General features: G+C 42.5%; 53 protein-coding genes, 2 tRNA genes and 1 pseudogene (2 of these 56 running past the window's edge). 29 read left to right on the top strand and 27 right to left on the bottom strand.

Features of this window, described 5'->3' with window-relative positions; genetic code table 11:
* The 3 genes in view from BVU_RS04310 to BVU_RS04320 are tightly spaced (at most 57 nt apart) and all read right to left on the bottom strand, a layout consistent with a single transcriptional unit that may run on beyond the window.
* On the bottom strand, positions 1 to 528 hold the start of the coding sequence (locus BVU_RS04310) for a PepSY-associated TM helix domain-containing protein (protein ID WP_022508485.1). Its footprint begins 669 nt before the window's first position; only the first 528 of its 1,197 coding nucleotides appear in the window; the start codon lies at positions 526 to 528; its stop codon lies beyond the left edge, outside the window.
* Between the two features lie 16 nt (positions 529 to 544).
* Positions 545 to 1,945, bottom strand: coding sequence for a DUF4374 domain-containing protein (locus tag BVU_RS04315; protein WP_011964918.1), 1,401 nt, complete (start codon positions 1,943 to 1,945; stop codon positions 545 to 547).
* Between the two features lie 57 nt (positions 1,946 to 2,002).
* A complete protein-coding gene (locus BVU_RS04320; RefSeq protein WP_117916514.1) occupies positions 2,003 to 4,303 on the bottom strand; it encodes a TonB-dependent receptor in 2,301 nt (766 codons plus the stop codon).
* Positions 4,304 to 4,613: 310 nt separating this feature from the next.
* Between BVU_RS04320 and BVU_RS04325 the strand changes: the two genes are divergently transcribed.
* The 3 genes from BVU_RS04325 to BVU_RS04335 all read left to right on the top strand — a co-directional run bounded on the left by BVU_RS04325 (position 4,614) and on the right by BVU_RS04335 (position 6,880).
* The gene (locus BVU_RS04325; protein ID WP_011964920.1) at positions 4,614 to 5,192 is read left to right on the top strand and encodes a DNA-3-methyladenine glycosylase I; all 579 of its coding nucleotides are present in this window, start codon (positions 4,614 to 4,616) and stop codon (positions 5,190 to 5,192) included.
* A gap of 322 nt (positions 5,193 to 5,514) precedes the next feature.
* Positions 5,515 to 5,865 carry an ISAon1 family transposase N-terminal region protein gene (locus BVU_RS04330; protein ID WP_011964921.1) on the top strand — a complete coding sequence of 117 codons (351 nt, stop codon included), beginning with the start codon at positions 5,515 to 5,517 and terminating at the stop codon, positions 5,863 to 5,865.
* A gap of 10 nt (positions 5,866 to 5,875) precedes the next feature.
* Complete coding sequence (locus BVU_RS04335) at positions 5,876 to 6,880, top strand: ISAon1 family transposase (RefSeq protein WP_005645970.1); 1,005 nt, start codon at positions 5,876 to 5,878, stop codon at positions 6,878 to 6,880.
* Positions 6,881 to 7,016: 136 nt separating this feature from the next.
* Here BVU_RS04335 and BVU_RS04340 read toward each other — a convergent pair.
* The 9 genes from BVU_RS04340 to prmC form a co-directional block, all read right to left on the bottom strand.
* Positions 7,017 to 7,101: transfer RNA gene (locus BVU_RS04340), tRNA-Leu, on the bottom strand.
* A 16-nt stretch (positions 7,102 to 7,117) separates the two neighbouring features.
* Positions 7,118 to 7,190 (bottom strand) — tRNA-Gly (locus BVU_RS04345).
* 70 nt (positions 7,191 to 7,260) lie between these two features.
* Complete coding sequence (locus BVU_RS04350) at positions 7,261 to 8,253, bottom strand: aldo/keto reductase (RefSeq protein ID WP_005850597.1); 993 nt, start codon at positions 8,251 to 8,253, stop codon at positions 7,261 to 7,263.
* Between the two features lie 23 nt (positions 8,254 to 8,276).
* Positions 8,277 to 9,617: an argininosuccinate lyase gene (gene argH, locus BVU_RS04355; protein WP_011964922.1), complete on the bottom strand. Its 1,341-nt coding sequence runs from the start codon at positions 9,615 to 9,617 to the stop codon at positions 8,277 to 8,279.
* A gap of 14 nt (positions 9,618 to 9,631) precedes the next feature.
* On the bottom strand, positions 9,632 to 10,036 hold the full coding sequence (locus BVU_RS04360; protein WP_005844515.1) for a hypothetical protein: 405 nt from the start codon (positions 10,034 to 10,036) through the stop codon (positions 9,632 to 9,634).
* A 97-nt stretch (positions 10,037 to 10,133) separates the two neighbouring features.
* Entirely contained in the window at positions 10,134 to 10,772 is a 639-nt protein-coding gene (pyrE, locus tag BVU_RS04365; RefSeq protein ID WP_005844513.1) for an orotate phosphoribosyltransferase, read from the bottom strand.
* A 99-nt stretch (positions 10,773 to 10,871) separates the two neighbouring features.
* The gene (locus BVU_RS04370) at positions 10,872 to 11,567 is read right to left on the bottom strand and encodes a ComF family protein (protein WP_011964923.1); all 696 of its coding nucleotides are present in this window, start codon (positions 11,565 to 11,567) and stop codon (positions 10,872 to 10,874) included.
* Entirely contained in the window at positions 11,548 to 12,033 is a 486-nt protein-coding gene (locus tag BVU_RS04375) for a regulatory protein RecX (protein WP_008666702.1), read from the bottom strand. The genes BVU_RS04370 and BVU_RS04375 overlap by 20 nt, the downstream gene beginning before the upstream one ends.
* Before the next feature lies 1 nt (position 12,034).
* Positions 12,035 to 12,871: a peptide chain release factor N(5)-glutamine methyltransferase gene (gene prmC / locus BVU_RS04380; RefSeq protein WP_008666701.1), complete on the bottom strand. Its 837-nt coding sequence runs from the start codon at positions 12,869 to 12,871 to the stop codon at positions 12,035 to 12,037.
* Positions 12,872 to 12,915: 44 nt separating this feature from the next.
* Here prmC and ribD point away from each other — a divergent pair, with 44 nt between their 5' ends.
* The 8 genes and pseudogenes from ribD (at position 12,916) to BVU_RS04420 (ending at position 21,885) form a co-directional block, all read left to right on the top strand.
* Complete coding sequence (ribD, locus tag BVU_RS04385; RefSeq protein WP_008666700.1) at positions 12,916 to 13,968, top strand: bifunctional diaminohydroxyphosphoribosylaminopyrimidine deaminase/5-amino-6-(5-phosphoribosylamino)uracil reductase RibD; 1,053 nt, start codon at positions 12,916 to 12,918, stop codon at positions 13,966 to 13,968.
* Positions 13,969 to 14,095: 127 nt separating this feature from the next.
* Complete coding sequence (locus BVU_RS04390) at positions 14,096 to 15,493, top strand: DUF6242 domain-containing protein (RefSeq protein ID WP_011964924.1); 1,398 nt, start codon at positions 14,096 to 14,098, stop codon at positions 15,491 to 15,493.
* A 33-nt stretch (positions 15,494 to 15,526) separates the two neighbouring features.
* The gene (locus BVU_RS04395; protein ID WP_005844501.1) at positions 15,527 to 16,258 is read left to right on the top strand and encodes an isoprenyl transferase; all 732 of its coding nucleotides are present in this window, start codon (positions 15,527 to 15,529) and stop codon (positions 16,256 to 16,258) included.
* Positions 16,259 to 16,269: 11 nt separating this feature from the next.
* Positions 16,270 to 18,911: pseudogene (bamA, locus tag BVU_RS04400) on the top strand (outer membrane protein assembly factor BamA).
* A 20-nt stretch (positions 18,912 to 18,931) separates the two neighbouring features.
* Positions 18,932 to 19,447 (top strand): OmpH family outer membrane protein, encoded by a 516-nt coding sequence (locus tag BVU_RS04405; protein ID WP_005844497.1) that lies wholly within the window; start codon positions 18,932 to 18,934, stop codon positions 19,445 to 19,447.
* A gap of 57 nt (positions 19,448 to 19,504) precedes the next feature.
* Positions 19,505 to 20,008 carry an OmpH family outer membrane protein gene (locus tag BVU_RS04410; protein WP_005844495.1) on the top strand — a complete coding sequence of 168 codons (504 nt, stop codon included), beginning with the start codon at positions 19,505 to 19,507 and terminating at the stop codon, positions 20,006 to 20,008.
* 102 nt (positions 20,009 to 20,110) lie between these two features.
* On the top strand, positions 20,111 to 20,956 hold the full coding sequence (gene murI, locus BVU_RS04415) for a glutamate racemase (protein ID WP_005844493.1): 846 nt from the start codon (positions 20,111 to 20,113) through the stop codon (positions 20,954 to 20,956).
* A gap of 56 nt (positions 20,957 to 21,012) precedes the next feature.
* Positions 21,013 to 21,885 carry a pyridoxamine kinase gene (locus BVU_RS04420; RefSeq protein WP_005844490.1) on the top strand — a complete coding sequence of 291 codons (873 nt, stop codon included), beginning with the start codon at positions 21,013 to 21,015 and terminating at the stop codon, positions 21,883 to 21,885.
* A 386-nt stretch (positions 21,886 to 22,271) separates the two neighbouring features.
* Here the strand turns inward: BVU_RS04420 and BVU_RS04425 are convergent, their stop codons facing one another.
* The 5 genes from BVU_RS04425 to aroQ all read right to left on the bottom strand — a co-directional run bounded on the left by BVU_RS04425 (position 22,272) and on the right by aroQ (position 26,501).
* Positions 22,272 to 23,510, bottom strand: a complete 1,239-nt coding sequence (locus BVU_RS04425; RefSeq protein WP_005844488.1) for an FtsX-like permease family protein — start codon at positions 23,508 to 23,510, stop codon at positions 22,272 to 22,274.
* Positions 23,511 to 23,519: 9 nt separating this feature from the next.
* Complete coding sequence (gene rbfA, locus BVU_RS04430; protein WP_005844486.1) at positions 23,520 to 23,855, bottom strand: 30S ribosome-binding factor RbfA; 336 nt, start codon at positions 23,853 to 23,855, stop codon at positions 23,520 to 23,522.
* Between the two features lie 73 nt (positions 23,856 to 23,928).
* Entirely contained in the window at positions 23,929 to 24,567 is a 639-nt protein-coding gene (locus BVU_RS04435) for an O-methyltransferase (protein ID WP_005844483.1), read from the bottom strand.
* Positions 24,568 to 24,582: 15 nt separating this feature from the next.
* Entirely contained in the window at positions 24,583 to 26,046 is a 1,464-nt protein-coding gene (gene pyk, locus BVU_RS04440; RefSeq protein WP_005850571.1) for a pyruvate kinase, read from the bottom strand.
* 32 nt (positions 26,047 to 26,078) lie between these two features.
* Positions 26,079 to 26,501: a type II 3-dehydroquinate dehydratase gene (gene aroQ, locus BVU_RS04445; RefSeq protein ID WP_008781394.1), complete on the bottom strand. Its 423-nt coding sequence runs from the start codon at positions 26,499 to 26,501 to the stop codon at positions 26,079 to 26,081.
* A gap of 66 nt (positions 26,502 to 26,567) precedes the next feature.
* Between aroQ and xerD the strand changes: the two genes are divergently transcribed.
* The 4 genes from xerD to BVU_RS04465 all read left to right on the top strand — a co-directional run bounded on the left by xerD (position 26,568) and on the right by BVU_RS04465 (position 32,091).
* Positions 26,568 to 27,509, top strand: a complete 942-nt coding sequence (xerD, locus tag BVU_RS04450) for a site-specific tyrosine recombinase XerD (RefSeq protein WP_005844476.1) — start codon at positions 26,568 to 26,570, stop codon at positions 27,507 to 27,509.
* A gap of 141 nt (positions 27,510 to 27,650) precedes the next feature.
* Positions 27,651 to 29,327, top strand: a complete 1,677-nt coding sequence (locus BVU_RS04455; protein WP_005844474.1) for a tetratricopeptide repeat protein — start codon at positions 27,651 to 27,653, stop codon at positions 29,325 to 29,327.
* A 153-nt stretch (positions 29,328 to 29,480) separates the two neighbouring features.
* The gene (locus BVU_RS04460; RefSeq protein ID WP_005850569.1) at positions 29,481 to 30,548 is read left to right on the top strand and encodes a thioredoxin-like domain-containing protein; all 1,068 of its coding nucleotides are present in this window, start codon (positions 29,481 to 29,483) and stop codon (positions 30,546 to 30,548) included.
* 4 nt (positions 30,549 to 30,552) lie between these two features.
* Entirely contained in the window at positions 30,553 to 32,091 is a 1,539-nt protein-coding gene (locus BVU_RS04465) for a YifB family Mg chelatase-like AAA ATPase (protein ID WP_005844470.1), read from the top strand.
* A gap of 1 nt (position 32,092) precedes the next feature.
* Here the strand turns inward: BVU_RS04465 and BVU_RS22495 are convergent, their stop codons facing one another.
* Positions 32,093 to 32,260: a hypothetical protein gene (locus BVU_RS22495; protein WP_005850567.1), complete on the bottom strand. Its 168-nt coding sequence runs from the start codon at positions 32,258 to 32,260 to the stop codon at positions 32,093 to 32,095.
* 286 nt (positions 32,261 to 32,546) lie between these two features.
* On the opposite strand from BVU_RS22495, the gene metG reads away from it, so the two are divergent.
* From metG to BVU_RS04480, 3 genes are all read left to right on the top strand, one after another.
* Complete coding sequence (metG, locus tag BVU_RS04470; RefSeq protein WP_005850560.1) at positions 32,547 to 34,589, top strand: methionine--tRNA ligase; 2,043 nt, start codon at positions 32,547 to 32,549, stop codon at positions 34,587 to 34,589.
* Positions 34,590 to 34,670: 81 nt separating this feature from the next.
* Positions 34,671 to 36,107 (top strand): lipopolysaccharide biosynthesis protein, encoded by a 1,437-nt coding sequence (locus BVU_RS04475; RefSeq protein WP_005850555.1) that lies wholly within the window; start codon positions 34,671 to 34,673, stop codon positions 36,105 to 36,107.
* Positions 36,107 to 37,132 carry an acyltransferase gene (locus tag BVU_RS04480; protein ID WP_005850553.1) on the top strand — a complete coding sequence of 342 codons (1,026 nt, stop codon included), beginning with the start codon at positions 36,107 to 36,109 and terminating at the stop codon, positions 37,130 to 37,132. Before BVU_RS04475 ends, BVU_RS04480 begins: the two co-directional genes overlap by 1 nt.
* 22 nt (positions 37,133 to 37,154) lie before the next feature.
* Here BVU_RS04480 and BVU_RS04485 read toward each other — a convergent pair whose 3' ends face one another.
* A complete protein-coding gene (locus tag BVU_RS04485; RefSeq protein WP_005844462.1) occupies positions 37,155 to 37,985 on the bottom strand; it encodes a hypothetical protein in 831 nt (276 codons plus the stop codon).
* A gap of 90 nt (positions 37,986 to 38,075) precedes the next feature.
* Between BVU_RS04485 and BVU_RS04490 the strand changes: the two genes are divergently transcribed.
* The 7 genes from BVU_RS04490 to BVU_RS04520 are packed head-to-tail and all read left to right on the top strand — an operon-like array spanning position 38,076 to position 45,911.
* Entirely contained in the window at positions 38,076 to 39,881 is a 1,806-nt protein-coding gene (locus BVU_RS04490; protein WP_005850549.1) for an aminotransferase class I/II-fold pyridoxal phosphate-dependent enzyme, read from the top strand.
* Positions 39,878 to 40,978 carry an NAD/NADP octopine/nopaline dehydrogenase family protein gene (locus BVU_RS04495; RefSeq protein ID WP_005850534.1) on the top strand — a complete coding sequence of 367 codons (1,101 nt, stop codon included), beginning with the start codon at positions 39,878 to 39,880 and terminating at the stop codon, positions 40,976 to 40,978. The genes BVU_RS04490 and BVU_RS04495 overlap by 4 nt, the downstream gene beginning before the upstream one ends.
* 3 nt (positions 40,979 to 40,981) lie before the next feature.
* The gene (locus tag BVU_RS04500; protein WP_005844456.1) at positions 40,982 to 41,779 is read left to right on the top strand and encodes a LicD family protein; all 798 of its coding nucleotides are present in this window, start codon (positions 40,982 to 40,984) and stop codon (positions 41,777 to 41,779) included.
* A 13-nt stretch (positions 41,780 to 41,792) separates the two neighbouring features.
* Complete coding sequence (locus BVU_RS04505; protein ID WP_005844454.1) at positions 41,793 to 42,809, top strand: hypothetical protein; 1,017 nt, start codon at positions 41,793 to 41,795, stop codon at positions 42,807 to 42,809.
* Positions 42,782 to 43,897 carry a glycosyltransferase family 4 protein gene (locus tag BVU_RS04510; protein WP_008666693.1) on the top strand — a complete coding sequence of 372 codons (1,116 nt, stop codon included), beginning with the start codon at positions 42,782 to 42,784 and terminating at the stop codon, positions 43,895 to 43,897. Before BVU_RS04505 ends, BVU_RS04510 begins: the two co-directional genes overlap by 28 nt.
* A 12-nt stretch (positions 43,898 to 43,909) precedes the next feature.
* Entirely contained in the window at positions 43,910 to 45,172 is a 1,263-nt protein-coding gene (locus BVU_RS04515) for a glycosyltransferase family 4 protein (protein ID WP_005844449.1), read from the top strand.
* Positions 45,165 to 45,911: a glycosyltransferase family 2 protein gene (locus tag BVU_RS04520; protein ID WP_005844447.1), complete on the top strand. Its 747-nt coding sequence runs from the start codon at positions 45,165 to 45,167 to the stop codon at positions 45,909 to 45,911. Before BVU_RS04515 ends, BVU_RS04520 begins: the two co-directional genes overlap by 8 nt.
* Positions 45,912 to 45,936: 25 nt before the next feature.
* On the opposite strand, the gene BVU_RS04525 is transcribed toward BVU_RS04520, so the two are convergent.
* Positions 45,937 to 48,429: a YfhO family protein gene (locus BVU_RS04525; RefSeq protein ID WP_005844445.1), complete on the bottom strand. Its 2,493-nt coding sequence runs from the start codon at positions 48,427 to 48,429 to the stop codon at positions 45,937 to 45,939.
* An 84-nt stretch (positions 48,430 to 48,513) separates the two neighbouring features.
* On the opposite strand from BVU_RS04525, the gene BVU_RS04530 reads away from it, so the two are divergent.
* Together BVU_RS04530 and BVU_RS04535 are read left to right on the top strand one after the other, a co-directional pair.
* Positions 48,514 to 49,209, top strand: a complete 696-nt coding sequence (locus BVU_RS04530; RefSeq protein ID WP_005844442.1) for a 5'-methylthioadenosine/adenosylhomocysteine nucleosidase — start codon at positions 48,514 to 48,516, stop codon at positions 49,207 to 49,209.
* 11 nt (positions 49,210 to 49,220) lie between these two features.
* The gene (locus BVU_RS04535; protein ID WP_005844440.1) at positions 49,221 to 49,706 is read left to right on the top strand and encodes an S-ribosylhomocysteine lyase; all 486 of its coding nucleotides are present in this window, start codon (positions 49,221 to 49,223) and stop codon (positions 49,704 to 49,706) included.
* 102 nt (positions 49,707 to 49,808) lie between these two features.
* Here the strand turns inward: BVU_RS04535 and rpsO are convergent, their stop codons facing one another.
* From rpsO to BVU_RS04570, 7 genes are all read right to left on the bottom strand, one after another.
* Positions 49,809 to 50,078, bottom strand: a complete 270-nt coding sequence (rpsO, locus tag BVU_RS04540; protein ID WP_005844439.1) for a 30S ribosomal protein S15 — start codon at positions 50,076 to 50,078, stop codon at positions 49,809 to 49,811.
* Between the two features lie 280 nt (positions 50,079 to 50,358).
* Positions 50,359 to 50,658, bottom strand: coding sequence for a hypothetical protein (locus BVU_RS04545; protein WP_005850422.1), 300 nt, complete (start codon positions 50,656 to 50,658; stop codon positions 50,359 to 50,361).
* A gap of 11 nt (positions 50,659 to 50,669) precedes the next feature.
* Positions 50,670 to 50,915 (bottom strand): hypothetical protein, encoded by a 246-nt coding sequence (locus tag BVU_RS04550; RefSeq protein ID WP_005844436.1) that lies wholly within the window; start codon positions 50,913 to 50,915, stop codon positions 50,670 to 50,672.
* 17 nt (positions 50,916 to 50,932) lie between these two features.
* Positions 50,933 to 53,068 carry a DUF4906 domain-containing protein gene (locus BVU_RS04555; protein ID WP_011964929.1) on the bottom strand — a complete coding sequence of 712 codons (2,136 nt, stop codon included), beginning with the start codon at positions 53,066 to 53,068 and terminating at the stop codon, positions 50,933 to 50,935.
* Positions 53,069 to 53,083: 15 nt separating this feature from the next.
* Positions 53,084 to 54,187: a FimB/Mfa2 family fimbrial subunit gene (locus tag BVU_RS04560; protein ID WP_005844431.1), complete on the bottom strand. Its 1,104-nt coding sequence runs from the start codon at positions 54,185 to 54,187 to the stop codon at positions 53,084 to 53,086.
* A gap of 23 nt (positions 54,188 to 54,210) precedes the next feature.
* On the bottom strand, positions 54,211 to 55,257 hold the full coding sequence (locus BVU_RS04565) for a FimB/Mfa2 family fimbrial subunit (RefSeq protein WP_011964930.1): 1,047 nt from the start codon (positions 55,255 to 55,257) through the stop codon (positions 54,211 to 54,213).
* 84 nt (positions 55,258 to 55,341) lie between these two features.
* Positions 55,342 to 55,968, bottom strand: coding sequence for a fimbria major subunit (locus BVU_RS04570; protein ID WP_011964931.1), 627 nt, complete (start codon positions 55,966 to 55,968; stop codon positions 55,342 to 55,344).
* A gap of 129 nt (positions 55,969 to 56,097) precedes the next feature.
* Here BVU_RS04570 and tnpB point away from each other — a divergent pair, with 129 nt between their 5' ends.
* A complete protein-coding gene (tnpB, locus tag BVU_RS04575; protein WP_008671451.1) occupies positions 56,098 to 56,607 on the top strand; it encodes an IS66 family insertion sequence element accessory protein TnpB in 510 nt (169 codons plus the stop codon).
* Positions 56,608 to 56,675: 68 nt separating this feature from the next.
* Positions 56,676 to 57,671, top strand: partial view of an IS66-like element ISBvu4 family transposase gene (locus BVU_RS04580; protein WP_011964728.1) — the 5' portion only. 618 nt of this gene lie beyond the right edge of the window; the window shows 996 of its 1,614 coding nt (coding positions 1–996); it begins with the start codon at positions 56,676 to 56,678; its stop codon lies off the right edge, out of view.

Consider the following 57,671-nt stretch of genomic DNA (forward strand, 5'->3'; position numbering starts at 1 on the left):
AACCACGACAAACAACAGGGTGCTGACACCTACAATCATTTTTCCCCAGAAGGCTCCGCCATCCGCTTTCATACTGTCCAACAGCCAGCGATGCAGCCTGAACATAGTCACAAAAAATGCAGAACGTTCATATTTACCTTTAATCTCACCAGTATATTGATCCACATACACGGAAGCACGACGAGGCTTGGACAAATTCACCTGCCAAGCACGTTCCGGGTCAGAGAAAACACTGATTCCTGTGACAGACACACTGTCGGGTAACATGAGTTCTACCTCTTCCAATAATCGATCAACAGGAAGTGAAACTGCCTCTACCTTTTTTACATAATAAAGTTCATGCCTGACCAGTTCCATCACTTCATTTTCAAAAACCAACATGGCTCCCGAGAAGCAAATCAAGGAAATGATTAACCCGAAAGGAACAGAAAGCCAAAGATGTATTTGGCGAAATATTTTCTTCATAAAATCTTCGATACGATTCATAAAAAGAGTCTGCATAAGCACATACTGCCCGCAGACTCCCATTATATTATTACAATACTCAGTTCTGAGGTTGCAGTTTACCGACGCCACTGATTTGTGTCGCTTCTATAGAAACACCCTTTGTCGCTACCGCACCAACCGGATCTATTTTATAAATAGACGGATATCCTTCTGTTGTAGTTACAGCCATATAGGCATATCCATTCTCCACATACGGAGTATTGCCAAAGCCGGAGATCAAATCGGCAGAAGGCAAACCAGTTACATAAGTCAGTTTTCCGGTTTCTCCTTGATATATCGCTAACTGATTAGCTGTGAAACCAGTTTCAGTCAAGGAACGATCATACATCAACAACAAGAAATAATCTCCCGTAATATGCCAACAACGAATGAAAGATTTACCTCCGGTCTGCGCTTCGATACTATAATAATAATCAGGATCAAACTCTTCCGTTCCAGCCTTTATACGTACTACTCCGGCATCCAAGGTAGTCTGTTGCCGTTTATCAGCCATTGTTTTGGCATAACTAGGAGAAAATACATAAATATCACCATTATCTGCCGCCCAAATCGTTTGATAATACTGTGATTTAAAACGCCCGCAAGCATAACTGATCTTATCTGTTTCTATGATTTTTTTATTTGTCAGCGTTTCATCATCAAAAATAGCCACCCAGCATTTATTGGGATATTGCGTCCATTGCAATTCACCTTTTTTATAACTGCTGCTGTTGGAACCACCATCTTCTGTCTTTACCAAATCCTCATTGCCGGGAAGTATCCACTTTCCCCCGTCAGTAGCCGAACCATATTGACTTAACCCCATTGGAATAGCAGCGCTATACAGTTTATTATTTCGTTCCAATATGCCGGCCAATGTTACATATTCTCCATTTCCCAAGAAGTTTTCGGACATATAAGCCTTATTTTGAGTATCATTCGTTGTAAATGTTTCAGCAGATACGTCCAAATAAGAAAGCAAAAACATCTTTGGTAAATATCCATTCTCATCAGCATACGCTGTGGGTCCGTCACCGGTAGACGAGGTCATGATATATTTATCATAAATACCGTAAGTAGTAAATCTCTTTACGGCAAACTCCCCCGAACGAGCCTTTACTTCATTATTTGAATCCATGATATAAGAACGGGTCGTACCTGCATTCCCTTGATTATAAGTCAGCGCATAAAGATATTGATTCTTGTAAAACACCCATTGAGTTGCACCATCATTCACAAGACCATTATTCACTGTAGAAACAGTACCTTTATCCAACGTTTCAGAAGTAAGCAGCACATTCGTTGTATTTCCAGACGCTGTGACCGACGATGCAATAACATACTCACCTTTAGCCTCGGTACCCGAACCGTAATCCGGCTCATTATCCGTACATGCACTCAACGCCATTCCTACTATAGCAATAGCAGCAAATCCGTTCAAAAAGAAATCTTTCTTCATTTTATTCTTCTATTTAATTTTAAATCCAATTAATTATAAACTCCTTTTTCCAATTCTTTAATTACCGAAACAAACACGCAGTTTACCATAAAAAGCCCTACCGGCCTTCTGAAGACTAAAATTATCATATAACTTCTCATCTGTGAAGTTACGACATTCCAATGATACGTTATATCGTCCTTTTTGCAAACTATAAGAAAAGGATATATTGTGTGAGAATTGATCAGGTACCACATAGTCCCCTTTATTTGAGCCTATTCGGGAAGAATAATAAGTAAAGCTATGCAGATATTGATTATCATAAGACACGGTCAACATATTGCCTTTCCTTCCTAAATCCCGCCAATAAAAAGTAACATCCGAATCAGCAAACATATAGGGCAGATTCGGCATCCGTTCTTTATAAGCCAGATTTTCCGCACTGCTGGAAATAGATGTTTTCATATTGTCCCGTACATCCATTTTGGTAAAATTACCTCCTATACTCACCCAATTACCAAAACCGTAACGAGCAGAAACAGTATATCCTTTCGTCAATACTTTACCGTAATTAATATATTTCGCGGCATATTTACCACCACTCAAATCCGCAATATTACGCTGAATATAATCTTTTGTATTCCGATAAATCACTCCACCTTCCATATATACAGAATGCCTGCCAAATGTTCTGTTATAGCTCAAATTAAAATTCAAATTATCACTACTCTCCGGTTTTATACTGATATCTCCCATTTCCAAATCCTCATCTCCAAACATTTCTTCAATAGTAGGCAGACGATATGCTTTTTCGTATGACAATTTCGCCTGCAAACCGGGTAGAATGAAATAAGTTCCCGCAGCTCCATATCCTATGGAATTCATGTTTCGGGTAGTACGGACATAATCATCTTGATTCGTAGTCGTAGCCATAGGACCTGCCACATACAAACTATAATATTTTCCAAATACTGAGAGATTCCAATTATCAGACGGCATCAACCGATAGGACAATCCGGAGATATTCTTATGGGTTTCTTTAGCTATGGCATCCTCCGATTCCATCTTAGCCAACAAAGAAGTGTTAGAACGGCGGAAAGTATTCAACACATGATTAAAGGTCAGCATATGTATTTTCGCCAAACGGTAATTAACGGTTAATGTTCCATTCCAATTGTTATTATCCGCCCGTGAATATTGATTGGATTGTTCACCGGGTGAGTTCATTAATTTTCTATCACCCAACCAATTGTACTTATAGGAAGCTGTATCTATATTTGTCGTTGCATTTTTATTATAATTGGCAGTCAATGCCACATCCAGACCTTTGATGAATAAGCCACGCTTACTATATTCCAATGACGGCATCAACGAATGTCCTTTACGATGCTTTTCCCCATAGACTATTTCCTGACGTACTCCGGTCTGTATCTCCTTATACATGTGTGAATAAGTAAAACCCAACATCAATCTGTCTGCCCATTTCTTATCCACAATACCCATCTTACCTATAACCGCCTCATTATGATAGGTATCATTAAAGCGCTTCACACGTACCCTTTTATCTTTATCAATTCTTCCGGTTTCAAAGTCCTCTACCGGTGCGTCCACCTGATAATCATTATCCGAATAGTTTTGGAAAGCATTTATTTCATAAGTAAAGCCATTTTTGAAAGTTTGTCCGAAATTCACATACGATTTATGCGTATTGAACGACCCGTATGAATAGGAGCCATCCAAAAACCAATTACGTTTCTTCTTATTGGTTACAATATTGATAACACCACCTATAGCATCCGTGCCAAATCCTACAGGAACCACCCCTTTATACACTTCAATCCTATCTGCAAAATTCACAGGAATATTATTCAAGCCAAAAGAGCTCCCTACTCCCTCCTGAGGTACACCGTCAATAAATATCTTCACATGTTTGCCACTGAAACCATCCAACATCAATTGCATATCCGAACCTACCCCCCCCGACTCACGAAGTTTCATTCCCGGAGCTTTAGCCAAAGCATCACTCAGATTCTTGGTAGAATTCTGGAATTCTTTTGTATCTACAGCTATCGCATTGAATGCGGAACGTTTCACACGGGAAACCCCGTTAGACACCACTACCACTTCACCCAACTCAGTCACTGACGGGGCAATCATTACATTCATCTTAATCCTTTCTCCATGAACCAAAGTAACGGGCTTTTCTATAGTCTTATATCCTATAGCCGAAACAACCAGCGTGTATTTCCCTGCCGGTGCATGAAGATGATAGATACCTTCTTCATTCGTTGTACAGCCATAAGTTGTACCCTTCAAATATACGGTCGCAAAATCTACGACTTCCTGTTTTTCTTTGGATATCACTTTACCGGATACCATTGTCTTAGGTTGTGCAAAGATAGATATCGCTCCGATTATAAAAAAAAGAGAGCCTAAACTGATCCTTTGTAACTGTCTTTTTACCATGAATACCTATAATTCTAAATTCTTAATTTTTGAGAATGCAAAGGTCCGTAAAAAGAAAAGGGGAAACAATCACCTGATATAGGTAATCTTTTCCCCCATTTTACGGAATATATATACTATGCAATAACTTTTTATAGGTATTTATGCCACAAAATAGTCCTTTTAAATTTGGCATAATGCCATGAATCCACTACATTTGTTCTATATCACAAATATTAGAATTATGCAAGATATAACAAACGGACGTTGCGGTTGGTGCGGAACAGACGAATTGTATGTGAAATACCATGACCAAGAGTGGGGAAAGTTAGTTACCGATGACAAGACGCTGTTTGAGTTTCTTGTATTGGAAAGTGCCCAAGCAGGACTAAGCTGGATAACGATTCTTAAAAAAAGAGAGGGGTATCGTAAAGCTTTCTATAATTTTGATGCCGAGCTGGTAGCACAAATGACCGATGAAGACGTTGAGCGGCTAATGCAATTTGAAGGAATTGTAAAAAACCGTCTGAAAATCAAATCGACAATCACGAATGCGAAACTATTCCTTGCCGTACAAAAGGAATTCGGCAGTTTTTATAATTATACCCTGTCATTCTTTCCCGACAAAAAGCCGATTATCAACACATTCCGGTCATTGAGCGAGATTCCGGTATCCTCCCCCGAATCCGATGCCATGAGTAAAGATATGAAAAAACGAGGTTTCAAGTTCTTCGGAACTACAATTTGCTACGCCCATTTGCAAGCTTCAGGTTTTATCAACGATCATCTGACAGACTGTATTTGCCGGAAAGTTCCACAATAGAGTTTTTAAAATCTGCTGCCACTGCTACCACCTTTTATCGGAAACGCTGATGGATAAAGAGATTTAGGGGTGGTGGCAGCACCTTGTTTTATGTGTTGAAAAAGGATGTTGCCATCACTTTCTCATACTTCTCCATCTAAAACTTACAACTGATCCCAAGTTTTCAAACTGACCCGAAAATCCGCTGACCCTGAAATTCTTCATGTTCAGACTGGCTAGGCTATACGCTTAAAAGAAAGCTTACCAACCAGGAAAATCCGGCTCAGCGGAAATTTCTGGTTGTTAAGTTTTAAAATTAGCTACCTTTGCTTACCTTTGTTTTATGAAACCCGAACGACTCCTTCGTGCCATCCTTCCGGATGTGCTTATAGACAACTTTGATATTGTCAATTTCAACAAGAGTGCTGACCGTTTTGATATTTATCTTGATGAAAAAAAAGTTCAGCTAAAAGAAGATAAGACCAACCCGGATATCATATCCTATGGTTTTGGTGAGTACCGTACAATCCAAGACTATCCTATTCGTGGTCGCGCCACTTATCTCCATGTTCGTAAACGTAAATGGCTTGACAAGTCTTCCAATGAAATCTTCAGCTATGACTGGGATTTATCCGAATTTGACGGTACACGGCTGAATTCTGAGTTCGTTTCTTTTTTAAAAGAAGGAGATTGAATCTACTCCTGTGAGTATCTGTGTGCTTGCGGAACGTTATGGCGTAAAAGGGCAGACTCTTCGTAAACAATACAAGGAGAAAATCAGTGATTACCGGAACTGGGACCAACTCGAACATGCGCATGACTACCTCCTTTATCCTGAAAACATTGGAGAAAACCTTTCTTTGGATGAAACTTGCCTGAGCAATGGAGATGTTTATACGATTCTGACCAATAAAGCAGCTAAAGGCCGTAAGGGGGCTTTAGTTGCAATGGTTCGTGGAGTGGCCACAGATGCGGTAAGCGGAATCTTGCGCAGGCTTCCGCACCGGAAACGGCTGTCTGTCAAGACTGTCACTACAGATTTATCTTCAGCCATGATGCTGACGGTCAGAAAGGTGTTTCCTGCCGCAAAGCTGATCAATGACCGTTTTCATGTACAGCAGCTCATGTCTGAAGCTGTAGACCAGTTAAGAATACGCTATCGGTGGAAAGTACTTGATGCGGAAAATCAGGCTATCAGGGAGCACCGTCAAAAGAAGAAAGAAGCAAAGAGTAAGGCGGAAAGGGAGAGAATAGGGAAATGGGAGCCTGAAAGAATGGAGAACGGAGAAACCCTACCACAGATAGTAAGCAGAAGCAAGCATATTATACTGAAACACTGGAGCAAATGGAATGAACAGCAAAAGACCAGGGCTGCCATTCTCTTTGATAAATTCCCCAAGCTTCTGGAAGGATACAGCCTTAGCATGAAACTGACAGACATCTTCAACAAGAAGTCAGGTCCCGATGAAGCAAGGCTAAATCTCGCAAGATGGTACAATGAAGTGGAAAAGTTTGACTATATGGAGTTCAACAAGGTACTTGATACCTTTTCAAACCATAGTACGACCATCATAAATTATTTTGAAGAACGATTGACAAATGCTTCAGCGGAGTCGTTCAATGCTAAAATCAAAGCTTTTCGAAGCCAGTTAAGAGGGGTGGCTGATCTGAAGTTCTTCATGTTCAGACTGGCTAGGCTATACGCTTAAAAGAAAGCTTGCCAACCCGGAAAATCCGCTGACCCGAAAATCCGCTGACCCGTGCTTCTGCTTCCGTTATCTTATGGTGAATATACAAAACAAAAATCGCAATCATCAGTTTTCCAATGATTGCGATTACATCTTGTACTCGAAGCGGGACTTGAACCCGCACAGCCGCAATGGCCAAGGGATTTTAAGTCCCTCGTGTCTACCGATTCCACCATTCGAGCATCCTCGACGAGAGAGAGCGGAAAACGAGACTCGAACTCGCGACCCTAACCTTGGCAAGGTTATGCTCTACCAACTGAGCTATTTCCGCGTTTTGTTTTAACGGGTGCAAAGATAAGCCATTTTATAATACCAACCAAACTTTACACCCATTTTTTTATTCACAATCGTAAAATTCCCTCTATTTCGGTCAATTCTGCATCAGTAAAGGCCAAATTATCCAACGCATGAAGATTATCTGCCAGCTGTTTTACAGAACTTGCCCCCACAATAACAGAGGTCATCCGTTCGTCTTTCAACACCCATGCCAATGCCATCTCAGCCAAAGTCTGCCCACGGCGTACAGCCACCTCATTCAGCCGACGTGCTTTTTCCACTTTATCTTCTGTCACTTGGTCTACTTTCAAAAACCCAGTAGCACGAGCCGCACGAGAGTGCTCCGGAATACCATGCAAATATTTATTGGTCAGCAATCCTTGTGCCAAAGGCGAAAATGCAATAAAGCCGGAGCCTTGTTCAGCGGCCAACGGCAATACCTCCTCCTCCACAGCACGATCAAACATACTATAACGATATTGGCTGATCAAACACGGCACACCGGCACTTCTCAATATTTCATAAGCCACCTTTGCCTGCATAGGCGGATACTTTGAAATACCCACATACAATGCTTTTCCTTGCTTCACTATATCAATCAACGCTTGCATCGTTTCCTCAACCGGGGTCACGCCATCATAACGGTGACTATAGAATATATCAAAGTAATCCAAACCGGTACGACACAGGCTTTGGTCGATACTGGCCATTAAATTCTTACGCGAACTGTTTCCCCCATAAGGTCCATTCCACATTTCGTGTCCTGCTTTTGAGGAAATAATCAATTCATCACGGTAACCTTGGAAATTCTCCTTCAGAATTTTACCGAAATTAATCTCAGCACTTCCCGGACCAGGGCCATAATTATTAGCTAAGTCAAAATGTGTAACCCCGCTATCAAAAGCATATTTAATCATATCGGTTGCTACACCAAAATCGTCCACACTACCAAAGTTATGCCACAAACCTAAAGAGATACGAGGTAAAAGCAAGCCGCTATTTCCGCAGTATTTGTACTGCATTTTGCTATAACGGTCTGCCGAAGGTTGATATTTCATGCTATTACGTTTTACAATTATTTCTATCTACCTAAAAGGCTTCGTTCAGCCTGTTCCATGACTGAGAAATTAAATCCGTCCACTACTTGCCGCATCAAGCTTTCGATCCTGTCATTACACAAATTACCGATACTACCCTCATGAGTATGATGCACCTTCTTGTCATGGGTGAACTTGCCGGCTTCTATGTCCAAGCCAACCTTTTTATAAGCATCACGGAACGGCATACCTTCAGACGCCAAACGGTTGACCTCTTCCACACTAAAGATATAAAGGTAACGGTTATCATCCAGAATATGTTCGTTGATTTTAATTTTGTCCATAATATAGGCAGCCATTTGCAGACATTCCTTCAACTCCCGGAACGCAGGCAAGAAAACTTCTTTTATAATCTGCAAATCACGAAAATACCCCGAAGGCAAATTATTCATTATCATCATAATCTGCTGAGGAAGAGCCTGCAGCTTGTTGCATTTTGCCCGTGTCAATTCAAAGACATCAGGGTTCTTTTTATGAGGCATTATACTGGAGCCGGTAGTACATTCATCCGGAAGTTTTACAAAGCCAAAGTTTTGGCTACTGAACATACAAGCGTCAAAAGCCATTTTAGAAACTGTCCCGGCAATAGAAGCCAAAGCAAAAGCCACATTACGTTCCATCTTACCACGCCCCATCTGCGCATACACCACATTATAATCCATCGAATCAAATCCCAACAAGCGGGTGGTCATCTCACGATCGAGCGGAAAAGAAGAACCATACCCGGCAGCAGAGCCCAACGGATTGCGGTTGCACATTTTGAATGCAGCCTGCAGAAACATCATATCGTCCACCAGACTCTCAGCATACGCGCCAAACCACAAGCCAAATGAAGAAGGCATCGCTATCTGCAAATGAGTGTAACCCGGCATTAACACATCCTTATATGTATTGCTTTGAGAAATCAGCACATGAAAAAGTTGCTCCACCTCTTCGGCCACTTCTTTTAATTCCGCACGAGTAAACAGCTTCAAATCCACCAACACCTGGTCATTGCGTGAACGTCCACTATGAATTTTCTTTCCGACATCTCCCAACTTACGCGTCAACATCAATTCTACTTGCGAGTGTACATCCTCTATACCATCCTCTATTACAAACTCTCCCTTTTCGGCAGAAGCATAGATATTCTTTAATTCCGCTAATAGCATTTCCAATTCTCCGGCTGTAAGCAAACCGATACTTTCCAACATGGTGATATGTGCCATTGAGCCCAATACATCGTGTTTAGCCAGATAAAGATCCATTTCACGGTCACGTCCTACAGTAAAACGATCTATCTCCTCATTTACCCGGACATTTTTTTCCCAAAGTTTCTGTGCCATATTTGTCTTTATTTTTAATAAGGAATCATCGATAACATCTCAGCCAGTTTATCCACACCATCCTGTAAAGGTTTAGCAACCATCGCCTTCATAAACATATTCACTTCTGCACGAATAGTTACTTTCAGTTTTGCCTGCCCAGCCTCTACAGGCAAAATCTGAATCCACAAATTCATAGGGACCGGAGATTTTTCACTTTCGAATTTAACACATTTATAAGGTTCACGTTCTATAATACGCAAAGTAATGCTTATGCCTTGTACCGTAAAACTTAAAGAGTCACTGTCGAACTCCATACCTTGTACCTTGTCGGCCAATTTATCACGTACAGATTCCAAGTTACTTAAATCCGACAACTTATTAAACACCTGTTCCTGACTATAAGGAACATATTTCACACCACTCTCAAATTGTGCCATAATACCTGCTCTCTAAAAACACGAAAAGAACAATCCGGAAATCCATAAAAATTCCCGAACGGTTCTCTTCATATTATATTTGTTTTAAAACTATAACTTATTTGCCTGCCTCCCAATGAGCCGGATCCTTTCTCCAATTATCCAAAACCGGAACATCCTCTTCATTAATATATCCGGTCTTCAAGGCTGAATCCAATACAGCTTCATAATTAGTCAGAGTAACCAAGTTCACTTTTGCTTCCTTAAACGCTTCAATTGCCACTGGGAAACCATAAGTAAATGCAGCGACCATACCAATCACTTCACATCCGTCACGACGGATAGCTTCAACAGCTTTCAAACTGCTGCCGCCAGTTGAAATCAAGTCCTCAATAACTACGACTTTCATACCAGGACGAAGTTCACCTTCAATCAGGTTTTCCAAGCCATGGTCTTTTGGAGTAGAACGAACATACACAAACGGCAGATTCAACTCTTCAGCCACCAAAGCTCCTTGAGGGATAGCCCCTGTCGCCACACCGGCAATAGCATCTACCTGACCGAACTTCTCCAGGACAATACGGCTAATCTCAAGTTTCACAAAATTACGAAGAGAAGGATACGAAAGAGTTTTGCGGTTATCACAATAAAAAGGCGACTTCCAACCGGACGCCCAAGTAAAAGGATTAGCCGGCTGCAACTTGATAGCCTTAATCTTCAGTAATTTCTCTGCGAATAATTTTTCTAAAGTCTTCATAACTCAACTATATCTGATAAATATTGTGCAAAAATATAGAAATACATCGAGATAATGAAAAATCGGACAAGGTATTTTTCTAAAAAATAGTTGTTGTTATCAGGATTCCCCTGCCAATGCCAAAGTAAGCACACTGATACGTAATCCGGGTATGCCACGAAAGGCATCAGCGCAAGAAACAACCGTAGCCCCTGTTGTCAGCACATCATCCACCAACAAAAGATGCTTTCCTTCCAAGCTATCAGGGAAAATACAGGCAAACAAATTTCGCACGTTTTCCCATCTTGCATATTGTCCTTTATGCGTCTGTGTGTCAGTATACCTGCTTCTTATCACAACTTTAGTATCCATAGGAATACCTGTCACCACCGAAACTCCTCTTGCCAGGCATTCGCTTTGGTTATACCCCCTTAAACGTTTTTTACGTTGATGCAACGGAACAGGAACAATCAAATCTATCCCATCAAAAAAATGAGAACACATAAGTTCAGATGCCATCATCCGCCCCATCACTTCACCCACTTCTTGATTACCATGATATTTCAGTTCGTACAACAACTGTCGGACATTTCCTCCCTTTGCATAATAAAGAAAAGAGGTGGCATGCTCCACCGGTATTTTTCCCCAGAAATTACATTCTACAATATTATCTTTCCGTAAATGAAATTGAGTACGCGGAAGCCCCGACAAGCATCTCAAGCAAAGCACTCTCTCCCCTGATATAAGCTGCCGCCCACAAAGCAGACAACTATGAGGGAAAAATAAATTCCAAAGATCAGTCCAGATAGACATCATCTTCTCCGGTTTGTTTCACACAACGGCAAACAGCCTCCATTTCAAATCCTCTACCAACTGCAAAACGAATCAATTTCCCATTCCGTTCGTATTCCGTACATGCTTTCACACTTCTTCTTTTCTGCTCGATCAAACCAGATAGTATCTCCATATATTCCCGCTCATCTACCTCCTCCAATCCTTTGGCTATAACATCCGCAGGGATTTTCTTCATGCGCAAAGCCTGGCAGATTTTCACTCTGCCCCATTGGTTAAAGCGATATTTATCGCGAACAAAAGCCGAGCAAAAACGCTTCTGGTCAATGTATCTCTCATCCTGCAAATGCCGAACGATTTTCTCCATCATTTCCGGAGTGGCTCCCCATTGTGATAATTTAGCCTCTACATCTGCTACACAACGCTCCATTAAAGAGCAATAAGCTTCTGCCTTATACCTCAAATCATTCTCACTTAATTCTCCCTTCATCTTATTTCTCCGCTTTTATCATTCTATCATTTTGAAAGAGATCTTTTCTCAATTTTATATTTTTGTATTCCAAACCAGCCAACATATCCACCGTTTCCCGACCGTATTCCTGATTAATTTCAAAATAAAGCCTTCCACCAGACACTAGCATATCCCTACCCAATTCTGCTATTTTCCGATAAAACAGCAACGGACTATCATCCGGCACAAACAAAGCCAATTCCGGCTCCCATTCCAAGACATTAGCACTCATATCCGCCCTCTCCTTTTCTGTAATATAAGGTGGATTGCTGACAATGACATCAAACCGCTCACCTGCAGGAGAAGCAAGCAGCACATCCCTTTGCTCAAGAATTACACGAACGCCGTTCCGCCTGCAATTACGTTCCGCAACTTGCAACGCCTTTTCTGAAACATCCCATGAAACGACCTCCGCCTCTTCCAAATTCTTAGCCAAAGAGACAGCGATGCAGCCGCTCCCCGTACCAATATCCAATATTCTAACCCGACCATACTTATGCTCCCGTATAATCCAGTCTACCAACTCCCCTGTTTCCGGACGTGGAATCAATACATGTTTATTCACTTCAAAAGTAAGGCCATAAAATTCTTCCGTACCTATTATGTATTGAATAGGTTCCAGTTTTTGCAGACGAACCAGAATATCATCCAGCTGTTTCCGCTCATTCACCGAAAAAGTAGTATCTTTGCCTGCATACAATTCAACAACAGACATGCCGAAGACTTGTGTAAGCAGCAATTTAGCCATAGGCACAAGTTCTGAATCAGGGTAATATCCCTGCAAGGTTTGTTTTATGTAAGATACAACAGGATTCATAGTGTCATTTTATATGCAAAAGTAAGAATTTAAACAAGATCGTTATGACAAAAGATGAAAAATATATTTCCCGTTGCCTGCAACTGGCATACAACGGACTTTGTAACACAGCCCCTAATCCGATGGTAGGTGCTGTCATTGTATATCACGACACCATTATTGGAGAAGGCTACCACATCCGTTGCGGAGAGGCACATGCCGAAGTAAACGCCATACGTTCCGTTAAAGACGAAAATCTTTTGAAGGAATCAACCATATACGTAAGTCTGGAACCATGCTCCCATTATGGAAAGACCCCTCCCTGCGCCGACCTGATTATAGAGAAGAGAATCCCCAAAGTCGTAATAGGCTGCATAGACCCGTATTCCCAAGTAGCCGGCAAAGGCATCGAGAAACTGCGCAAAGCCGGCATTGAAGTAACCGTAGGCGTCTTAGAAGAGGAATGCCGGCACCTGATAAGACGCTTCATAACATTCAACACGCTCAAACGCCCATACATAACCTTAAAGTGGGCAGAATCCGCTGATGGCTTTATCGATATAAACCGCACAGGAGGAAAGCCGATCATACTTTCCAATCCGCTGACCAGCATGCTGGTACACAAAAAACGCGCTGAACATGACGCTATATTAGTAGGACGACACACGGCATTACTTGACAATCCCTCCCTATCCACCCGGAATTGGTACGGCAAGCATCCCGTGCGTCTGGTAATAGATAAAGAATTGACATTACCCCGAGATTTGGAACTTTTCAACGGCAAAATAAAGACATTCGTGTTTACCCGGGAATCCCCCTGTCAGCCAAACGCATTAACAGAATACATATCGTTGGATTTCAACAAAGATATCCTGCCGCAAATAATGGAAGTATTATATCAGAAAAAAATACAATCACTTCTAGTAGAAGGCGGAAGTATTTTATTACAGTCTTTCATAGACTCCGGCTTATGGGATGAAGCCTTCATAGAAAAGGCTCCACTACGCTTAAACAATGGAATACAGGCACCTTCTATTCAAAAAAAACACTTTAAACTGAATAAAATATACTTTGGAAGAGAAATAATGCATGCCGTCCATTCACAAATTCAAAGATAAAATGTGGCTGATTGACCGAGAAAAAGGGCTGGTTTATCTATAAATTAATATAAAACTTGTCCCAAAACTTCTATATAGAAAAAAATCTTCCTACTTTTGCGACTTGTAACAATAGACTCATTTGCAAATGAAAATAAAGTTTTTGACTGTCATCACAAGTCTGCTTGCTGCGGCTTTTATGATTACATCTTGCTTGGACGACAACGAAGTAGAAACAGAATATAGTTCAGAATCAAGCATTACCTCTTTTGCTATAAAAGATAAAATTGAAACTCAATATACCGAAAAGGTTAATGGCAAAGACACAACGCTGACATTCACCGTTGATGGTACCAAATACCCTTTTGCCATCGACCAAGGCACAAGACATATCTACAACGTAGACTCCCTGCCAGTCGGTACAGACATCAGCAAAGTCGTAGTCAGCATAAAATCAGACGGTATTGGCATTTTTATTGTCGCTGAGGACAAAGATTCGTTGTGGAATGATACCGACTCCTTGAATTTCGAAAAGCCTGTCCAATTTAAAGTTATGGCGATGAGCGGAGTCTATGGACCTATTTATAAAGCCGAGATTAATGTACATAAACAAGTTCCCGACTCATTGCAGTGGAGCCATAGAGGAAGTAGTTTCGACAACACTATCCAAGCACAGAAAGCAGTCACATTAGGGGATTATATTTATGTTTTCGCACAGCAAGACAATGGCGCCGCTGTTACAAGCACCCACATCAATGACGGAAAAACCTGGACGCCCTTACAGGCTTTACCTGAAAATATGCAAAATGCGGACTATTCTTCTGTCATGGCATGGGGAAACCAATTATACATACTTGCCGACAATGACCTGTACTGCTCCTCTGACGGAAAAAGCTGGAGCAAGATGGGCACTAACACCAAATTCGAGAAGCTGATTGCCGGTGTTCATTCAGAACATAACTGCAAATTGTACGCCATAGACACCAACAATCATTTTATGGAAAGCACGGATGCTCTGGTTTGGGATACTAATGGCGAGGTTCCGGCCAATTTCCCGAAAAATCAGTTATCATACACAGCTTACCCGTTGGTAACCAATAAATTCATAGACCGTATGGTACTAATGGGAGAAAATCCCATTGCGACCGACACGACCTCTACTGTATGGACCAGACTGACTACAGAAGACAGTTGGGCAGATTATCCTACAGCCGCATACGATAGTTTTTATTGTCCCAAGCTGGCTAATATAGCCATGATTCATTACAACGACCAATTATACGCTTTCGGTGGTCCGGGTAAAAGTTTCGGTAAGGACATTCCCGCTTTCAGCCGATTCTACGGATCAACGGATCAAGGCGTTACATGGAAACCTGTTTCAAGATATGTATTCTTCCCTACAGAATTCACTGATCTATACAACCAGGCAGACGGCAACTATTCTTATGTTGTAGACAAGAATAACTTCTTGTGGATTATATGGAGCCGAAGCGGAGAAGTATGGAGAGGACGAATCAATAAGTTGGGATTCGATTCCAAGGAATAAAGTCAAAGAGAGTCATATAAAATAGATTGCGACATGCCATATAGAGAGCAAATAGACAAAAGCCGTATACCTGCCCATGTAGCCATTATAATGGATGGAAATGGAAGATGGGCTAAACAACGTGGACAGGCGCGCAGCTTCGGACATCAAGCCGGTGCAGAAACTGTACACATCATAGCAGAAGAAGCGGCTAGACTGGGAGTCAAATACTTGACACTATATACTTTCTCTACCGAAAACTGGAATCGTCCGGTAGATGAAGTCGCTGCTCTGATGAGTCTTCTGATGGACTCCATTGAAGAAGAAACTTTCATGAAAAACAACATCAGTTTTCGCATTATCGGTGATACGGCAAAGTTACCGGTAGAAGTTCTGGAACGATTGAACCAATGCATTGAACGCACCTCAATCAATACCGGTATGTGTCTGACACTTGCTTTAAGCTACTCTTCCAAATGGGAAATAACAGAAGCGGTAAGACAAATAGCGGCCAAGATTCAAAACGACAAACTAGCCATTGAGGACATCGATGACAATTTGATAAGTGCACATTTAAGTACAAACTATATGCCCGACCCGGATTTGCTTATACGTACCGGAGGAGAAATCCGCCTTAGCAACTATCTGCTTTGGCAATGTGCTTATTCCGAACTATATTTTTGTGAAACGTTCTGGCCGGACTTCCGCGAAGAAGAATTTTGCAAAGCCATTTATGATTATCAGAAAAGAGAACGCCGTTTCGGCAAAACCAGTGAACAAATATAAAGTTAGATAAAATGCTATATCGTATTTCACTTATACTATTAACGCTTACATGCCTATTTTGCTTTTCAACAGGCAGTTACGCCCAAGAAGCAAACGTAGAAGAAAACGACAATCCAGTCATACTTTATTCCGGAACGCCCAAGAAGTATGAAATCGGCGGAATCAAAGTAGAAGGCGTAAAAAACTATGAAGATTATGTATTGATCGGACTTTCAGGACTATCGGTAGGACAGACCATTGTTGTTCCGGGAGATGACATCACCACAGCTGTAAAACGTTATTGGAGACACGGACTGTTCTCGGATGTACAAATCCTAGCTGAAAAAATTGTTGGAGACAAGATATATTTAAAAATCATCCTGGCCCAACGTCCACGTATTGCCGACATTCGTTACCACGGCGTAAAGAAAAGCGAGCGTGAAGATTTGGAAGCCAAACTAGGTTTGGTAAAAGGAAGCCAGATTACTCCCAACTTGATAGACCGTGCTAAAATATTAATCAAGAAACATTTCGATGAAAAAGGTTTTAAAAACGCCGAAGTGACCATCGTAGAGCGTGATTTGGCTGACAATAAGGACCAAGTGGATGTTGATGTGATGATTGACAAGAAAGAAAAGGTGAAAGTCCACAAGATCACCATTGACGGCAACACCGTGTTAAGTGACAAGAAGTTAAAACGCGTCATGAAGAAGACGAATGAGAAAAACAAACTTGTCAACCTTTTCCGTACCAAAAAATTCATTGAAGAGAAATACGAAGAAGACAAACAGCATATCATCGACAAATACAACGAATTAGGTTACCGCGACGCACAAATTGTTGTGGACAGTGTTTCTCCGTACGATGACCGTACCGTCGACGTGTACATGAAAATAGAAGAAGGTGACAAATACTATCTGCGCAACGTGACCTGGGTAGGTAACACCATTTATGCTTCGGACTGGCTGAACGAACAGCTCCGTATGAAAAAGGGAGATGTTTATAACCAGAAATTAATGACCGAGCGTCTGACCGGTGATGAAGATGCTATCGGTAACTACTACTATAATAAAGGATACGTTTTCTATAACCTTGACCCCGTAGAAGTAAACATAGACGGCGACTCCATTGATTTGGAAATGCGTATTCAGGAAGGTCCTCAGGCCTCTATCAGCAAAGTGCGTATCAACGGTAACGACCGTTTGTATGAAAACGTAGTACGCCGTGAGTTAAGAACCAAGCCGGGAGACCTGTTCAGCAAAGAAGCATTGGAACGTTCTTATCGTGAGATAGCCCAAATGGGACACTTCAACCCTGAAAATATCCAGCCGGATGTACAACCGGACCCGACCAACGGTACGGTAGACATCAACTGGAACCTGGAGTCCAAAGCAAACGACCAGGTAGAATTCTCGGCAGGTTGGGGACAGACCGGTGTTATCGGTAAATTAAGTTTGAAGTTCACGAACTTCTCTATGGCCAACTTGTTCCATAAGAGTGACAACTACCGCGGATTCCTGCCACAGGGTGATGGACAGACATTAACCATCAGCGGACAGACCAACGGTAGTTATTACCAGTCATATAGTGTATCGTTCTTTGACCCATGGTTTGGCGGAAAACGTCCGAATTCATTCTCTGTTTCGGCTTTCTACTCCATACAGACAGATATCAGCAGTAACTACTATAACTCAGCTTATATGAATAATTACTACAATTATTACAGCGGTTATGGAAATTATTATGGCGGATATAATAACAACTACGAGTCTTTTTATGACCCGATAAATCTATCCAGATGTATGGAGCATCTATCGGTTGGGGTAAGCGTTTGAGATGGCCGGATGACTATTTTACCTTGTCAGCCGAACTTTCTTACCAGCGCTTTATTTTGAAAGACTGGAGCTACTTGTATATCAAGTTGAACAACGGAGAATACATGTCAACCGGTAATTGCAACAACCTGAGTTTGAATCTGACTTTGGCACGTAACTCTACGGATAACCCGATTTTCCCGCGTCGCGGTTCTGAATTCTCGGCTTCCGTACAGCTGACTCCTCCGTACTCATTGTTCAGTAACAAGGACTACTCGGTATACGGTAAAGATGATTATGATGAAGCGGCAAGTATGTTCAACTGGATTGAATACCACAAATGGAAATTCAAATCAAAGACCTATACCGCTCTTACAGGAGGTCAGAAATGTCCGGTTATCATGACACGTGCAGAGTTCGGTTTGCTGGGTCACTATAACAAGTACAAGAAATCACCTTTTGAAACATTCTATATGGGTGGTGACGGTATGACAGGATATAGCACCAGCTACGCTTCCGAAACCATTGCACTGCGTGGTTACGAAAACGGTTCATTGACTCCTTATGGTAGTGAAGGCTATGCTTACGTACGTTTAGGTGCAGAATTAAGATACCCGTTGATGCTGGAAAATTCGACCAGTATCTATGCATTAGGCTTCATTGAAGGAGGTAACGCATGGACAGATGTAAGCAAATTCAATCCGTTCCAGTTGAAACGCTCGGCAGGTGTCGGTGTCCGTATCTTCCTGCCGATGATTGGTATGATGGGTATTGACTGGGCATACGGTTTCGACAAGATTAACGGATCCAGCCAGTATAGTGGAAGCCAGTTCCACTTTATCCTGGGACAAGAGTTTTAATAACTAAAAACAATGTGATTATGAAAAAGGCTATCCTATTATCTCTATTGTTTGTGGCTTGTGTATTCACAGCCAGCGCTCAAAAGTTCGCCTTGATTGATATGGAATATATCCTGAAGAATATTCCTGCATACGAACAGGCGAATACCCAACTGAATCAAGCTTCACAACAATATCAAAGTGAGGTGGAAGCAAAAGCAAAAGAAGCGGAAGCACTTTATAAAGAATATCAGAAAGCCTCGGCTTCCCTGTCGGCCGCACAGAAAACGCAAAGAGAAGAAGCGATTGTAGCAAAAGAAAAGGAAGCAGCCGAACTGAGAAAGAAATATTTCGGTCCCGAAGGAGAAATGGCCAAAAAACAAGAGGCATTGATCGCACCAATTCAAGATAAAATCTATGAAGCGGTAAAACAGATTTCAGAGCAAAAAGGATATGCGGCAGTAGTGGACAGAGGCTCCGCCCAAAGCATTATTTTCGCATCTCCAAGCATTGATATCAGCAATGAAGTGCTCTCAAGATTAGGATATTCAAATTAATTTCCTACATTTGCAACCGATAATCCAAATTTGCAATAACTAATAAAAAATAGAACTATGTTGAAAAAAATTGCTTTACTACTTTTACTTATCGCTCCGATGAGTGTATTTGCTCAGAAATTCGGGCATATTAAATCCGCAGATGTACTTACTGTCATGCCGGAATTCACAAAGGCCCAGACCGACATCCAAGCCATGCAGAAACAATACGAGGATGAAATGAAACGTGCAACTGATGAACTGACCAAAAAATATACTGAATATCAACAGGAACAAGCCAACCTTCCTAAGAACATTCAGGAAAGACGCCAGAAAGAATTGCAGGAGTTACAGGAAAAAGGAATGCAGTTCCAACAAGATGCACAACAACAGTTGCAGAAATCATACGCTGATATGATGGAACCTATCTACAAGAAAATTGAAGACGCCATCAAAGCAGTAGGCCAGGAAGGTGGATATACTTATATCTTCGATTTGAACAGAACAGAAATTCCCTACGTAAATGAAGCGCAGTCTACAGATGTAACTGCTGCTGTCAAAGCTAAAGTAGGAATCAAATAATTAAGTTAAGGACCTTTACAGGCACGGATTACACAGATTTCACAGGTTTCAGAACCGTGAACATCCGTGTAATCCGTGCCTGTATTATATAGCTATACTGCCATGATCCCATCTATCCTCCCTTCAACCGGTCCCATCGGTGTATTCGACTCCGGCTACGGCGGTCTGACCATTCTGGACAAAATACGCGGACTGATGCCTGAGTATGATTATATCTATTTGGGAGACAGCGCACGCTGTCCGTACGGACCGCGCTCTTTTGAAGTTGTTTACGAATTTACCCTGCAAGCCGTAAGCAAACTGTTTGAACTGGGATGTCCTTTGGTGATATTGGCATGCAACACAGCATCGGCAAAAGCCTTACGCACCATCCAGCAGATCAATCTTCCGGTAATAGACGCTACCCGCAGAGTACTCGGTGTCATCCGGCCTACAGCAGAATGTATAGGAGAAATCACCCGAAGCCGGCACGTAGGTATACTGGCCACAGCCGGTACCATCAAATCCGAATCCTATCTTTTGGAAATACATAAGTTATCTCCCGACATTGTGGTAACAGGAGAAGCCTGTCCCATGTGGGTCTCCTTGGTAGAGAATAATGAATATCAATCGGAAGGAGCCGACTATTTCGTCAAACAACATATCAACCGGCTGCTGGATAAAGATCCGATGATTGACACCATCATATTGGGATGTACCCATTATCCGCTGCTACTGGATAAAATAAGGCAATTTACGCCTGAACCTATCCGCATCATTTCACAAGGGGAATATGTGGCCCGGAGCCTGCGAGACTATTTAAACCGCCATCCGGAAATGGACGCACGCTGCGATAAAGGAGGAAACTGCCGCTTCCTCACCACAGAAAGCGAAAACAAGTTTGAGGAATCCGCTTCCATCTTCTTGGGCCGGCAAGACATAAAGGTAAAAAGCATAGCATTGGAATAACTTTCTTCCGGTTTACCTGTTATATATACCATCCATAACGCTTAATTCATGAAGATATGTATACAAATAAAGTAAAGAAGATAGCTGCGGTACACGATCTGTCCGGTGCAGGGCGCGTATCCCTCACCGTCGTTATCCCTATCCTCTCATCCATGGGCTTTCAAGTCTGCCCTCTGCCCACAGCCGTATTATCCAGCCACACCCAATACCCGCACTTCTCTTTCTTGGACCTCACGGACGAGATGCCCAAGATTATCAGTGAATGGAAACAACTTGGCGTACAATTCGATGCTATTTATACGGGCTACTTGGGATCTCCCCGCCAGATACAAATCGTATCCGGGTTCATTGATGATTTCCGCCAGTCCGACAGCCTGGTCATGATAGATCCCGTATTAGGAGACAACGGAAAGCTATATACCAACTTTGACGAACAAATGATTCTGGAAATGCGTCACCTCATCCGGAAAGCAGATGTCATCACGCCCAATATGACCGAACTGTTCTATTTGCTGGACAAACCCTATAAAGCGGAGAATACAGACGAAGAACTAAAAGCTTACCTGCATGAAATTTCGGAGCACGGCCCCGGTATCGTTATTATCACCAGCGTGCCCGTACAGGGAGATCCTCGCAAAACTTCCGTTTACGCCTATGACAGACAGGGAAACCGCTATTGGAAAGTAACGTGTCCCTACCTGCCCGCACACTATCCCGGCACAGGCGATACATTTACCAGTGTGATAACCGGCTCACTGATACAAGGCGACAGTCTTCCTATCGCCTTGGACCGCGCCACACAGTTTATCCTTCAAGGCATCCGCGCCACTTTCGGCTATGAATATGATAATCGGGAAGGCATTTTGCTGGAGAAGGTGCTGCATAATCTGGATATGCCTATTCAGGTGAGCAGCTACGAATTGATTTGAGGACCCTGAAAGTAGAAGATCTGAAACGCCCTGGAAAGAAGCTTGTACCAAGCCCTATTGCTCCGACGATTAAGGTCGTTTTTCCTTATAGCTAACCCTTATCATACAGTTAACTACTACAGACTCCGGCAGTGGACTGTACAGTCTACTGCAAGAGTTTATACAGTCCACTATATCAGACTGTACAAACCACCGCAAGAGACTATAGTACACAACCATAAAAAAGAGCTTAACCATAAGGTAAAACAAGGTTAACCACAAAGAAGAAAAGACTTAACCAGATAAAGCCATAAGGCCAAAAGACGAAAAGAATAAAAACAAAGAAAGCAGCCAAGCCGTACCGTACAAACCGACAAACATCAGCCGTATCAACAATAATAAATAAATTACCTGCCCAGCAACCTGCGGCTGAGATAACGCACGGGATACCACACGGAAAGAAAGCCCACCACCAGCACAGTGGCAAAGACTATAACAATATCCCATACATGGACACTGACGGGATAGGCATCCACCACAAAATTACCGCCAGAATTACCACCTCCCAGCGAAAGCAATCCGAATTCCTGCTGGATAAAGCAAAGGATCAGCCCCAGTATCACACCAACCACCGCACCTATCAGTGAAATCATACGCCCCTCGAACAGGAATATACGCGTGATCAGCTTGTCGCTGGCCCCCAAATTGCGCAATGTCACTACATCTGCCTTCTTATCTATAATCAGCATGGACAAGGAGCCTATTACATTAAAGCAAGCTATCATCAGGATAAAGGTAAGGAAAATATAAGATATCAGCTTCTCTATCTCCATAATGCGGAAAGTATCCGCTTGCTGCTCATACCGGTCCTGCACCCGGAAACCATCTCCCAATATTTTCTGTATCTTCGATTTTACACTCCCTACATCTGCATCCGGCTTCAATTTCAATTCTACCGAACTCACTTCTGTGTCATACTGGAACAACCTACGGGCAAATTGGAGGGAAGTCAAAATGTAAGAAGAGTCATACTTCTGTTGGTTCACCGCAAACACAAGGCCGCTGGAATATAAATCGGCAGAGTTAAAGCTGGAAGCTGGATTGGCCATATTGACTTTAGCTCCCCGTTTGGGAGCATAAATCTCTAGCGGATCGAGGAATTTGATACCCGTTCCCAAGATGGAAACCAATTCTATGCCGGGAATGGCATAATCCACCACTTCATCATGCAACACGAATTGCCCCCGGCCGAAAAGAATACTGTCAATAGCGGTCAGATCCTCGAAATTATCCTCAATTCCCTTGATCACCGCCATAGTCTGACGGCCCTTATACTGAACCATCGCATTCTCTTCCAAGGACTCAGAAAAAACAGCGATCTCCGGCATCCGGCGCAAAGCTTCTATACGCGCTTCCTGTCCGTCAAAGACCTTTCCGGTGACAGCCGTAATTTTCAGCTCCGGATCAAAAGCCGTAAAGAAAGTAGCCACCAGATCCTGGAAGCCGTTAAAAACAGACAAAGTACATACCAATGCCAATGTAGCCAAAGCCACTCCGCAGACGGAAATGGCTGAAATGACATTAATGGCATTGTGCGACTTCTTGGAAAAAAGATAACGCTTCGCTATATAAAAGGGAAAATTCACCGCCCGGTTCTACTTTTTCAACAATTCGTCTATACGTTCGGCATAATCCAATGAATCATCCACAAAGAATTTCAACTCGGGAATGATGCGCAACTGATGGCGTACCCGTGTTCCTAACTCATAACGGATGGATTTCATATTATCATTGATATTCTTTACTATTTCCTGGCTCCTCTCAGAAGGGAACACGCTGAGATAGACACGTGCAATACTCATATCGGGACTGATGCGGACAGCACTTACCGACACCAAAACACCATTCATGGACTTGGTCTGAAGCAGGAAAATCTCACTCAACTCCTTTTGGATCAAACGAGAAATCTTATTTTGTCTGGTCGTTTCCATAATTAATAATTATTCAGTTTGCTAATTTGTTAATATGCCATACGGTTCATAGCATAACCTATTGGCACATTATTCAACATTTTCTTATGATTGTCAGCCCGTCGCGCAAGGGAAGAATCACCTTTTCAACCCGTTTGTCGGCAGCTACCAAATCATTAAATTTCTTTATTCCAATAGTCTGAAGATCTGTATGATGCGGTTCCTCCAATACATGTCCGTCCCACAATGTGTTATCGGCAATGATGTATCCGCCGGGTGATAATTTCTCCAGTACCATTTCGTAATATTCAATATACTTCCGCTTATCACCGTCTACAAACGCCAAATCAAAGGTAATGTTCATGCCAGGCAGCAACTTCAGCGCATCACCTATATAAAATTTAATCTTGCCGGCGTAAGGCGAACCTTCCAGCCAGGGACGTGTAAAGTCCTCCTGCTCATCGTTTATCTCAAATGTGTGCAACGTGGCCCCCTCTTCCAACCCTTCGGCCAGGCAAAGTGCGGAGTAGCCACTGTAAGTCCCGATTTCCAGCACCTGACGGGGGCGTATCATTTGCACAAACATTTTCAGCATACGTCCCTGCAAGTGGCCGGAAGCCATACGGGGACGTAAAAGCTTGACGTGCGTATCGCGATAAAGTGCCTTCAGATAATCACTTTCTTCATCAATGTGCTGAAGGATATATTCGTCAATAGCGTCCGTTTCTTTCATTCCTATCTTCTATTATTATAGGTAACGGTTGCGGTTGGGCAGCACATAGTCCATAGCATACTTCAACACATCTCCCACTACATTGATTTCAAGGAAAGAAGTCTGAGTACCTTGCTTGCCGCTGCTCAGGTAAGCCACCATGTCGCTTTCACTCAAGACACCATCATCCAGCAATTTACGCAAAGCAGCGAAATAATATGCCTGTCCGTTAGCCTTTTCGGGCATATAGATAGCTTCCACCCCATATGACAAAGCCAGATGACGCATCGTTTTTTCTTTATAACAGATGGCCAATACAGGATATTTGCCACGGAAAGCAGCAATATTACGTGCGGTACGCCCGCTGAAACTGTCGGTAATAATGGCGCGGATATTCAGTTTGCTGGTAGCCTTTACTGCCTGTTTTGCCAGGAAAGCGGTTACATCATTGGAGTTTTCATCCAAAGGAATACGGATGTCATTCTCGGCCAGTTTATCTTTCTCGGCCTGCGCTGCAATCTTGGCCATCGTCTTCACGGCTTCCACCGGATACTTGCCGTATGCCGTTTCCCCACTCAGCATCAATGCATCCGTGCGGTAGTAAATAGCATTGGCAATATCGGTCACTTCAGCACGGGTAGGACGCGGATTATTAATCATGGTATGCAACATCTGGGTAGCAACAATCACCGGTTTCTTTGCCAGAATACATTTTTTGATCAACAGACGCTGAATGCCGGGAATTCGTTCCTGAGGAACCTCAATACCCAAGTCACCACGAGCCACCATGACTCCGTCGGCCACTTCCAATATTTCATCAATATTGTCCACTCCTTCCTGATTTTCGATCTTGGCGATAATCTTAATGTCACTGCCGTATGCATCCAGTATCTGACGGATATCCAGCACATCCTGCTTATTACGAACAAACGAATGTGCTATGAAATCAATGTCCTTTTCAATAGCATACAGTATATTGTTACGGTCCTTTTCTGTCAAAGAAGGGAGATTGATGCGCACACCCGGTACATTTACACTCTTACGGTTACCCAAAGTAGCTTCATTCTGCACCTCACACAACAAATACTCGTCTGTCTTCTCAATCACACGCAGCTCCAGATCACCATCATCAATCAGAATATCGCCATCCACCTGGAGATCATGCACAAAACCGGGATAAGATACAGCAATACATTCACGGGTCGTTTCTTGTGCAGGATTGCCTACAATCTTCACTTTGTCACCAATCTGATAAGGAATAGGCTCGCCGCCCGCAATAGCAGTAGTACGCACTTCGGGCCCTTTTGTGTCCATCAATATGGCAATACGGTTGGAAACCTCACGTACATTGGTTATCAATTTTTCAAAACCTTCACGTGAAGCGTGAGCCGTATTCATACGGACCACATTCATACCGGCCTTGAAAAGATCTCTTATAAACTCTACCTCGCAACGCTGATCTGAGATGGACGCTACGATTTTTGTTTGTTTCAACATCATAATCTTATCACCTTATATTATACCTAAACGTTTTATTTTCTCATTAACAAAGCCTCAATCGCCAAACGATATGAATGAAGCCCGAACCCACAAATCACTCCCGCACAAGCACAGGAAATCATCGACTTATGGCGAAACTCCTCACGGGTATGTACATTCGAGATGTGCACCTCAACCACGGGAGCTGTCACGGCGCGGATAGCATCCTGCAAAGCAATGGAAGTATGCGTATAAGCCCCTGCATTCAACACGATGCCGTCATAATCAAAACCCACTTCGTGTATTTTGTTGATCATCTCACCTTCCACATTCGACTGATAATACGCTATTTCAATGTCCGGATAAGTATGGCGCAATTCCACCAGATAGTCTTCAAATGAAACAGCGCCATAAATGGAAGGTTCCCGTTTGCCTAATAAATTGATATTAGGTCCATTAATAATTTGTATTTTCATATTTATACTATATCTGAACTTTTTCTACCTTTGCAGGGAATTTGGGTACAAAGGTAGAAAAAAGAAATGAAAAGAACCGAGAAAACAGACAAGATATTGGTGAAATACAAACAATATTTAAAGTTGGAGAAATCGTTATCTGACAATACGGTAGATGCTTATCTTACTGACCTGGACAAGTTACTGGCTTATCTTACATTAGAAAACATCAACATTCTGGATGTCCGGCTTGAAAATCTGGAAGATTTCTCGGCCGGATTACATGATATCGGCATCCACCCCCGTTCGCAGGCACGCATCTTGTCGGGCATCCGCTCTTTCTACCGTTTCCTCATTATGGAAGATTACCTGAAAGCCGACCCGACAGAATTGCTGGAATCCCCCCAGACAGGTTTCAAACTGCCCGAAGTAATGACTGTAGAAGAGATAGACCTGCTGATAGGAAGCATAGACCGCAGCACCAAAGAGGGACAGCGCAACAGGGCCATACTGGAAACGCTTTACAGTTGCGGGCTCCGCGTTTCCGAACTCTGCAACCTGAAATTATCCGAACTTTATTTTGAAGAAGGCTTCATCAAAGTGGAAGGAAAAGGAAGCAAACAGCGGCTGGTTCCTATTTCACCGCGCGCCATCAAGGAAATCAGGCTCTACTTCACCGACCGTAACCTGATGAAAATAAAGCCGGGATTTGAAGACTTTGTCTTTATCAGCAATTTCGGGAAGAACATCTCCCGCATCATGGTTTTCCATATCATCAAAGAACTGGCAGCCCGGATAGGTCTGAAAAAAAAAATCAGTCCTCACACTTTCCGCCATTCTTTTGCAACACATTTGCTGGAAGGAGGCGCCAACTTGCGTGCCATACAGTGTATGCTGGGACATGAAAGTATCGGGACAACAGAAATTTATACACATATAGACCGTAATATGCTACGCAGTGAAATCATAGAACATCACCCCCGTAACATCAAATTCAGAGAAAAAGATAATAAAGGTTCTATATTCTAAAATATTTTAAGATAAATTGAAAAAAAAGCAGGCTAAGAAGCTAGCATATAATAGAGTTTTTCCTATCTTTGTCCCCAAAGAGACGCACAAAAACGTACTATAGCGAATTTTACATTACAAACGTTAAATTAATAAGTAACTATGATTAAAAAGTTGTATTTGCCCTTAGTGGCTTTATTGGTCCTTGCCTTATCATCATGCGGCAAGATGGGAGAATTGTCTTCTGACTATTTCACAACTAACCCTGAAGTGCTTGAAGCAATCGGTGGTAAAGTGCCTGTGACAATTAATGGTAAATTCCCCGAAAAGTATTTCAAGAAGAACGCAACTGTTGAAGTTACCCCCGTTCTGAGATGGAAAGGCGGCGAAGCTAAAGGCCAGCCCGCTGTATTCCAAGGAGAAAAAGTAGAAGGAAACAATCAGACTATCGCTTACAAGGCAGGTGGCAGCTACACGATGAAAGCTTCTTTCGACTATGTTCCCGAAATGGCAAACTCTGAACTTTATCTTGATTTCAAGATTACAAAAGGAAAGAAATCATACACTATTCCTTCTGTGAAAATCGCTGATGGCGTTATCGCGACTTCTGAACTGCCTACTGCTGCCAGCTCCAACGCATCATACGCTAACGATGCTTTCCAACGCATTATTAAAGATGCTCAGACTGCCAACATCATGTTCTTGATCCAGCAAGCCAACTTGCGCAACAGCGAATTGAATTCTGACGATATCAAAGAATTCCATAAGAAAGTGGCTGAAATTAATGCTGACACAAAGAACTACAAACTGAACAACATCGAAATTTCTGCATACGCTTCACCTGATGGTGGTGTGGAACTGAACACCGGTTTGGCTGAAAACCGTGAAGCAAACACAGAAAAATATATGGAACGCCAGTTGAAGAAGGGCAAGATTGATACTAACCTGGATGCAAAATACACTGCACAAGACTGGGAAGGCTTCCAAGAACTGGTATCTAAATCAAACTTGCAGGATAAAGATTTGATCTTACGTGTTCTTTCTATGTACAATGATCCTGAACAAAGAGAAGCTGAAATCAAGAATATCTCTTCTGTATACAAAACTTTGGCTGACGAAATCCTGCCTCAGTTGCGTCGTGCCCGTTTAACTGCCAACTATGACATCATCGGTCGTAGCGATGACGAAATCAACGAAGCATTCAACTCTGATCCTAAAGTATTGAGTGTAGAAGAATTATTGTACGCTGCTACCCTGACTAACGACAACGCTCGCAAAGAAGCTATCTTCACCAAGACAACTCAACTTTATCCGAACGATTTCCGTGCTTATAATAACTTGGGTGAATTGGCATTCGCTGCCGGTGATGCTGCTAAAGCAGAAAGCTACTTCAAACAAGCTGCTTCTAAGAACGCTAACGCTCCTGAAGTAAACGCTAACCTTGGTCTTTGCGAATTGGTTAAGGGCAATGTTGCAGCTGCCGAAACTTACTTAGGCAAAGCTACAGGTGCTAACGCTGCCGGCGAAGCTTTGGGTAACTTATATATCAAACAAGGCCAGTATGACAGAGCTGTCAACTCATTCGGTGACGCTAAGACTAACAGTGCCGCTCAAGCTCAGATTTTGGCTAAAGACTATAACAAAGCAAAAGCTACTTTGTCTGCAATCAAGAATCCGGATGCAATGACTGACTACTTGATGGCTATCGTTGGTGCTCGCACAAACAATGCTTCATTGGTAAGCAGCAGCATCAAGAGCGCAATCGCAAAAGATCCTTCAATGGCTGAAAAAGCTGCTAACGATCGCGAGTTCGCTAAATACGCTGATGCTATCAAATAATATAACTAGATATCATCTTGTCTAGTTTTTTAGATGATTATGACTGAAACCGGAGGCTTCGTGATGAAGCTTCCGGTCTTTTTATGTAAAATAACCTTCATTTATACCTGCCTTTAGCCACAAAATGCGTATTTTCGCAAAAAATATCTTGAAATGAAAAAATTACTATTCTTTCTTTTCACTCTTGTTGTGCTGGCAAGCGGCTGCGGCAAGAAAAATACATTCACCTTGGAAGGAAGCATTAAAGGACTTCCTTCAGACACTATATTAGTATTTTATCAAGAACCCGATTACAAGCTGGATACCATACTCCTCTCAAAAGGTAAATTCACTTACACCATTACCCCTGACACATTTACTATCTTCTCATTACTATTGGGAGAAAAACAAATCTTACCGATATATGCTGATAAAGGAGAAAGTGTTACCCTAAACGGAATGGTCGGAAAGATAGAGGTTAAAGGAAAGGGAGAAAACGCACAACTGGCAAAACATATCCAGTACCTTAGCACCTTAGAAAATAACAAGGCAGCTGTTATGACTGCTGTGGATTCGTTGATTAAAACCAACCCAAGCTCGTACAGCAATATCTATCTGATAGACAAATATTACGTACAGGACTCGCTTCCTGATTACAACCACATAGATCAGCTGATAAAAGGACTAAGCGGTATTATAAAAGACACACCTTATATTATAGAACTCCAGAATAAATTAAGTGAGAAAAAAGAACTGACAGAACATCGCTACGTTTCCAACATCTCGTGCACGGATAAAAAAGGAAAGACCGTCAACTGGAACAGTGTAAAAGGGAAATATGTCCTTTTGGATTTTTGGGCAAGCTGGAACAAAGAAAGCATTGCCACACAAGATTCTTTAGTATCCGTACAAAAGGCATTGAAAAAAGACAAGTTTGTTATTATCAGCCTCTCCCTTGATCTGGATAAAAAGGAATGGATGGAGAAAATCATTCAAAGAGATACCACGCAATGGAAACAAGTTTGCGATTTCAAAGGCTGGAACAATTCCATTGTCAAGCAACAAGGCATAACCCGGATTCCTGCCAATATACTGATAGGTCCTGACAAGCGGGTCATCACACAAGATATACGGGGCAAAGAACTGATAGACAAAGTGAGACAGCTGACAGAACAAGATAAAGAGAAAGAAAAAGCCGCCAAAGAGGCAGAACGTGCTCGAAAGAGACAAAATAAAAAATAAAAGAATGCTGGTAAAAGTCTATGGAGCAGCCGTTCAAGGTATCGACGCTACCATTGTAACTATTGAAGTAAATAGTTCACGAGGTATAAAATTCTTCCTTGTCGGTCTGCCGGACTCGGCCGTGAAAGAAAGTCATGAACGTATTATTTCCGCCTTACAGGTAAACGGATATAAATTCCCCACTTGTCAAATTGTAGTGAATATGGCCCCTGCCGACATACGCAAGGAGGGGTCTGCATACGACCTTCCGCTAGCAATCGGAATATTGGCCGCTACCCAAATCGTATCGGAAGAAAAACTTTCACGTTATCTTATTATCGGAGAACTTAGCCTGGATGGAAGCCTTCAACCAGTCAAAGGAGCCCTCTCCATAGCTATCAGTGCCCGCGAGCAAGGTTTTGAAGGCTTCATACTTCCCAAACAAAATGCGCGGGAAGCTGCTGTAGTAAACAACCTGAAAGTATATGGCGTAGAAAATATCAAAGAGGTCATCGAATTTTTCAATAATGAACGCAATCTGGAGCCTAGCATCGTCAATACACGGGAGGAATTCTATGAACACCAAAGTAGCTTTCCATACGATTTTGCTGATGTGAAAGGACAAGAAAGTGTAAAACGCGCATTGGAAGTAGCCGCGTCCGGAGGACACAACCTGATTATGATCGGTTCACCCGGAAGTGGGAAGTCCATGATGGCAAAGTGTATGCCAAGCATTCTCCCTCCCCTTTCATTGGGTGAAAGTCTGGAAACGACTAAAATACATTCAGTAGCAGGAAAATTAGGAAAAGACAGTTCACTGATTGCCATCCGGCCTTTCCGTAGTCCCCATCATACAATTTCGCAAGTAGCAATGGTAGGTGGCGGCACCAATCCCCAACCGGGAGAAATCAGTCTGGCTCACAACGGTTTGCTCTTTCTAGACGAGTTGCCGGAATTTAACAGAAGTGTACTTGAAGTACTTCGCCAACCCCTAGAGGACAGGCATATATCCATCGCACGAGCTAAATACAGTCTGGATTATCCGGCCAGTTTCATGCTGGTAGCCAGTATGAATCCCTGTCCATGCGGATATTATAATCATCCCACACGAGCTTGCGTCTGTAATCCCGGACAAGTGCAACGGTACCTGAACCGTATCTCCGGTCCTTTACTGGACCGCATAGATATCCAAATAGAAATAGTTCCGGTTCCATTCGAAAAAATGGCAGAACGCCATCATGCGGAAAGTAGTGCAAGCATACGCGAACGGGTTATCAAGGCCCGGAAAATACAAGCTCAACGTTTTGCCAACCATCCGGGTATTTACTGCAACGCACAAATGGAAGCTGGGTTACTCCATCTGTACGCTCAACCCAATGAAGCAGGGCTAAAATTATTACGAACTGCCATGACACGCCTCAACCTGTCGGCGCGCGCATACGGGCGTATTCTAAAAGTAGCGCGTACCATTGCCGATCTGGACAACAGCGAACACATTACTTCCATCCACCTGGCAGAAGCGATAAGCTATAGAAATCTTGATAGAGAAGACTGGGCCGGTTAGTTTAGCTGCCCGACTCAGTTTCCTTTGCATGATAAATGACCTGCATCAATGAGTCCAGTTCAATGTAATTTGAAAGAACATCCTCTTCCTTATCGGTCGTTTCCCAATCTTTATCCTCTCTCTTTTTAGAGAAAAGTGCATTTAAAATGAATTTATACCACGTATTCATGTCTCGTTCGACTTAAGGTTTTATAAAAAACAGGATAAGTAAAATTTAGTTCATCATTTTTCTCTCCTTAAGATTAAATGCAAATAAGTGCAAATCACTGCATCACGATATAACATTTTTCTGTATTTTCACTTCTTCCGACAAAGCCCCCGAATAACCATATTTTATAATAAGTACGGCCTGTCAGAGATTTTAAGGGAGAAATATTTCTGATTATTCCATATACTTACTAAAAATCACTAACTTTGCACGTTACTGGTAGAAATAACAAAAAAGACATCATACAATGGAAAATAAATTCAAAAGAACCACCGTCACATCCGCTTTGCCCTACGCAAACGGTCCGGTACATATTGGTCATCTGGCAGGTGTATATGTTCCTGCTGATATCTACGTGCGCTATCTCCGCCTGAAAAAAGAAGATGTTCTTTTCATCGGAGGCTCTGACGAACACGGAGTACCTATCACCATTCGTGCAAAGAAAGAAGGTATTACTCCACAAGATGTGGTGGACCGCTATCATACCTTGATAAAAGAATCATTCAAAGAATTTGGAATTTCATTCGATATATACTCTCGTACTACATCAAAGACACACCACGAACTGGCTTCCGAATTCTTCAAAACCCTGTATGATAAAGGTGAGTTCATTGAAAAGACCTCCATGCAATATTACGACGAAGAAGCCCATCAGTTCCTGGCCGACCGTTATATTACCGGTGAATGCCCTCACTGCCATGCAGAAGGAGCCTACGGTGACCAATGCGAGAAGTGCGGAACATCACTTTCTCCGACCGACCTGATCAATCCGAAAAGTGCTATCAGTGGCAGTAAACCAGTAATGCGTGAAACCAAACATTGGTATCTGCCATTGGACAAACACGAAGGATGGCTGCGTGAATGGATTCTTGAAAATCATAAAGAATGGCGCCCCAATGTATACGGACAATGTAAAAGCTGGTTGGATATGGGCTTGCAACCCCGTGCGGTAAGCCGTGACTTGGATTGGGGAATCCCTGTTCCTGTAGAAGGCGCTGAGGGAAAAGTACTTTATGTATGGTTCGATGCCCCCATCGGCTATATTTCAAATACAAAAGAATTACTTCCCGACAGTTGGGAAACTTGGTGGAAAGATCCAGAAACCCGTTTGATTCACTTCATCGGAAAAGACAATATTGTATTCCACTGCATTGTTTTCCCTGCTATGCTGAAAGCGGAAGGAAGCTATATCTTACCGGATAACGTACCTAGCAATGAATTCCTGAACCTGGAAGGTGACAAGATTTCCACTTCACGCAACTGGGCAGTATGGTTGCATGAATATTTGCAGGACTTCCCCGGCAAACAGGATGTATTGCGCTATGTATTGACAGCCAATGCCCCCGAAACAAAAGACAACGATTTTACCTGGAAAGATTTTCAAGCACGTAACAACAATGAGTTGGTGGCTGTTTACGGTAACTTTGTAAACCGTGCTTTAGTGCTGACTCATAAATATTTCGACGGGAAAGTTCCCGTTTGCGGTGAATTGACCGACTACGACAAAGAAACATTAAAAGAATTTGCAGACGTAAAGGCAGAAGTAGAAAAGCTACTGGATGTATTCAAATTCCGCGATGCACAAAAAGAGGCAATGAACCTGGCACGTATCGGTAATAAATACTTAGCCGATACAGAGCCTTGGAAACTGGCAAAAACTGATATGGACCGTGTAGCCACCATCCTTAACATAGCATTGCAACTAGTTGCCAATCTGGCTATTGCATTCGAACCTTTCCTGCCTTTCAGCAGCGAAAAACTCCGCAAAATGCTGAATATGGAAACATTTGAATGGGACCAACTGGGACGTACCGATCTGCTGGCAGAAGGACATCAATTGAATAAGGCAGAACTGTTGTTCGAAAAGATCGAAGATGAAACCATTCAAGCACAAGTAGACAAACTGTTGGCTACCAAAAAAGCAAACGAGGCTGCCAACTATAAAGCTAACCCGATAAAACCGGTAATTGCTTTTGAAGAATTTGAAAAGTTAGATATCCGTGTAGGTACCGTATTAGAGTGTGAGGTAGTGCCTAAAATGAAAAAGCTGCTGAAATTCAAGATTGCTGACGGACTGGAGAACCGTACCATCGTCAGCGGTATCGCACAACATTATAAACCGGAAGAACTGGTGGGCAAACAAGTTTTATTCATTGCCAACCTTGCTCCGCGCCAATTCAAGAACGGATTGGTGAGCGAAGGCATGATCCTGAGTGCTGAAAACTTTGACGGCACCTTAGCGGTGACCTCTTTATTAAGAGAGGTAAAGCCGGGCAGTGAAGTGAAATAATATACACCCAAATACAGAAAAGGCTGAAAGCAACTGAAACGTCCGCTTTCAGCCTGACTGTTTTATAATCTATCTATAAAAATGGCAGAACAATCCTTGAAAGAAAAGACAGCAAAAGGCCTCTTCTGGGGCGGATTAAGCAATGGAGTACAGCAGCTGCTGAATCTTTTTTTCGGGATATTCCTGTCACGCATTCTGAATGCGGAAGATTATGGCATGGTGGGAATGCTGTCCATCTTCTCCCTTATTGCAGGCTCTTTGCAGGAAAGCGGGTTCACGGCCGCCCTAGCCAACAAACGGGATATCTCCCACAAAGACTATAATGCCGTATTCTGGTTCAGTACCGGGCTAAGTGCCTGTCTCTACCTCATTCTGTTCCTTTGCGCCCCACTCATTGCCGAATTCTATCACACTCCCGAACTGACAGCTTTGGCACGATACACTTTCCTCGGTTTCTTTGTAGCCAGTTTGGGCATTGCCCACAGTGCTTACCTGTTCCGCAACTTAATGGTCAAGCAAAAGGCAATGGCGGTCACTATCGGATTAACCGCCTCAGGAACTATCGGTATAACTATGGCCTGCTTGGGATTTGCCTATTGGGGGATAGCCACACAAAGCATTGTCTATGTAGGAACCATTAATATCTGTTATTGGTGCTTCTCACCCTGGCGACCTACACTTACTTTCGACTTCAAGCCTTTGAGAGGGATGCTTTCTTTCAGCAGCAAATTATTAGTAACCAATATATTCAACCACATCAATAATAATATCTTTACCGTTATCCTTGGTAAATTCTATTCGGGACAAGAAGTAGGCTATTTTACTCAAGCTAATAAATGGAATTATATGGGACATTCATTAATTTCAGGAACAGTCAACAGTGTGGCCCAACCTGTACTTTCCAGTTTGTCGGATGAAAGGGAACGCCAACAACGCGCTTTCCGGAAGATGCTCCGCTTCACTGCCTTTATTTCTTTTCCGGCTATGTTAGGATTATCATTAATCGCACCCGAACTGATTATACTGACTATTACAGACAAATGGCTACCCAGTGCCTTCATCCTGCAATTGCTCTGCATCGGTGGCGCATTCATTCCCATAACCAATTTGTATTCCAACCTAGTCATCAGCAAAGGAAAATCGGATATCTATATGTGGAATACCATCGGCTTAGGCATCATCCAGTTAACAACCATGCTTCTGCTCTATCCATACGGCGTACATACCATGATTATAGTGTATGTATCCATCAATATCTGCTGGCTGTTTGTATGGCACTATTTTGTATGGAAACAAATACGGCTCAGCTTGTTTGCAGCGCTGAAAGACATCCTTCCGTTTGCCTTCATAGCTACCGCAGTAATGGCGGCTACCTATTATATCACTATCGGCTTTGCCAATCTGTATTTATTAATGGCAAGCAAAATGATCATAGCCGGCACACTCTACACAGCCATCCTGTGGTTGAGCGGCTCCGTCACTTTTAAAGAGAGTTTACACTATATAATCAAGAAATAATGGCTGCTACACGTCACTCCGGATTAGAATGTTTACGAATTATCAGTATCATACTGATTGTATCCATGCATATTCTAGGAAATACCTTCCACACCAGTAACTGGCTGAACAAAGAATTCATACTATTTATCAATACACTGGGAAACACCGGAGTAACCTTGTTCATTCTGATCTCAGGTTATTTTGGAATCCGTTTCAATACACATAAATTTTTCAAAATGCTGGTTGTCGTATGGTTTTATTCCATCGTTTCTTATCTGATCGAAACAATATGGCTTCACACTCCGCATACCTGGACAGGGCTGGCCTCCTCATTGCTACCGATACTTAGCAAAAAATACTGGTTTATGACCTGCTATGTAGTACTTTATTGTTTCTCGCCCTATTTAAACCGACTGGTTCATAACCTCTCACAAAAAAGTTATAAACAACTACTGTTACTATGGGGATTCTTTTTTGTATTTGCCCCGACAATCCTGTTTTTTGAAATTCAGAATGACACGGGCAAGGGAATTATCAATGTCACACTAGCTTATCTCATAGGACAATATCTGAAGACCTATGGTCTTCCGGAAAACATGAAACGACATAGCCGGGAAATCTTGTCAGGCAGCCTTGCCGGTATTTTTATACTGAATACCCTGCTTACAGCAATGAGTGGAAATATCATACTGAGATTCGCCCGAGATAATAATCTACTGATTATCATCGCCTCTATCATGATTTTCTACCAGTTTACCCGGTGGCATTTTTCATCCCGCATCATCAATTACCTAGCAGGATACGTTTTTGCCTTATATATGCTTCAAGGACTTCTTATCCACTGTTTACAACCCTGGTATACCCCTTATGCAGACAGCAACCTACTTGTTCTGTATTTTATGGGAACACTTGTTTCTATCTGTCTGACGACGCTTGTTATAGAATGGAGCAGACGGCTGCTATTAGGAAAAATAGAAAACAAATTGGCAAATGCCATAGAAAGAAGAGGAGCAAAAATAAAAATGTTTGCAGATAATCATTAAAACAATGATTTATTTCCGCAACTCATAATTTCAAAATCTCCAATGGAACCCCTCCTATCTGAGCTGCCATATCCGAAAATGAACTCTGAAAAGAACCATATATTTTTTGTGTACGAGCCAATGTGTACATATCCGTGATACCCTCCCTTATTCCCTCCAAAGATCCACGGTCTGCCTTTTTTCCGGAACAGAATATCCGGTCACCATAACGCTCTTTCATTTCCCGCTTCACCTCTTCCGAATCTGTAGCCAAATAGATAGCCACCTTGCCGTCCTCTTTTATCTTCTCATCTAATTTCTGATAGAACAACTCGATAGGGCTTTGCCTGATAGAAGCCAGATTATCTGTACGACGGATATGCACACCAATCATAGCATCCGAAAAATTCCGACAACGGTTTTCCACCTCTTCCATAATCTCGTCTACCGGAACAAACAACCGACTGATCCATGCATAATCATAAAGTTGGAAAGCGGTGTATGATGCCATATAAACACAGCCACCTTCTTTAACCCACCGTTCAAAATCAAAATGCCGGTTACATAAAGGAGTAATGGAACGCTCGTACAGACAAGACTTGAAAAGCAGTTTCTGAAACAAAAGCGGGAAATGAAAATTCTTGGAACGAGGTCTGTCTAATAATGCATAATCCAACCGCGAAGCATCCCGTAAACAAGCCACTTCCCTGTCTACAGGTTTAAACAACTGATAAAACGGTGCATTCAGTGCCCAATCCCGAAACCAAATGATGCTTAATTCACTTTTCGTCTTTCCTGCCAGCATTACCGCCGAAGCCACTGCACGCATACGGTTGGCCAATCCTCCTACCGGTACAAATGTTATTTTACCCATTCCTGTTTAAAATTTGAGGCAAATATAAATAACATCGCTTATAAATGCTAATTAATTACTACTTTTGCAATATATATACCTAAATTTATTATGCAAGCAATCATTCTAGCCGCCGGCATGGGCAAGCGCTTGGGAGATCTTACCAAAGATAACACCAAGTGTATGATTAAAGTAAACGGGACCTATCTGATAGACCGTCTGCTCTCACAGTTAGATTCATTAAATCTGGAACGCATTATTTTAGTCATAGGCTACCAGGGAGAGAAATTACGTACCCACATAGAGAAACAAAGTAGAAATACTCCGATAGAATATATTTACAATCCTGTCTACAATAAGACCAATAATATCTATTCTCTCTATCTTGCTAAAGAGGAATTGCAAAAGCAAGATACTTTATTAATTGAATCCGATTTGATTTTTGAGGATACACTTTTCCACAAAATTTTAAATAACCCCTATCCCAATCTGGCACTTGTAGCTAAATATGAGCCATGGATGGACGGCACGATGGTACGGCTCAATACTGAAAATGACATCATTGATTTTATCTCAAAAAAAACGTTCCGCTACGCAGATATTGACGATTACTACAAAACCGTCAATATCTATAAATTCAGTAAGGAGTTTCTCCGCAACAGTTATGTGCCATTTCTTGAAGCCTACAGCAAAGCCCTGGGTAATAACGAATATTACGAACAGGTATTACGGGTAATCACCCTGCTGGAGAGATGTGAACTGAAAGGACTCCCTTTGGAAGGAGAACGCTGGTATGAGATTGATGATATACAAGATCTTGACATCGCTGAAACCATTTTTGCCGAACAGGACCAGCTACAACGCTACCAAAAAAGATATGGCGGATACTGGCGTTTCCCAAAGCTGAAAGATTTCTGCTATTTAGTAAACCCCTATTTTCCACCACAAAAAATGTGTGAAGAACTACAGGCTAATTTTAATGTGCTTCTCCGTGAATACCCTTCCGGCATGGGAGTGAACACACTTGTCATGGCAAAAAACTTCGGTATCCGGCAAGATTATGTGGTTGTTGGCAACGGAGCCGCCGAAATCATCAAAGCGCTGATGGAACATTCAGATGGCAAAATGGGAGTAATTTATCCCACTTTTGAAGAATATCCCAACCGGCAATCAGAAGAAATCATTGCATTCTATCCACAGAATGCCGATTTTCATTATACGGCAAAAGAACTGATGCTTTTTTATGCGGACAAAGATATCCGCCATTTACTCTTGATCAATCCGGATAACCCATCAGGTAACTTCATCCCCCTTAACGAACTTATGGATTTGCTGGCATGGACGCAGCAGCGAAATATCCACTTAATACTGGATGAATCTTTTGTTGACTTCAGCGAAAAAAGTATCGAAAATACGCTGCTTAAGAATGAAGTTCTGGAAACATACCCACACCTCACAGTCATTAAAAGTATTTCCAAATCTTATGGAGTTCCGGGATTACGCTTGGGGATAGCCGCATCTTCCGACAAAGAGATAATATCCTATTTACGAAAAAACATGGCTATATGGAATATAAACTCCTTTGCCGAATTCTATTTACAGATATACAGCAAGTATAATAATGATTATCAAAATGCCTGTAAAAAATTCATAGCCGAGCGCCAACGCTTTTTCGAGGTATTGCAACAGGTTGACTTCCTACGTGTCATACCTTCACAAGCCAATTATTTCCTGTGCGAAGTAACTTCCCGCTTCAGTTCCACCAAACTCGTTTCTTTATTGCTGGAGCATAATCTCTTGTTAAAAGATTGTAGTACCAAGACAGGATTCGATGGCAGGAATTACATCCGTATCGCCATACGCGACACTGAAGACAACAATTATCTGGCTGAAAACTTAAAAAAACTGCAAGCATGAGTATCAATATCTGTATTTGTGGCGGTGGCGGTCTGGGGCACGTCATTGCAGGAGTAGCTGCACATAAAGGCTTTAATGTTTCCGTCCTCACCCGGCATCCCGACCAATGGAATCCATCATTACTCATTGAAGATTGCCGGGGAAATACATTCTCCGGCTCATTAGCCTGCGTTACGGCTAACCCGGCAGAAGTCATTCCACACTCTGATATCGTATTGCTTTGTCTCCCCGGATTTGCCATTGAGGAAGAACTTCTCCACATACAACCGTTCTTGCAGGAAAAAACTTGCATAGGAAGTGTAGTCAGTTGTACCGGTTTTTTCTTTACCGCTTATAGAATATTAGGCAAAACAGCTTCACTCTTCGGATTCCAGCGTGCTCCATTCATTGCCCGTGTGCAAACCTATGGCCAGAAAGCACTCTTGTTGGGATACAAAAAGGAATTACAAATAGCCACCGTAAACATATCAAAATCCGATATTTTACTACGAACTCTTCAAGAAATGTTAGATACGCCGGTGCGTATGCTTCATCATTTTCTAGAAGCCAGCCTGACCAATAGCAATCCATTGCTTCATCCAGCCCGTCTTTATTCACTTTTCCATACCTGGAGTAGAGGAAAAGCATATCATGAGATTCCCGGGTTCTATAATAGTTGGGATGAAGAAAGTTCGGAGCTCCTCATTGCTTGTGACAATGAATTCCAACAAATTCTGAAAGCACTGCCGGTCCGAATAGAGCCAATTCCTACTTTATTGGAATATTATGACAGTTATGATGCAAGGTCACTTACCCGCAAGATACGCTCCATCATTGCCTTCAAACATATTCCAGCTCCTATGGAAAAAACAGAAAAAGGATTTCTGCCTGATTTCAAAAGCCGGTATTTCACTGAGGATTTTCCATTTGGATTATTGATAATCAAGTCAATAGCCGATGTATTAAATATTTGTACCCCAAACATTGATAAAATATTGCTATGGGGGCAAGATGTATTAAACAAAGAATATATCCATGAAGGAGAATTAAAAGGAAAAGACCTGTCAGAAACAGGTTACATCAACGCTGATTTGTTTTATAAACTACTAAAAAATTAATGTATGGATAGTGAACTAAGAAAGCGATTTAATCCCGATGGTTCCCTTCTCCGTCGCCAGCAACTACGTATGTTAGAGCTTCTGGAGGTTATTGATGTGATTTGTCGCAAGCACCAAATACCCTATTGGCTCAGTTCCGGAACTCTAATAGGTGCAGCACGTCACAAAGGTTTCATTCCCTGGGATGATGATCTGGACATAGAAATGCTTCGCTCAGATTACCTGCGTCTGCTGAAAGTTCTTCCTCAAGAACTTCCGGACAATCTTGCATTGCAAACTAATGAAACAGATCCCAATTACATCTTTATATACGGCAAATTACGTGATAAGGATTCTCATTTGGAAGAAACAAATTCATATGACCGTATTTTCCATTATACCGGTATCTACATTGATATTTTTCCTTTAGAAAAGATCCCTTATTGTCTAGCTTGGATAGGAGGCCACATGCAAGGGCAGATATACAATCAGTTGAATAATAAAAATATAAAAGAAAGCACATTATACAAACGGATTCGTAGGATTTATCATTTTAATACCCGCATCGGTTTTCCCATCCTAAGGTTCATTGCCAAGTTATTCCCCGGAAAAGAATTACGCCATTCTTTTGGCACCGCCTATTTCAAACCGCGCTATACAGACGATATTTTTCCACTGACAGAAATGGAATTTGAAGGAAAAATGTTCCCCGTACCACGCCAAACAGATGCTGTGCTAAGGAAGATATACGGTGACTATATGCAATTACCAGATTTAGAGAATATACATCCGCATTACAACAAACTCGAATTTTACAAATAAAGGAGATTGAACTATGAAACCGTTCCTTGTAGATGTACCCGTACTCATTTTGTTCTTCAACCGCCCGCAACAGCTGTCGCAAGTGTTTGAACAAGTCAGGAATGCCCGTCCCTCCAAGCTTTTCCTCTATCAGGACGGACCACGCAGCGAACACGACCTGCCCGGTATAAAAGCATGTCGTGAAGTGACAGATCAGATAGACTGGGACTGCGAAGTCCACCGTATGTATCAGGAAAAAAACTACGGTTGCGACCCTTCGGAATACATTTCACAAAAATGGGCTTTTTCTATGGTTGACAAATGTATCGTATTGGAAGATGACGATGTGCCTTCCGTTTCTTTTTTCACATTCTGTAAAGAAATGTTAGACAAATACGAGCAAGACCCCCGTATCACCATGATTGCGGGTTTCAATAACGAAGAGATTACTCCGGGTGTACCATACGATTATTTCTTTGCCTCCACTTTCTCTATCTGGGGATGGGCCAGTTGGAAAAGGGTCATTGACCAATGGGACGAACATTATACTTTTCTAGAAGACAAGTTCAATATGCAACAACTGGAACAGCTCATTAAAGAACGGAAATTCCGTAAAGACTTTATCTATATGTGCCATCGCCATAAAGAAAACAACAAAGCCTATTATGAAACCATCTTCCACGCTTCCATGCTTTTCAACTCGGGACTGGCTATCGTGCCCACCCGCAACATGATTAACAACTTGGGAGCCACGGCAGATTCCACCCATTTTGCCGGTTCTGTGCATACACTGCCTAAAGGATACCGCCGCATCTTCACCATGAAACGGTATGAAGTAGAATTTCCTCTCAAGCATCCTCGTTATGTCATTGAGAATGTAGCTTATAAAAAAGCTGTCTACCGCATTATGGGGTGGGGACATCCCTGGATTAAGATAGGACGTTCTTTTGAAGAACTATTTCTAAACCTGCGATACGGCAATTTTTCCATCATCACTAAAGCAATAAAAAACAGAATTAACAAATGGCTGAAAAGAGACCAACACCGGTAAAACCACTCACTATTTATTTTTATCACACCCGATTAACCCGTGAAAGTTACGAGGAATGGAAAGATTATAAGTTTCCGGGACATATCCTCTACGGACTTCCTTTGCTGGAAAAATATGGAATCCGGTCGGTGATGCATAAATACAAAGCTTTCCCCAGCCGTCTGAAACTAATGCTCTATGCCACTAAAGAGATTCTGTGCTGCAAAGAGCCATACGAAGTGCTCTACGGTACATCTTTCCGTGGGTTGGAACTTATCATCCTACTCAGAGCATTAGGCCTCTACCGCAAGCCCATTGTCATTTGGCATCACACTGCTTTAAAAACCTCATCCAGAAAAATAAGAGAACGCATCTCACGTTTCTTTTATAAGGGCATTGATCATATGTTCCTGTTCAGTAAAAAATTGATTAAAGACTCATTAGCAACCGGAAAAGCTCCCGAAGAAAAGCTTCAGCTTATCCATTGGGGGCCGGACCTCGCTTTCTATGACCATCTTCTACAAACAATGCCGGATCGGAAACCGGAAGGTTTTATCTCCACCGGGAAAGAAAACCGGGATGTAGACACAATGCTGCAAGCTTTCTGCGCCACCGATCAACAACTGGACTTGTACATAGCCCCCACCAATGGAAGTGTAAACTACCAACAGATTATTGAAAGCTTCTGTCTGCCCGATTCTGTACGAGTACATTATACGGACGGTGTCATCCCATACTTGTTGGCACAGAAAGTGGCACGAAAAAGCTGTGTTGTCATCTGCTGCATGGATTTTCCTTATACCGTAGGTCTTACCACACTGGTAGAGGCCTTTGCATTAGGCATCCCTGTCATTTGCTCACGTAATCCTAATTTTGAAATGGATATAGACAAAGAAGAAATAGGAATTACCGTAGCCTATGATGACGTGGAAGGGTGGATCAATGCCATTCATCGCATAGCCGACCATCCCGAAGAAGCCCAAAAAATGGGCGCCAACGCCCGAAAGCTGGCAGAAAAACGTTTCAATTTGGAAATCTTTTCCCGTGAAATAGCAGAAAGCTTACTGGAAATATCCAAGATGTCCCCTAAAAAGCGTACATTTGCATAAACTTTTATGCACATGAGAGTACTTATCATCAATACGTCTGAGCGAATAGGTGGAGCCGCCATTGCAGCCAACCGCCTCATGGAGGCTTTAAAAAACAACGGAATAAAGACAAAAATGCTTGTACGCGACAAGCAGACCGACCAGATAAGTGTCGTTGAACTAAAGAAATCATGGTGGAAAGTATGGCAATTCATCTGGGAGCGTGTCGTTATCTGGCAAGCCAACCACTTCAAGAAACATAACTTGTTTGCCGTTGACATAGCGAATACCGGCACCAATATCACAGCATTGCCCGAATTTACCCAAGCCGATGTCATTCATCTGCATTGGATTAACCAAGGTATGTTGTCACTGACAGATATCCGGCGTATCATCCAATCCGGCAAGCCCATCGTTTGGACAATGCATGATATGTGGCCTTTTACCGGTATCTGCCACTATGCAGGAGATTGCGATAAATATGCCACACAATGCCACAACTGTCCGCAACTTTACAAAGGAAGCAGGAAAGACATAGCCTACCGTACTTTCCAGAAAAAGAAAAAACTGTTTGAAGGAGCACAAATCACCTTTGTAGCTTGTAGCCGCTGGTTAGAATCATTGGCTAAGAAAAGTGATCTGATTAAAGGTCAGACCATTACCAATATTCCCAATGCAATCAACACCAACCTGTTCAAACCTCGTGATAAAAAACAGGCCAGAGAAAAATGCCACCTCCCGCAAGACAAGAAGTTATTGCTTTTCGGCTCCGTAAAAATTACAGACAAGAGAAAAGGAATAGACTATTTGGTATCAGCTTGCAAACAAATAGCTTCCTCGTATCCTGATTTTAGTAAAGAGTTAGGTGTAGTGGTTTTTGGCAACCAAGCCGAACAATACGCTTCCCTGTTTCCTTTCCCTATCTATCCGATGAATTATGTCAGCAACGAGAAGGAACTGGTAGATATTTACAACGCAGTCGACTTATACGTCACACCTTCTTTACAAGACAACCTACCCAATACCATCGTAGAGGCAATGGCCTGTGGTATTCCGTGCATAGGGTTCAATGTAGGAGGTATTCCACAAATGATTGACCACCTGCACAACGGCTATGTTGCCGAATATCAGTCTTCCAAGGATCTGGCAAACGGAATTCACTGGGCATTGACCGAAGGAGAATATGAAAGTCTGAGCGAAGAAGCCTGCCGTAAGGCAGTATCCAGTTATTCGGAAAGTACCATCGCCAAGAAATATGTTGAAATCTATAACAAGATTACAGGGAATCATGCATAACCATCATCCTCATCCCAAGTTTTCTATTATTACTGTCACCTACAACGCCGCAAAAGTATTGGAGGATACTATACAAAGTATTGTTACACAAACTTATAAGAATCTGGAGTATATTATTGTAGATGGGGGATCAACAGATGAAACACTGGATATCATTCACAAATACCAGGAACATATCACCACTGTTATCAGTGAACCCGACCAAGGTTTATACGATGCCATGAACAAAGGAATAAAACTGGCAACCGGAGATTATCTTTGTTTCTTGAATGCCGGTGACGGCCTGCACGAGGATGATACTTTGCTGCAAATGGTACATTCCATCAATGGAACAGCTCTGCCGGGAGTACTATATGGAGAAACAGAAATTGTGGACAGTCAAGGGCATTTTTTATATATGCGCCGCCTGTCCGCACCCGCAACGCTTACCTGGAAAAGCTTCAAGCAAGGAATGCTAGTCTGCCATCAAGCCTTTTTCGCCCGCCGTGATCTGGTGGAACCATATGACCTGAGATATCGGTTCTCGGCAGATTTTGACTGGTGTATCCGTATCATGAAGAAAGCGGATGTACTCCATAACACCCATCTTACTCTTATTGATTACCTGAATGAAGGAATGACCACCCGTAACCATAAAGCCTCCTTGAAAGAACGCTTCCGTATTATGAGCCGTCACTATGGATGGGCAAGCACAGTGACACACCACTTATGGTTCGTTCTGCGCCTGCTTTACAAATAATCCGGAGTCTGGCTTACGACGGGCCTTAATCAATTTTCCTACGGGCTCTTCTGACCTGCAAGAATAAGAACAAGACCAGCACACAGGTCAATACACCCAACGCCACAAAAGCCACCGTTTCCGTAACATGCAGCGATTTCGGATCGAACTTAAATTCCACTACATGCTTTCCGGCCGGCACATTCATCGCCCGAAGAATATAATCCGCTCTTCCGTGCGGTGCTTCCACACCATCAATATATGCCTGCCAGCCAGGATAGTAAATTTCCGAGAAAACCACTGTTCCTCCTGTCTTCGAATTAACCTCATATTTCAAGTCATTAGGTTCGTACGCAGTCAGTTTGATTGTACCCAGTGTATCTGTTTCAGCCGCCGATTTTACCTCCGCACTGAATTTTTTATCTACGACAGCCGTTTTTGCCGGATCTATCCGATGCAAAGCATCTATCTCTTCATTGGCATTATCCACATACTGCACCTCGTTTACAAACCAAGCATTGCCCAGCGTATAAGGATTCTGTATCGGGACAGTCTTTCCACCTTGCAGCGGAAAAATAAAGTAACGGGTATTCAGCATATTCAACACAGGAAAACCGGACGGAGCCACCTTCTGCATATCGCCTCCCGCCTCCGAAACAGCCTTGAACACGCCATTCATCTCGGTGCTGATATGCTCCTCTATCATTTCCTGATAGCGGCGCAGCTTGGCGGCATGATATCCACCGATGCTCTTATGCCAATAAGAAGTCGTATTTTCATTAAACGTATTGCCGGCTAGGTTCAGTACCCGGAAATCCAACGTTTTATCGGCCAATATTGCCTTATCCGTTTCGGTCGGTTTAAAGGAATTATCCTGCTGCACCTTCTCCACAAATTGTTCATCATACAAATAACGTTTGTTCACACTCCACATATCTGCCAGACAGAGGACAGCCAATGCCAGAATCGTCACCTTCGCCTTTAGTTTGCCCATGCCATATAACCAAAGAACTGCCGTACCTATCATAATAACAAAGAAACTGCGCCATGCATCCGAAGTAAAGATACTCTGACGGATTTCTTCCAGATTAGCAAGTAACGGAGCCAGCTGATCTGCCGGAATACCCTGCAATGCCTGCATTTCCATACTTGAAACATACGACGGGAAAAAGAAACCGGGAGCTAATGCAAACAATAAAGCGATGCCACCTGTCAATCCCAGGCTGATATAAAACGACCGGACCTGTTCCTTAACCAACTGAGGGCGTGCCATTACCTCCTTTAAAGCAAGGACTGCCAACAAAGGTATGGTAAACTCAGCAATGACCAAAATAGAAGAAACCGCACGGAATTTATCGTACATCGGGATATAATCCAAAAAGAAATCGGTGAATCCCATAAAATTCTTTCCCCATGACAGCAGGACAGACAAAACTGTAGCACTCAAAAGCGCCCATTTCATAGGACCTTTCACTATAAACAGCCCAAGAACAAACAGAAACATCACAAACGCCCCCACGTATACAGGACCGGATGTACCGGGTTGCTCACCCCAATACTGACCTATCTGGCTATAGATACTATTATACATAGGATTCGCCTTTTCCATCGCCTTTTCGTTAGCCGCCAAAGGTACGGAAGCACCACCTTTCACATTAGGGACAAGCAAAGAGAAAGTCTCACCGATACCGTAGCTCCACTGAGTGATATAATCTCGTTCCAGACCACTTTTTGTCTGATTATGACTATCCGGTTTCACCAGCTCACTCTTTCCACGCATCGTTTCCTTACTATACTCATACGTATGATATAAGTTAGATAGATTTATACAAACTCCCAAAATACCGGCCATCAACAACACACCAGTTGCTTTCAGAAATTGCGGCATTTCCTTCTTCTGCCAAGCATCCACTCCGAACGCAACCGCCATAAAGAGCATGACAAAAAGAAAATAATAACTCATCTGCACATGGTTCGACACTATTTGCAAAGCAACAAAAACCGCTGTCAGCAAACCACCTGACAAGTATTTCCCTCTATAAGCCAATACCATACCGGCTATAGTGGGTGGAATATAAGCCAAGGTTACAAATTTCCAGATGTGTCCGGCAGCTATAATGATGAAAAAATAAGAAGAAAACGCCCACAACACAGCCCCCAATGAAGCCAGCCAGACCGAGAAATCGAATGCACGCAATAATATATAAAAGCCCAACAGCATGACAAATACATACCACACATAATTCGGGAGATACAAATGATATAACTTCTCCACTCCCTTCAGGGTATCCGTAGAATCATAACTGGGTGCCATCTGATAAGTAGGCATACCACCAAAAATCGAATTAGTCCAGCGCGTACGCTCTCCCGTACGTTCCAGATATTCTTTCGCTTCTTCACCGGCACCAATGCCCGCCACAGAGTCATGTTGTGAAAGGATACGCCCTTCTGTCACTGCCGGGAAAAAATAGGCGAATGAGATGACAGCAAAAAGGATAATCACTACTATATCAGGTAGTATTCTTTTAAATAAGTTCATAAGTATATCTGTTTATTAACGTTGCAAAGATACGATATACTCTGATAAAATGCGTACATTTGCAGCCATAAATAAAGTTGAATTATGAAAATAGGAATTATAACAGCCATGAGTTCCGAGCAGAAACAAGTAGCGCAACTGCTCGAAAACAAGAAAGAATACACCGAAGGTCCTTTCCAATATACTGAAGGCAGCATTAGAAATAATACCATTATCCTGATGAAATGCGGAATAGGTAAAGTGAACGCTGCTGCCGGTACTGTAGAACTGATCCGTACCTTCCAACCCGACTGTGTCATCAGCACCGGTGTAGCAGGAGGCATAGACAGCTGCCTGAAAATAATGGATGTTGTGGTGAGCCGACAAGTTGTATATCATGATGTATGGTGTGGAGAAGGCAATATGTACGGACAGATACAAGGACTTCCCGCCCGATTCGAAGGTAATGCCACATTGTTTGATTGCGCCATGTCACTGGATACTCCGACCGCCATTCATGGAGGTCTGATATGCAGCGGAGACAAATTCATCACCGACCGTTCCGAACTGAACGACATTAAAGAAAAGTTCCACGAAGGGCTGGCAGTAGATATGGAATCGGGAGCCATCGCCCAAATCTGTTATATATATAAGGTACCGTTCATCAGTTTCCGTATCATCAGCGATACGCCGGGATCCGACAACCATTGGGAACAATACACAAATTTTTGGGAGACTATAGCCGACCGTTCCTTCGAGGTCACTCATACCTTCCTTTCCTCATTACCAGCTAATTTATAAAAACGAATAATATGAAGACAATACCCAGTTTTACCATTGACCATATCCGCTTGCTTCGCGGTATCTATGTATCCAGAAAAGACGAAGTGGGCGGTGAAACGGTCACCACCTTTGACATCCGCATGAAAGAACCCAACCGGGAACCTGCTTTGGGACAAGGAGCCTTGCATACCATAGAGCATCTAGCCGCTACCTACCTGCGTAACCACCCTATATGGTCTGACAAAATTGTCTACTGGGGACCGATGGGATGCCTCACCGGTAACTACCTGTTAATGAAAGGCGATTTAAAATCGGAAGATATTGTAGAACTGATGCAGGAAACGTTCCGCTTTGTAGCCGATTTTGAAGGCGAAGTTCCGGGAGCCGCCCCTAAAGATTGCGGTAACTACTTGCTTCACGACCTACCTATGGCCAAATGGGAGTCGGCCAAATATCTGCATGAAGTATTGGAGCACATGACAAAAGATAATCTGTATTATCCTACTAAAGAGTAATTCTCAACAACAGAACAGTAGAAACGTAATAACAGAAAATAGAAAAGCCGCTTTCTTTTCAGAGAGCGGCTTTTCTTTAAGTCCTTTTCAATAGAGATTGAATTACTTACGTAATCCTAGTGCTTTAACAATAGCACGATATCTTTCGATATCACGGTTCTTCAGGTAGTTCAACAACGCACGGCGTTTACCTACCAAAGTTGTCAAAGCTCTTTCAGTGCTATAATCTTTTCTGTTGAGCTTCAGGTGCTCAGTCAGGTGAGAAATACGGTATGAAAACAAAGCTATCTGCGCTTCAGCTGAGCCAGTATCAGTGTTAGACTTTCCGTACTTTTCAAAGATTTCTTGTTTTTTAGCTGCATCTAAATACATAATTCTTAGATTTTTTGATATATAAAATTTTCATTTAGCGGGTGCAAAGATAGACATTATCTTTTATATCACAATGAATTAGAGCGATTTATTTTAAAAATAATCTTCTATCTCTTTTACTGTCGCATCTTTCAGCATATCTTCGAACATCATAGCAAAGGCTGCCCAACTGACATTGAATGAAATTGTAAACCCGATTTCTTTTCATCCGATGAATAAAAGTGCCCAGTCCGAAACCGTTTCTTCATGAATTTCGGACTGGACACTTTTTAAACTATCGCTATTTTATTTCAACCAGCCACTCATGGAACCCATCATAAGGGGTATAGTGCAATACATATTCGGATTGGCTATGACTGATAACTTTATCCCAAGGAATCCGGTTTACATCAATTTCCGCCCTTGCCAGCCACAAAGCATTTTCCATCACATAACGGTCTAAAGAAAGCTCAAGCATCATCCGGCTCAAATAAAAAGCAGACTGTTCATAGGCATACCATTTACCGTCACTTTCCCGGTAGATATATATCAAGCCATCATTGCTTAATTCTCTTTCCAACATCATTATTATCTCGCGCATAATTTTATAGATTACTCGTTTTTAATCAGTATCATCTCATTGTCCGAGCACAGAACCACAATCCAAGGACCGTTCAGTAACTTATTCAAATCGACTTCCACCTTATCCAGCATAACACCTCTCAATACCGTTTCATTAAGTTTCTTCAACAAATGAGCAGAACGGTAGCAAGCGTACCAACGTCCGTCTTCTTCAGATATATAAATTTCCGATTTACCGCATGATTTCTTGTCCATGATTTCTAACAGGTTGCTCATAACATCCTCCTTTATACTTAATAATAGCCTAAGCTATTATATCGCCATACCAGCCTGAAACGATGCGACTCATTTCTTGACCTGTTTTCTGACACTCCCTGCCCCGGAATATATACTTTTGACTGAGTTCCCTCCGTCGTAGCTGTCCAATAAGGCACACCTGACCAATTATTATACTTAATACCGGAACTGGTAATCACCCCATTTATTTGCTGCCACTCTGCTTCTGCGGGCAAAGAGAAATGATAAAAAACCATATAGCTATTACCCGATGTGACAGGAGTAGAACTACCACTGGAATTAACCGCCACACCTATCGCATTATCCATTACACTTCTTTCATCATTGTCACTGGAATAATGTTCTTTATTTATCTTCTTATAATACTCCTTTATTATTTTCTGTCCGTCCGTCAGGTTCGTTGTGTACCCATTGTCTCCCCAGGGCAGACCGCCAACAGCAAAACGGTCTATTCTGTCAACATACAATTGTTCTGTAATCTGGATAGGATACCATTGTTTGATAGGATATTTCATTTCGCTGCCCGCAACAGGCTTGTTTTGCGCATCCAGTTTACGCACATAAATATTGCACGAACGATACGGCTTCTCTGAGTTCCATTCTTTCTCCCAAATCGTTTTTTGATCAGCGTATCCCTTTAAATACATTCTAAGCTCTGCCGTTCCCTCCTTTTGTATCACATTGTATTCATCATATCTAGGAGTAATCCAACTCATATCAGACTCAAACATCACCCAATAGTCTCCAGAAACGCCATCAAAATCATCCACTTTGATTTGCCATTTCTGCCTATCGGTACTCACCACTTTGATTTTCACCAAATGTCCGTCAATATTATAATCTTGCCCTTCATTGAACTGAATAAACAAGTCAGACAATTCGCTGTCTACCCTCCATTGAGCATCCTTCGTGTTTCCCGAGATGTTGATCACACCGTTCTCATCCATGCAGCCCGATTCTTTCACACCTCCCGCTCCGCGCAAATGAAGCGTAACATTATAAATGATATTTCTGTTCACATCAAAATCATACGATATGTTCTTACCTAAAAACAGTCGGTAACTAATAGTTCCCTTTACATGTGCACTGCTCGATTTATATTCATAATCCGCCGTAACAAGGATGTATGAACATCTGCGACCCAAGTTCTCATTGTCTGTATAGTCGGTAAATGCAGCATACACTTCTTTACCTGCCTCCATCGTATTTTTGATACGATTCGGGGTTTTGACTTTTTCATTACCATTTTGGGCATCCGTACAGTTTTGGGCATGAACCGTCTGTTTATTCTCAAACTGATAAAGACGCTCGGACATCACTTGAGTTTCGCCATTTCCACTTGGTCCCGTAAGCAACGAACCGGATGGGAAGTCATACTTCTGTCCTTCCTTGTCAAAAGAAGTAAAATCCGTTATACTATTATCCGAGGCCAAGGTACAAGTCTTAGGCACATTACATAATTGTACTGATCGGGGCGTCAAGGTCACTTCGTTGTCCAGCCCGGAAGTATTGATATTTACTTTAATCATAGCATACGGGCGTTTCAAAGAAACTTTAGCCAAATAGCAACCTTTATTACCACCTTGAGCTCCCTCATGCGGATTCTCGGTATAGATAAACTGCTCGGATGCACCGTAAAGGAGACAAACGGATGTTTCATCAAAATCCACCGGCCACTGAATCAAACTCTCTTTAACACTCTGCCACAATGACAAAGTAATCTTTCGTCCATAATTAGCGATAACCTCTACTCTTACAGCCTGGTTACCTTGTTTGGCATTGATGTGGATATATACTTTTCCATCTGCTGTTTTAGAAGAAACGACCTCTGCACTACCATTCTCCACACTACCGGAAACTTCGAACGAATCCCCATTCTTAACCAGATAGACGATTACCGTATTTCCTCCATAATTCACTTTTACATTCACATCATCAATAACGGAGAATATGGAGTTATCTCCGGCAGCCCTGCTGTTCATGTTCACAGAAGTAATATCGGCTGGTGATATTGCTATGACCACAGGAGTATCGTCCTCCACTCCGGACTCCGGACCGGCTAACTCCTCTGCCGTACAAGCACCCAACATACAAATGATGAAAAACATCATTATCAGTCTTATTGTCTTCATTTTTCCTCCTTTTGTTTATTCATAGCCCGGGCTAAGCAATATTTCATCCCAATCTGCCACATAAGTTTCCACATCCGTCTTCAAACCGCCTCCAGCAGGAGTCTCGGTCACTTTTATATTAAATATATACACATGGTTACGCACCACCTCAAACCGATCTCCAACCCCATCTTTTCTGAACTCGATCGTTTTTGTCTTGGTTTCACCTCCATACGTGTAAGTCACATCCAAGGATACTGCCCGGCTGTCGTTATTTTCTTGTTCCGGCAAATAAATCAAATCCTCATAAGCCATTGTCACATTCAGTCCCGTATAAACAAAGTTCTGCGGCTTCATCGACAACCCTGTTACGTAAGGACTTTGGTACTGAATTGTTTCATCGGGGCTCAACGTAGCTTGTGACACACAATACCCTTTATCATTAGCGTTATTCACCGTGATGCCGGTAATAATAAAATCGCCTTTTGTATCTTGAAGCCCTTGTTTCCCGTTCACCCAAAGGCTCACCTTAGCCACTGCCCTATACAGTTTGCACTCTAAGCTTGGTCCTGCAGGAGGGACACCGGTAGCGGGACTGATCCCCCACATCGGCAGACGCCTTTCGGCCAGATTCCACGGGGTCGGACCAGTGTAATTATAAACCAATTTATTATAGATTTCAACGGCAGTATTGCCTACCATCGTATTAAGATATGCCTGCATTCCCTCACTGACTCCCTGAATTTGGTTCTGATTCAAATTGGCGAGAACCACCAACCGTACCTGTTCATTACCTATCGTCCTCTGCATAGTCCCTTCCAGTATCTTTTGGTCGGCATAATCATTAATCACTCTCAAATCCTCTACCAAATATTTCAGTCTTTGAGTAACCGCATCAATCACTAGTACATACACATCGCCTTCCACAATAGTCCCCTGTTCCGGAGTGGTAAAATCCCAATTACCATCTGCTGTGGGCGCGTCAACCGTTCTGGAAGAATTCCCCGAAAGAGACAATGCAAGACGTACCGGCGCTCTTCCGTCCCCCCCAGCCTTCGCCGCCAACTCGTCCTTCGCACACGACGAGAAGCACAGTCCGCAGAACACCGCCATCACTATATAGGATAAACCTCTTTTCATAGATTGCTTTTTTAGTTTCGTTATTACATGTCCAGTTCGTTGAAGCGTACCACCCAATCATTGATAATGATGCTAGTATTAATCCACTTCATGCTCTCGTCCAAAAAGAAAGTCATATTGTATTCGTCCTGGCGATCCAGATACTCCTGATTGGTCATCTCATGTCCTTCTGCTTCAGTAAGCAGCAAGTATTTCACTAATGGTATGGAAAGTACAGGCTCCCCTGTTTCCTTGTTGGTTATGGTGAGGCGGGGATTATTTTCAACCACCAGACGCCCTACGGTAATCTGTGCAATAGCTACGCTGATATTGCTGTCCTCTGCATCTCCATCGGCACGTATTCCCATATCCGTGCCACCCTGCATACGGTAATAGGGATAATATGTTAATGTTTCGTCCTCCAGCAGCTTATTATCATAGTTCATCAAACCGTTGTCGTCTGTAATCGTAAATTCAAATTTATCTACCTCCACAGTCACTCCGTCCATTTGCTGGAGAATGATGCGTATGGTGTTGGTGTTCTTCACCAGTGGCACAGTCACTACCTGCGAGCTTGCTGCCCGCGAGAAAGATTGCTTGGTCACTTCACCGTGCCACAACGCAGAAAGTTTACTGTTCACAACAGCCGTTCCATCAGCCGCACGACTGTACAGACGATCCATCCTGCATTGCAGTTCATCTAGCGAGGATTCCCCTGCCGTAACCAAAGGCACTGAGAATGAAGCCTCATCATTCAGTCCCGCCCAAGTGACAAGATGATAGTCACCCGGTTCCAAATCCACTTTCATGGTATATCCTTCTTCTCCCAGCACATCGCCTTCTTCTGTCTTCTGATATACCAACTTGCCGTTATCGTCAAAAGCATAAAGTGTCACAGTCCCCACCTCGCGCGAGAAAGCATCGGCATACTTCATGTTATAATCATACTTGAATTTCACTCTGTACTCTACAGAGCAATCTACCTCTTCTTCACCGAGTATGCTGTCGCACGACACAACGGCACTTCCCAATGTCATGGCCATCATCAGGCTGAAGGAGAATTGTCGGGCGAATGTATTTACTGTTTTCATGCTTTTGGTCATTTTATAATGTTAGAATATAGAAAGGTATAAAGGGGAGGGAGATGAATCCTCCCCTGTCTGTCATAGTGTTTGTTAGAACTCAATGTTATTGAAACGTACAATCCAAGGAATAATCTTAGCATTCAATTGCAAATAGAAATTATTATCACTCTCTTCACCGCTAGGATCTATTGTTATTGTTGCACCACCGATATTCTCGAATCCAGTAACTTTCAGTACATAGATATTATTTCTCATGATTGCCTTATCCATATACTGATCTCCTTTATTGTGGCAAATTTCAGATGAATAATAATAGCAATGTCCATTTTCATAAGTATCATAAGATGCATCTGCACCATTATCAGCTTTTACAGCATCAATAGATGTATAAAATTTATTATTGCATTTATAAATGGTACCAACAGGCTCACCCGTTTCATCGCCAATCTGACCACGGAAAATAATACCAGTCACTAAAGCTGGTACTTGCTTTTCTTTTTTCACAATATTTTCTAAACAATAAGCCAAACGATGACCTACCTGTTCATTATCGTTAATATTAGCAGTGGGAAGATCTTGGAAATAAACTTGGCTATCATCGCTGGCCTCATCAACTTTATCCGCATTTACATTTTTCAATGCGTTATAGAAATATGATCCAAAAACTTGGTCGTAATCTGTTACATTATTCTTATTCTTTGAATTAGGATCAACCATATAGGCCATATTGTCTACACCTAACAAGCCTAAAGTCCTGAAGTTTTCCGTAAGCATTCGGCCTCGTGCGTGTTTTTTTCCCCTCTTTTCCTTCCTACCTTTGTGGCTTCATTATAATCTTAATCCATTATGTGTTCAGTATTAGAATTTTCTAGCGAAAGTGATAAACTACGTACTCTCTTTTCCGAGTCTAACCATTTTGATTCTGTTCTTTTCATATTTGATGGCGGCCGTCGTTATAAAGTTTCGTCTTCCAGCCTTGGTATCCATTCCCCTCAGGACCTACTTCTCCCTTTAGGTCTTGGCCTTTTCCGCAGCAGTCCTTTTTGGTCTTATTACCTTTATCCCCAAGGTTGTAATTTCCATAAAGGTATTGACGGTCTTTGTGGCGAGGTCATCCGACACACGGGTTCCTGCGTGTCAGAGCAGAGCTGTCATATTTTTCCCGACCGCTCCCGTAGCAGGTTGCATATCCTTTATCGGTGCGACGACGAATACCGTCTGGAATGCCGTCGTCTGAATCGCGGTTCTTTCCTCTTGAAAAAGGAGGAACGGAAGAAGGATTTTCTTCAAATTTCCTGGAATCGCCTGAATGAGCTGCTTACTGTTAAAAAGTATCGGAAAACAGTTGAAAAGTAATTCCCCATTCTATAAGCCGTGCAGTTTTATTTTGATAACTTTGCCACATAATAAAAAGTGGATGTACAGTGAAAGAACCGGTTATTACCCTTACTTTGGAAGAGTACGAAGAGTTGCGCAAGGAACATGAATGCCTTGAAAAGGAGCATGCGGAACTTCAGAGAAAATACGAAGCCTCTTTGCAGGAGTATTCCCGCCAGGTCGAAGAAATCTCGGCCTGTACAGCCGTCATTGCCGATCTGAGATGGAAATTGGCTGACTTGACACGCCGTTTATGGGGTAAATCCAGTGAAAAACGTCATCTTCCCGAAGATGCCGGCCAGCTGAGCATCTGTTTCGAGTCTCCGTCCGATGTCAATGACCCGGTAGCGGAAGAACAGAAAACCGCTGGGAAATCCGTCACATCGGAGAATGGCTACAATCGTTTCCGTAAAAGCTTCACGAAAAAGATCACTCCCCACGCCCGTAAGCCCATCGACCCGTCCCTTCCCCGTGAGGAGATTATCATTCCCATGCCGGAAGGCCTTTCGTTGGAGGGAGCGACGAAGCTGGGAGAGGAAGTGAGCGAACAGTATGCTGTCAGTCCCGCCCGATTCTATGTGAAACGCATCATCCGTCCTAAATACCGGCTCGCCGACGGTCGTATCATAACCGCTCCCATGCCCGTAATGGCACATCCCCACAGCAATGCCTCGGAAAGTGTACTGGCCCACATTGCTACCGCCAAATATTACGACCACCTGCCTCTGCACAGACAGCTGGATATCTTTGAGCGTGAAGGAATCCATCTGAGTCCTTCCACCGTAAGTAACTGGATGATGGCTGCCGCACAGCGTCTGGAACCAATCTATAATGAACTTCGTGAACTGGTCAAGGACAGCTATTACGTCATGGCCGATGAGACACCCCATCCCGTACTTGAAAGCGACCGGCCCGGTGCTCTTCACCGCGGGTATATGTGGAACTTCTATCTGCCCCGGTTCCATACCCCCTTCTTTGAATATCACAAGGGCCGTGGCAGCAGCGGAATAGACACACTGCTGGCAGGACAGGTCCGGGTGGTA

This window comes from Phocaeicola vulgatus ATCC 8482, assembly GCF_000012825.1.
Classification (GTDB): Bacteria; Bacteroidota; Bacteroidia; order Bacteroidales; family Bacteroidaceae; genus Phocaeicola; species Phocaeicola vulgatus.

Coding starts and splice junctions, on each gene's coding strand:
- BVU_RS04330 (WP_011964921.1), top strand. CDS start 5,515: ATGAAACCCGAACGACTCCTTCGTGCCATCCTTCCGGATGTGCTTATA.
- tnpB (WP_008671451.1), top strand. CDS start 56,098: ATGTGTTCAGTATTAGAATTTTCTAGCGAAAGTGATAAACTACGTACT.
- BVU_RS04375 (WP_008666702.1), bottom strand. CDS start 12,033: ATGAAGGGAGAATTAAGTGAGAATGATTTGAGGTATAAGGCAGAAGCT.
- BVU_RS04550 (WP_005844436.1), bottom strand. CDS start 50,915: ATGAGCAACCTGTTAGAAATCATGGACAAGAAATCATGCGGTAAATCG.
- argH (WP_011964922.1), bottom strand. CDS start 9,617: ATGGCACAGAAACTTTGGGAAAAAAATGTCCGGGTAAATGAGGAGATA.
- BVU_RS04520 (WP_005844447.1), top strand. CDS start 45,165: ATGCATAACCATCATCCTCATCCCAAGTTTTCTATTATTACTGTCACC.
- BVU_RS04350 (WP_005850597.1), bottom strand. CDS start 8,253: ATGAAATATCAACCTTCGGCAGACCGTTATAGCAAAATGCAGTACAAA.
- BVU_RS04370 (WP_011964923.1), bottom strand. CDS start 11,567: ATGATGTCTATCTGGACTGATCTTTGGAATTTATTTTTCCCTCATAGT.
- BVU_RS04505 (WP_005844454.1), top strand. CDS start 41,793: ATGAAACCGTTCCTTGTAGATGTACCCGTACTCATTTTGTTCTTCAAC.
- BVU_RS04395 (WP_005844501.1), top strand. CDS start 15,527: ATGCCATATAGAGAGCAAATAGACAAAAGCCGTATACCTGCCCATGTA.
- BVU_RS04565 (WP_011964930.1), bottom strand. CDS start 55,257: ATGAAAACAGTAAATACATTCGCCCGACAATTCTCCTTCAGCCTGATG.
- BVU_RS04465 (WP_005844470.1), top strand. CDS start 30,553: ATGCTGGTAAAAGTCTATGGAGCAGCCGTTCAAGGTATCGACGCTACC.
- BVU_RS04510 (WP_008666693.1), top strand. CDS start 42,782: ATGGCTGAAAAGAGACCAACACCGGTAAAACCACTCACTATTTATTTT.
- BVU_RS04535 (WP_005844440.1), top strand. CDS start 49,221: ATGAAGACAATACCCAGTTTTACCATTGACCATATCCGCTTGCTTCGC.
- BVU_RS04475 (WP_005850555.1), top strand. CDS start 34,671: ATGGCAGAACAATCCTTGAAAGAAAAGACAGCAAAAGGCCTCTTCTGG.
- ribD (WP_008666700.1), top strand. CDS start 12,916: ATGACAAAAGATGAAAAATATATTTCCCGTTGCCTGCAACTGGCATAC.
- rbfA (WP_005844486.1), bottom strand. CDS start 23,855: ATGGAAACGACCAGACAAAATAAGATTTCTCGTTTGATCCAAAAGGAG.
- BVU_RS04495 (WP_005850534.1), top strand. CDS start 39,878: ATGAGTATCAATATCTGTATTTGTGGCGGTGGCGGTCTGGGGCACGTC.
- BVU_RS04405 (WP_005844497.1), top strand. CDS start 18,932: ATGAAAAAGGCTATCCTATTATCTCTATTGTTTGTGGCTTGTGTATTC.
- BVU_RS04530 (WP_005844442.1), top strand. CDS start 48,514: ATGAAAATAGGAATTATAACAGCCATGAGTTCCGAGCAGAAACAAGTA.
- BVU_RS04555 (WP_011964929.1), bottom strand. CDS start 53,068: ATGAAGACAATAAGACTGATAATGATGTTTTTCATCATTTGTATGTTG.
- BVU_RS04460 (WP_005850569.1), top strand. CDS start 29,481: ATGAAAAAATTACTATTCTTTCTTTTCACTCTTGTTGTGCTGGCAAGC.
- rpsO (WP_005844439.1), bottom strand. CDS start 50,078: ATGTATTTAGATGCAGCTAAAAAACAAGAAATCTTTGAAAAGTACGGA.
- BVU_RS04525 (WP_005844445.1), bottom strand. CDS start 48,429: ATGAACTTATTTAAAAGAATACTACCTGATATAGTAGTGATTATCCTT.
- BVU_RS04435 (WP_005844483.1), bottom strand. CDS start 24,567: ATGAAAGAAACGGACGCTATTGACGAATATATCCTTCAGCACATTGAT.
- aroQ (WP_008781394.1), bottom strand. CDS start 26,501: ATGAAAATACAAATTATTAATGGACCTAATATCAATTTATTAGGCAAA.
- BVU_RS04420 (WP_005844490.1), top strand. CDS start 21,013: ATGTATACAAATAAAGTAAAGAAGATAGCTGCGGTACACGATCTGTCC.
- BVU_RS04515 (WP_005844449.1), top strand. CDS start 43,910: ATGAGAGTACTTATCATCAATACGTCTGAGCGAATAGGTGGAGCCGCC.
- BVU_RS04500 (WP_005844456.1), top strand. CDS start 40,982: ATGGATAGTGAACTAAGAAAGCGATTTAATCCCGATGGTTCCCTTCTC.
- pyk (WP_005850571.1), bottom strand. CDS start 26,046: ATGATGTTGAAACAAACAAAAATCGTAGCGTCCATCTCAGATCAGCGT.
- BVU_RS04325 (WP_011964920.1), top strand. CDS start 4,614: ATGCAAGATATAACAAACGGACGTTGCGGTTGGTGCGGAACAGACGAA.
- BVU_RS22495 (WP_005850567.1), bottom strand. CDS start 32,260: ATGAATACGTGGTATAAATTCATTTTAAATGCACTTTTCTCTAAAAAG.
- BVU_RS04560 (WP_005844431.1), bottom strand. CDS start 54,187: ATGAAAAGAGGTTTATCCTATATAGTGATGGCGGTGTTCTGCGGACTG.
- BVU_RS04570 (WP_011964931.1), bottom strand. CDS start 55,968: ATGGTTGATCCTAATTCAAAGAATAAGAATAATGTAACAGATTACGAC.
- BVU_RS04545 (WP_005850422.1), bottom strand. CDS start 50,658: ATGCGCGAGATAATAATGATGTTGGAAAGAGAATTAAGCAATGATGGC.
- BVU_RS04485 (WP_005844462.1), bottom strand. CDS start 37,985: ATGGGTAAAATAACATTTGTACCGGTAGGAGGATTGGCCAACCGTATG.
- BVU_RS04410 (WP_005844495.1), top strand. CDS start 19,505: ATGTTGAAAAAAATTGCTTTACTACTTTTACTTATCGCTCCGATGAGT.
- metG (WP_005850560.1), top strand. CDS start 32,547: ATGGAAAATAAATTCAAAAGAACCACCGTCACATCCGCTTTGCCCTAC.
- BVU_RS04360 (WP_005844515.1), bottom strand. CDS start 10,036: ATGGCACAATTTGAGAGTGGTGTGAAATATGTTCCTTATAGTCAGGAA.
- BVU_RS04320 (WP_117916514.1), bottom strand. CDS start 4,303: ATGGTATCCGGTAAAGTGATATCCAAAGAAAAACAGGAAGTCGTAGAT.
- BVU_RS04490 (WP_005850549.1), top strand. CDS start 38,076: ATGCAAGCAATCATTCTAGCCGCCGGCATGGGCAAGCGCTTGGGAGAT.
- BVU_RS04480 (WP_005850553.1), top strand. CDS start 36,107: ATGGCTGCTACACGTCACTCCGGATTAGAATGTTTACGAATTATCAGT.
- BVU_RS04455 (WP_005844474.1), top strand. CDS start 27,651: ATGATTAAAAAGTTGTATTTGCCCTTAGTGGCTTTATTGGTCCTTGCC.
- prmC (WP_008666701.1), bottom strand. CDS start 12,871: ATGAATCCTGTTGTATCTTACATAAAACAAACCTTGCAGGGATATTAC.
- BVU_RS04390 (WP_011964924.1), top strand. CDS start 14,096: ATGAAAATAAAGTTTTTGACTGTCATCACAAGTCTGCTTGCTGCGGCT.
- xerD (WP_005844476.1), top strand. CDS start 26,568: ATGAAAAGAACCGAGAAAACAGACAAGATATTGGTGAAATACAAACAA.
- murI (WP_005844493.1), top strand. CDS start 20,111: ATGATCCCATCTATCCTCCCTTCAACCGGTCCCATCGGTGTATTCGAC.
- pyrE (WP_005844513.1), bottom strand. CDS start 10,772: ATGAAGACTTTAGAAAAATTATTCGCAGAGAAATTACTGAAGATTAAG.
- BVU_RS04315 (WP_011964918.1), bottom strand. CDS start 1,945: ATGAAGAAAGATTTCTTTTTGAACGGATTTGCTGCTATTGCTATAGTA.